Origin of the sequence: Kitasatospora sp. NPDC059722 (assembly GCF_042733235.1) — a bacterium.
Classification (GTDB): domain Bacteria; phylum Actinomycetota; class Actinomycetes; order Streptomycetales; family Streptomycetaceae; genus Kitasatospora.
The window spans coordinates 139,550-195,197 of sequence record NZ_JBHWGD010000003.1; the positions used below are offsets into that span (position 1 = coordinate 139,550).

At 74.1% G+C, this 55,648-nt stretch carries 52 protein-coding genes and 3 tRNA genes (1 of these 55 only partly in view); 30 read left to right on the forward strand and 25 right to left on the reverse strand.

The genetic code is table 11. From position 1 onward, the window contains the following. Positions 1-108 precede the first annotated feature (108 nt). Positions 109-1,569, reverse strand: a complete 1,461-nt coding sequence (locus tag ACFV4F_RS02980) for an MFS transporter (RefSeq protein WP_380500196.1) — start codon at positions 1,567-1,569, stop codon at positions 109-111. A 102-nt stretch (positions 1,570-1,671) separates the two neighbouring features. Between ACFV4F_RS02980 and ACFV4F_RS02985 the strand changes: the two genes are divergently transcribed. Beyond that, complete coding sequence (locus tag ACFV4F_RS02985; RefSeq protein WP_380445319.1) at positions 1,672-2,592, forward strand: helix-turn-helix transcriptional regulator; 921 nt, start codon at positions 1,672-1,674, stop codon at positions 2,590-2,592. Here the strand turns inward: ACFV4F_RS02985 and ACFV4F_RS02990 are convergent. Both ACFV4F_RS02990 and ACFV4F_RS02995 read right to left on the reverse strand, forming a co-directional pair. Then, positions 2,589-3,020 (reverse strand): hypothetical protein, encoded by a 432-nt coding sequence (locus tag ACFV4F_RS02990; RefSeq protein WP_380499659.1) that lies wholly within the window; start codon positions 3,018-3,020, stop codon positions 2,589-2,591. The two genes, ACFV4F_RS02985 and ACFV4F_RS02990, sit on opposite strands and share 4 nt — an antisense overlap. Beyond that, on the reverse strand, positions 3,017-3,565 hold the full coding sequence (locus ACFV4F_RS02995; protein WP_380500198.1) for a hypothetical protein: 549 nt from the start codon (positions 3,563-3,565) through the stop codon (positions 3,017-3,019). Before ACFV4F_RS02995 ends, ACFV4F_RS02990 begins: the two co-directional genes overlap by 4 nt. Positions 3,566-3,700: 135 nt before the next feature. On the opposite strand from ACFV4F_RS02995, the gene ACFV4F_RS03000 reads away from it, so the two are divergent. From ACFV4F_RS03000 to ACFV4F_RS03025, 6 genes are all read left to right on the forward strand, one after another. Further along, positions 3,701-4,927: a histidine kinase gene (locus ACFV4F_RS03000; RefSeq protein WP_380445322.1), complete on the forward strand. Its 1,227-nt coding sequence runs from the start codon at positions 3,701-3,703 to the stop codon at positions 4,925-4,927. Beyond that, positions 4,915-5,559: a response regulator gene (locus tag ACFV4F_RS03005; protein WP_380445323.1), complete on the forward strand. Its 645-nt coding sequence runs from the start codon at positions 4,915-4,917 to the stop codon at positions 5,557-5,559. Before ACFV4F_RS03000 ends, ACFV4F_RS03005 begins: the two co-directional genes overlap by 13 nt. 2 nt (positions 5,560-5,561) lie before the next feature. Further along, positions 5,562-6,395, forward strand: coding sequence for a DUF4097 family beta strand repeat-containing protein (locus ACFV4F_RS03010; RefSeq protein ID WP_380445324.1), 834 nt, complete (start codon positions 5,562-5,564; stop codon positions 6,393-6,395). A 54-nt stretch (positions 6,396-6,449) separates the two neighbouring features. Beyond that, entirely contained in the window at positions 6,450-7,619 is a 1,170-nt protein-coding gene (gene dusB / locus ACFV4F_RS03015; protein ID WP_380445325.1) for a tRNA dihydrouridine synthase DusB, read from the forward strand. 563 nt (positions 7,620-8,182) lie between these two features. Beyond that, positions 8,183-10,891: a pyruvate, phosphate dikinase gene (ppdK, locus tag ACFV4F_RS03020; RefSeq protein WP_380500200.1), complete on the forward strand. Its 2,709-nt coding sequence runs from the start codon at positions 8,183-8,185 to the stop codon at positions 10,889-10,891. A 212-nt stretch (positions 10,892-11,103) separates the two neighbouring features. Beyond that, complete coding sequence (locus tag ACFV4F_RS03025) at positions 11,104-11,628, forward strand: ribonuclease (protein ID WP_380445327.1); 525 nt, start codon at positions 11,104-11,106, stop codon at positions 11,626-11,628. Positions 11,629-11,724: 96 nt separating this feature from the next. On the opposite strand, the gene ACFV4F_RS03030 is transcribed toward ACFV4F_RS03025, so the two are convergent. Further along, a complete protein-coding gene (locus ACFV4F_RS03030) occupies positions 11,725-12,729 on the reverse strand; it encodes a hypothetical protein (protein ID WP_380445330.1) in 1,005 nt (334 codons plus the stop codon). 109 nt (positions 12,730-12,838) lie between these two features. Between ACFV4F_RS03030 and ACFV4F_RS03035 the strand changes: the two genes are divergently transcribed. Then, positions 12,839-14,056 (forward strand): ADP-ribosylglycohydrolase family protein, encoded by a 1,218-nt coding sequence (locus tag ACFV4F_RS03035; protein WP_380500202.1) that lies wholly within the window; start codon positions 12,839-12,841, stop codon positions 14,054-14,056. Here the strand turns inward: ACFV4F_RS03035 and ACFV4F_RS03040 are convergent. Next, positions 14,046-14,792: a GNAT family protein gene (locus tag ACFV4F_RS03040; protein WP_359969740.1), complete on the reverse strand. Its 747-nt coding sequence runs from the start codon at positions 14,790-14,792 to the stop codon at positions 14,046-14,048. The two genes, ACFV4F_RS03035 and ACFV4F_RS03040, sit on opposite strands and share 11 nt — an antisense overlap. 667 nt (positions 14,793-15,459) lie before the next feature. Between ACFV4F_RS03040 and ACFV4F_RS03045 the strand changes: the two genes are divergently transcribed. From ACFV4F_RS03045 to ACFV4F_RS03065, 5 genes are all read left to right on the forward strand, one after another. After that, positions 15,460-16,404 carry a PAC2 family protein gene (locus ACFV4F_RS03045; protein WP_380445332.1) on the forward strand — a complete coding sequence of 315 codons (945 nt, stop codon included), beginning with the start codon at positions 15,460-15,462 and terminating at the stop codon, positions 16,402-16,404. Positions 16,405-16,524: 120 nt separating this feature from the next. Beyond that, positions 16,525-17,529 (forward strand): SGNH/GDSL hydrolase family protein, encoded by a 1,005-nt coding sequence (locus tag ACFV4F_RS03050; protein WP_380500203.1) that lies wholly within the window; start codon positions 16,525-16,527, stop codon positions 17,527-17,529. A gap of 152 nt (positions 17,530-17,681) precedes the next feature. Next, the gene (locus tag ACFV4F_RS03055) at positions 17,682-18,995 is read left to right on the forward strand and encodes a deoxyguanosinetriphosphate triphosphohydrolase (protein ID WP_380445334.1); all 1,314 of its coding nucleotides are present in this window, start codon (positions 17,682-17,684) and stop codon (positions 18,993-18,995) included. Positions 18,996-19,055: 60 nt separating this feature from the next. Continuing rightward, positions 19,056-20,957, forward strand: a complete 1,902-nt coding sequence (gene dnaG, locus ACFV4F_RS03060; protein WP_380445335.1) for a DNA primase — start codon at positions 19,056-19,058, stop codon at positions 20,955-20,957. A gap of 140 nt (positions 20,958-21,097) precedes the next feature. Then, on the forward strand, positions 21,098-22,279 hold the full coding sequence (locus ACFV4F_RS03065; protein ID WP_380500205.1) for a sigma-70 family RNA polymerase sigma factor: 1,182 nt from the start codon (positions 21,098-21,100) through the stop codon (positions 22,277-22,279). A gap of 9 nt (positions 22,280-22,288) precedes the next feature. Here the strand turns inward: ACFV4F_RS03065 and ACFV4F_RS03070 are convergent, their stop codons facing one another. The 4 genes from ACFV4F_RS03070 to ACFV4F_RS03085 form a co-directional block, all read right to left on the reverse strand. Next, entirely contained in the window at positions 22,289-23,323 is a 1,035-nt protein-coding gene (locus ACFV4F_RS03070; RefSeq protein WP_380500207.1) for a helix-turn-helix domain-containing protein, read from the reverse strand. 428 nt (positions 23,324-23,751) lie between these two features. Then, positions 23,752-25,155 (reverse strand): glutamate decarboxylase, encoded by a 1,404-nt coding sequence (locus ACFV4F_RS03075; RefSeq protein WP_380500209.1) that lies wholly within the window; start codon positions 25,153-25,155, stop codon positions 23,752-23,754. Between the two features lie 103 nt (positions 25,156-25,258). Then, the gene (locus ACFV4F_RS03080; protein WP_380445339.1) at positions 25,259-26,692 is read right to left on the reverse strand and encodes an FGGY family carbohydrate kinase; all 1,434 of its coding nucleotides are present in this window, start codon (positions 26,690-26,692) and stop codon (positions 25,259-25,261) included. Positions 26,693-26,809: 117 nt separating this feature from the next. Beyond that, entirely contained in the window at positions 26,810-27,103 is a 294-nt protein-coding gene (locus tag ACFV4F_RS03085) for a hypothetical protein (RefSeq protein ID WP_380445340.1), read from the reverse strand. Positions 27,104-27,346: 243 nt separating this feature from the next. Between ACFV4F_RS03085 and ACFV4F_RS03090 the strand changes: the two genes are divergently transcribed. Together ACFV4F_RS03090 and ACFV4F_RS03095 are read left to right on the forward strand one after the other, a co-directional pair. After that, positions 27,347-27,419 (forward strand) — tRNA-Asn (locus ACFV4F_RS03090). 62 nt (positions 27,420-27,481) lie between these two features. Continuing rightward, positions 27,482-27,554: transfer RNA gene (locus tag ACFV4F_RS03095), tRNA-Asn, on the forward strand. Between the two features lie 119 nt (positions 27,555-27,673). Here the strand turns inward: ACFV4F_RS03095 and ACFV4F_RS03100 are convergent. Further along, complete coding sequence (locus ACFV4F_RS03100) at positions 27,674-28,420, reverse strand: trypsin-like serine peptidase (protein WP_380445341.1); 747 nt, start codon at positions 28,418-28,420, stop codon at positions 27,674-27,676. A 138-nt stretch (positions 28,421-28,558) separates the two neighbouring features. Then, entirely contained in the window at positions 28,559-29,419 is an 861-nt protein-coding gene (locus tag ACFV4F_RS03105; protein WP_380500248.1) for a hypothetical protein, read from the reverse strand. A gap of 197 nt (positions 29,420-29,616) precedes the next feature. Here ACFV4F_RS03105 and ACFV4F_RS03110 point away from each other — a divergent pair. From ACFV4F_RS03110 to ACFV4F_RS03150, 9 genes are all read left to right on the forward strand, one after another. After that, a tRNA-Ile gene (locus tag ACFV4F_RS03110) sits at positions 29,617-29,690 on the forward strand. 271 nt (positions 29,691-29,961) lie between these two features. Beyond that, positions 29,962-30,921, forward strand: a complete 960-nt coding sequence (locus ACFV4F_RS03115) for an SPFH domain-containing protein (RefSeq protein WP_380445342.1) — start codon at positions 29,962-29,964, stop codon at positions 30,919-30,921. Between the two features lie 14 nt (positions 30,922-30,935). Beyond that, positions 30,936-31,160, forward strand: coding sequence for a hypothetical protein (locus ACFV4F_RS03120; RefSeq protein ID WP_380445343.1), 225 nt, complete (start codon positions 30,936-30,938; stop codon positions 31,158-31,160). A 40-nt stretch (positions 31,161-31,200) separates the two neighbouring features. After that, positions 31,201-31,830 (forward strand): GPP34 family phosphoprotein, encoded by a 630-nt coding sequence (locus tag ACFV4F_RS03125; RefSeq protein WP_380445344.1) that lies wholly within the window; start codon positions 31,201-31,203, stop codon positions 31,828-31,830. A 242-nt stretch (positions 31,831-32,072) separates the two neighbouring features. Further along, entirely contained in the window at positions 32,073-32,975 is a 903-nt protein-coding gene (locus ACFV4F_RS03130) for an ABC transporter ATP-binding protein (protein ID WP_380493417.1), read from the forward strand. Positions 32,976-33,006: 31 nt separating this feature from the next. Further along, entirely contained in the window at positions 33,007-33,756 is a 750-nt protein-coding gene (locus ACFV4F_RS03135) for an ABC transporter permease (protein ID WP_380500212.1), read from the forward strand. Then, the gene (locus ACFV4F_RS03140) at positions 33,753-35,042 is read left to right on the forward strand and encodes a sensor histidine kinase (protein ID WP_380445352.1); all 1,290 of its coding nucleotides are present in this window, start codon (positions 33,753-33,755) and stop codon (positions 35,040-35,042) included. The genes ACFV4F_RS03135 and ACFV4F_RS03140 overlap by 4 nt, the downstream gene beginning before the upstream one ends. 11 nt (positions 35,043-35,053) lie before the next feature. Beyond that, positions 35,054-35,701, forward strand: a complete 648-nt coding sequence (locus ACFV4F_RS03145) for a response regulator (RefSeq protein ID WP_380445347.1) — start codon at positions 35,054-35,056, stop codon at positions 35,699-35,701. Positions 35,702-35,710: 9 nt separating this feature from the next. Continuing rightward, positions 35,711-36,628 carry a 1-aminocyclopropane-1-carboxylate deaminase/D-cysteine desulfhydrase gene (locus ACFV4F_RS03150; protein WP_380500213.1) on the forward strand — a complete coding sequence of 306 codons (918 nt, stop codon included), beginning with the start codon at positions 35,711-35,713 and terminating at the stop codon, positions 36,626-36,628. 15 nt (positions 36,629-36,643) lie between these two features. Here ACFV4F_RS03150 and ACFV4F_RS03155 read toward each other — a convergent pair whose 3' ends face one another. Together ACFV4F_RS03155 and ACFV4F_RS03160 are read right to left on the reverse strand one after the other, a co-directional pair. Beyond that, the gene (locus ACFV4F_RS03155; protein ID WP_380445349.1) at positions 36,644-38,134 is read right to left on the reverse strand and encodes an LCP family protein; all 1,491 of its coding nucleotides are present in this window, start codon (positions 38,132-38,134) and stop codon (positions 36,644-36,646) included. A gap of 119 nt (positions 38,135-38,253) precedes the next feature. Further along, on the reverse strand, positions 38,254-38,721 hold the full coding sequence (locus ACFV4F_RS03160) for a MarR family transcriptional regulator (RefSeq protein WP_329931053.1): 468 nt from the start codon (positions 38,719-38,721) through the stop codon (positions 38,254-38,256). A 121-nt stretch (positions 38,722-38,842) separates the two neighbouring features. Between ACFV4F_RS03160 and ACFV4F_RS03165 the strand changes: the two genes are divergently transcribed. Continuing rightward, entirely contained in the window at positions 38,843-39,868 is a 1,026-nt protein-coding gene (locus ACFV4F_RS03165) for an NADP-dependent oxidoreductase (protein ID WP_380500214.1), read from the forward strand. Positions 39,869-40,220: 352 nt separating this feature from the next. Beyond that, positions 40,221-40,715, forward strand: a complete 495-nt coding sequence (locus ACFV4F_RS03170) for a DUF3145 domain-containing protein (protein WP_359969683.1) — start codon at positions 40,221-40,223, stop codon at positions 40,713-40,715. Positions 40,716-40,795: 80 nt separating this feature from the next. On the opposite strand, the gene fabF is transcribed toward ACFV4F_RS03170, so the two are convergent. The 5 genes from fabF to ACFV4F_RS03195 form a co-directional block, all read right to left on the reverse strand. Further along, a complete protein-coding gene (gene fabF / locus ACFV4F_RS03175) occupies positions 40,796-42,064 on the reverse strand; it encodes a beta-ketoacyl-ACP synthase II (protein WP_380439278.1) in 1,269 nt (422 codons plus the stop codon). A gap of 165 nt (positions 42,065-42,229) precedes the next feature. After that, positions 42,230-42,478: an acyl carrier protein gene (locus ACFV4F_RS03180; protein ID WP_380439280.1), complete on the reverse strand. Its 249-nt coding sequence runs from the start codon at positions 42,476-42,478 to the stop codon at positions 42,230-42,232. 80 nt (positions 42,479-42,558) lie between these two features. Beyond that, on the reverse strand, positions 42,559-43,590 hold the full coding sequence (locus tag ACFV4F_RS03185; protein ID WP_380439283.1) for a beta-ketoacyl-ACP synthase III: 1,032 nt from the start codon (positions 43,588-43,590) through the stop codon (positions 42,559-42,561). Positions 43,591-43,663: 73 nt separating this feature from the next. Then, positions 43,664-44,614 carry an ACP S-malonyltransferase gene (locus ACFV4F_RS03190; RefSeq protein ID WP_380439285.1) on the reverse strand — a complete coding sequence of 317 codons (951 nt, stop codon included), beginning with the start codon at positions 44,612-44,614 and terminating at the stop codon, positions 43,664-43,666. Between the two features lie 90 nt (positions 44,615-44,704). Then, positions 44,705-45,901 (reverse strand): PucR family transcriptional regulator, encoded by a 1,197-nt coding sequence (locus ACFV4F_RS03195; RefSeq protein ID WP_380439440.1) that lies wholly within the window; start codon positions 45,899-45,901, stop codon positions 44,705-44,707. A 206-nt stretch (positions 45,902-46,107) separates the two neighbouring features. Between ACFV4F_RS03195 and ACFV4F_RS03200 the strand changes: the two genes are divergently transcribed. Continuing rightward, positions 46,108-46,884, forward strand: coding sequence for a pirin family protein (locus tag ACFV4F_RS03200; protein WP_380500215.1), 777 nt, complete (start codon positions 46,108-46,110; stop codon positions 46,882-46,884). 40 nt (positions 46,885-46,924) lie between these two features. Here ACFV4F_RS03200 and ACFV4F_RS03205 read toward each other — a convergent pair whose 3' ends face one another. Next, the gene (locus tag ACFV4F_RS03205) at positions 46,925-47,764 is read right to left on the reverse strand and encodes a serine hydrolase domain-containing protein (protein WP_380500216.1); all 840 of its coding nucleotides are present in this window, start codon (positions 47,762-47,764) and stop codon (positions 46,925-46,927) included. A gap of 118 nt (positions 47,765-47,882) precedes the next feature. Here ACFV4F_RS03205 and ACFV4F_RS03210 point away from each other — a divergent pair, with 118 nt between their 5' ends. From ACFV4F_RS03210 to ACFV4F_RS03220, 3 genes are all read left to right on the forward strand, one after another. Then, positions 47,883-48,386, forward strand: a complete 504-nt coding sequence (locus ACFV4F_RS03210; RefSeq protein WP_380500217.1) for a MerR family transcriptional regulator — start codon at positions 47,883-47,885, stop codon at positions 48,384-48,386. Further along, entirely contained in the window at positions 48,383-49,396 is a 1,014-nt protein-coding gene (locus ACFV4F_RS03215) for an aldo/keto reductase (RefSeq protein WP_380439293.1), read from the forward strand. The genes ACFV4F_RS03210 and ACFV4F_RS03215 overlap by 4 nt, the downstream gene beginning before the upstream one ends. Before the next feature lie 166 nt (positions 49,397-49,562). Next, positions 49,563-50,540, forward strand: a complete 978-nt coding sequence (locus ACFV4F_RS03220) for a helix-turn-helix transcriptional regulator (protein ID WP_380500218.1) — start codon at positions 49,563-49,565, stop codon at positions 50,538-50,540. Between the two features lie 40 nt (positions 50,541-50,580). Here the strand turns inward: ACFV4F_RS03220 and ACFV4F_RS03225 are convergent, their stop codons facing one another. From ACFV4F_RS03225 to ACFV4F_RS03250, 6 genes are all read right to left on the reverse strand, one after another. Then, positions 50,581-51,798, reverse strand: a complete 1,218-nt coding sequence (locus ACFV4F_RS03225; RefSeq protein ID WP_380493434.1) for an alpha/beta hydrolase — start codon at positions 51,796-51,798, stop codon at positions 50,581-50,583. Positions 51,799-52,010: 212 nt separating this feature from the next. Continuing rightward, a complete protein-coding gene (locus ACFV4F_RS03230; protein WP_380500219.1) occupies positions 52,011-52,355 on the reverse strand; it encodes an MmcQ/YjbR family DNA-binding protein in 345 nt (114 codons plus the stop codon). 87 nt (positions 52,356-52,442) lie between these two features. Next, positions 52,443-53,672, reverse strand: a complete 1,230-nt coding sequence (locus tag ACFV4F_RS03235; RefSeq protein ID WP_380500220.1) for an acyltransferase — start codon at positions 53,670-53,672, stop codon at positions 52,443-52,445. 38 nt (positions 53,673-53,710) lie between these two features. Further along, positions 53,711-54,832 (reverse strand): alpha/beta hydrolase, encoded by a 1,122-nt coding sequence (locus ACFV4F_RS03240; protein WP_380500221.1) that lies wholly within the window; start codon positions 54,830-54,832, stop codon positions 53,711-53,713. Between the two features lie 117 nt (positions 54,833-54,949). Then, positions 54,950-55,624: a response regulator gene (locus tag ACFV4F_RS03245; RefSeq protein ID WP_380439304.1), complete on the reverse strand. Its 675-nt coding sequence runs from the start codon at positions 55,622-55,624 to the stop codon at positions 54,950-54,952. Then, positions 55,621-55,648, reverse strand: the end of a protein-coding gene (locus ACFV4F_RS03250) for a sensor histidine kinase (RefSeq protein WP_380500222.1). It continues 1,274 nt past the right edge of the window; only the last 28 of its 1,302 coding nucleotides appear in the window; its start codon lies off the right edge, out of view — the gene reads right to left on this strand; its stop codon occupies positions 55,621-55,623. Before ACFV4F_RS03250 ends, ACFV4F_RS03245 begins: the two co-directional genes overlap by 4 nt.

A 55,648-nucleotide genomic window follows, 5' to 3' on the forward strand; every position in this document is an offset into this window, starting at 1 on the left:
CCGCGCCGCCGCCCCCGCGCGCGCTCGCGGGCGCTCCCTGGGGGGGCCGCCCGGGGGGGGGGGCGCGGGGCGCCGCCCCCCCCCCCCCGACGGGCGTGACCCGGGGGCTCAGCCGATGGAGCGGGGGAGCCGGGTGGTCAGGTACAGGATGGTGAACGAGCCCAGGAGCTGGATCCCGAGGCACAGGGCGAGCGCCCGGTCCATGCCCAGGGAGGGCGCGAGGGACAGGTAGAGCGTGCCGAGGGTCGCGACGCCGAGGGCGAGGCTGGACTGCTGGCCGGTGGCGAGGACGCCGCTGCCGACGCCGGCCCGGGCGGCGGGCACCTTGGAGAGGACGACCCGGAAGAGCGGGGTGCCGATCAGGCCCTGGCCGATTCCGGCGAGCGCGACCCCGGGGGCCATCCGCAGCGGCGAGAAGCCGGCCCAGTCGGCGAGGACGGTGACGGCCAGGGTGGTGAGGCCGACGGCCTGGATGACGGCCCCGGCGGTGAGCACCCGGCTGCCGAACCGGCCGATCAGGCGCGGACCGGAGAGCGAGGCGGTGAAGTAGCCGACGGCCATCGGGACGAGCGCCCAGCCGGACGCGACCGGGCCGAGCGCCAGCCCCTGCTGCAGGGCGACGGCGATGACGAACATGAAGCCGCCGAAGCCCGCGAAGTAGGGCAGCGCGATGCCGAGGCCGCGGCGCATCTCGGGGATGCGCAGCAGGGTCGGCGGCACGAGCGGGGTGTCCCCGCGGCGCTCGGCGCGGATCTCGACCAGGGCGAACGCGACGGCGAAGACCGGGAACAGGCCCAGCAGGACCCAGGACCACACCGGCCAGCCGGCCGCCCGGCCCTCCATCAGCGGGACGAGCAGGGACAGCAGGGTCGCGGTGAGCAGGACAGTGCCGGGCACGTCGACCCGGGCGGCCCGGGTGGCGCGGCTCTCCGGGACGTAGCGGACGGCGAGGACCAGCGCGAGCAGCGCGAACGGCACGTTCAGCAGGAAGACGGAGCGCCAGCCGGTGCCGAAGACGTCCGCCGCGATCAGCATGCCGCCGAGCACCTGCCCGATGACGACCGAGATGCCGCCGACGGCGCCGTAGACGCTGAGCGCCCGCCCGCGCCGGGCGCCGTCGGTCGCGGCGGTGATGGTGCCGAGGACCTGCGGGATCAGCAGCGCGGCCGAGGCGCCCTGGGCGGCGCGGGCGGCGACCAGGGACCACGCGCCCGGGGCGAGGCCGCAGGCGAGCGAGGTGAGGGCGAAGGCGGCGGCGCCCGCGACGAACAGCCGGCGGCGGCCGAAGATGTCGCCGAGCCGTCCGCCGAGCACGAGCAGGACGGCGAAGGCGATGCCGTAGCCGGCGGCGACGAGCTCCAGGACGGCGGGCCCGGCGGCGAGGTCGTGGTCGATGGTGGGCAGGGCCACGTTGACGATGAAGAAGTCCAGCATCGGCAGGAAGGCGCCGAGCAGGACGGTGATCAGGCCGGCGGTGCCGAGGGACGGGGTGCGGGGAGCGGTCGCCGCGGTGCCGGGGGTGGTGGCGGTGCGGACGGGGGCGGGAGCGACGGCGAGTTGTTGGGTCACGGGTCATACGATCCGCCCGGTCGTAGCCTGGTACCAGAGTGTGCTTATCCAGGTATAAGAAGTACCTGGCAACAGGATCCGCGGTGTCGCATCCTAGAACACATGAGCCTGACGACCGCCGCCGCGCACGCGCCCACCGCGGGGGGCTCCTCCGCGCACACCCGGACGGTGGCGCCCGCTGCAGCTCCCGCCGCGACGCCCGCAGACGCCCGCCGCCACGACCTCGCCGCCTTCCTCCGCAGCCGCCGCGAACGCCTCTCGCCCGAGCAGGTCGGCCTTCCGCCCACCGGCCGCCGCCGCACGCCGGGGCTGCGCCGCGAGGAGGTCGCGCAGCTCGCCGCCGTCGGCGTCACCTGGTACACGTGGCTGGAGCAGGGCCGGGACATCCAGGTCTCCACCCAGGTGCTGGACGCCGTCTCCCGCGCGCTGCTCCTGGACCCGAGCGAGCGCGCGCACCTGTTCACGCTGGCCGGCGCGGAGGACCCGGCGCCGGTGCTGGAGTGCCCGACGGTCACCCCGGGCGTGCGCCTGGTGCTGGAGCAGATGTCGCCCCACCCGGCGGCGGTGTTCAACACCCGCTACGACATCCTCGCGTACAACGCCCAGTACACCGCCATCGTCGGCGACCTCGACGCGCTGCCGCCCGAGGACCGCAACCTCATGTGGCTGGCGTTCACGCCCTCGCGCTTCCGCGAGGTGCTCGTCGACTACGAGACCGAACGCGACGTGATCGTGGCCCGCTTCCGCGCGGCGATGGCCGACCACGGTTCGGATCCGAGCTGGAAGTCGCTGGTCACCCGGCTGCAGAAGGCCTCGCCCGACTTCGAGGCCGCCTGGCGGCGGCACGACGTGGCCAGGCCGGGCAACGGCGTCAAGCGGTTCCTGGTGCCCGGCGTCGGGATGCTCTACTGCGAGTACACCAACTTCTGGCTGGGCCCCCGGATGGGATCGCGCATGATCACCTACACCCCGCGCGACGAGCGGACCCGCGAGCTGATGAACCTCCTGCCGAACAAGCTCTAGCGGGCCGCGGCGCGCCGCCCGAGCAGCAGGCACACGGCGGCGAGCGGCAGTTCGACGCAGCCCGCCATGACCAGCGCCGCGAGCACCGCGTGGCCGGGCCCGGCGAAGGCGACGTCCACCAGCGCGTCCCCGGCGAGCAGCAGCGCGACCGCCCCGCCCGCCCAGCGGGCGCCGGCGCTGCGCCGCCGCACGGCCGCGTCGAGCGTGAGCAGGGCGGCGAACTCCAGCAGGTCCAGGACGACCCACGGCGTCTCGTGGCAGACCGCGAGCACCGCGAGCCACGGCAGCAGCGCGACGGCGGCCAGCGCGGGCAGCCGCTCGAAGCGGGCCGGCCGCACCAGGCGGTCGAGCCGGTCCAGCGCGCCGGGACGGATGGACGGGAAGAACGGACCGGCGGCCGGACGCCCGGTCAGCACCGCGGTGCTCACTTCGCACCCCCGACGGCCGCCCGGACCCGCACCCGCTCCAGCCCCAGCCGCTCGACCCGGCCCGCCGACGCGCCCGCGGCCGGAGCCGTGACCACGACCCCGGTGAACGGCCCCTCGGCCCAGGCGAGCCAGAACTGTCCGCCCACCGCGACGACTTCACCCGCCACGGCGGCCCGCGGCCCGCGCAGCCACCCGCCGCCGGTGAACACCACCGCCGGCGCCGCGCCGCCGGCCGCCAGCCGCCCCCACGCGAGCACGCGGGAGACCCGGCCGCCGTCCGCCGTCCGCCGCGCCCCGCGCAGCAGCTGCGGCGTGAGCCGGGCGGCGACCAGGACGTCGGCCAGCTCGCCGTGCTCGTACACCTCCAGCGCGGCCCGGCCGCGGCCGGCGCGCACGCTGCGCACCGACCACGGCCCGGGCCCGGCCAGCAGCGTCCCGTCCGGCTCCGGCGCGCGGCGGAGCGCGTCCCCGGGAACACCCCCGTGATTCCCGGGGACGGGCCGCCCGTGCGGCGGAGTGGCTTCGTCCGATGCGGTGCTCGTCATGTCCCCAAGCCTTCCGCCGAGGCCACCCCGCTGTCGGTAGTGCCCCACCCCGAACCGGGGGTGTACCTAGCTACACCCCGGTTCTGCACACCCCTTCATGGCGACCGGCGATCATGGGCCTCTACGCTGTCGGCCATGCCCTCCACCACGCTGCGCCGAGCGCTCGTCAGGAGCCTGCGGCGGCCTCCGTGGTCGGCGGCGGCCTGGCGGGACACCCGCCTCATAGCCGCCGGGATCCCGCTGGCCGCACCGGTCTGGCTGGCCGTCACCGAGCCGACGCTGCTGTTCCCGGTCACGGCCCTGGTCGTGGTCCTCGCCCGCCCGCTCACCGCCGCCCAGCGCGGCCGGCTGCGCGCCCTCGCCGGGGTGGACGTGCCGCCCCCGCCCGGCGCGACCCGCCGGGGCCGCCCGCTGACCTACCTGAGCACCGGGGTGAACTGGCGTCAGATCGGCTACCACCTGCTCGTCGGCCCGCTCCTGGCGCTCGCCTCGCTGTGCGTCGTCTGGTGCTGGGGCGCCGGCCTGGTGCTGGCCACCCTGTACGGCTGGGTGTGGATGATGCCGGTCGACACCCCGCTGCGCTGGGAACTGGCCGGCACGGACGTGGCGCTCACCGCCGCCGGCGTGCTGCTGCTGGCCGCGTCACCCTGGCTGGCCGCGCTGGCCGCCTGGCTGGAGACCGGTGCCGCGCAGAAGCTGCTCGGCCCGAACCGGGCCGAGGCGCTGGAGCGCCGGGTCGAGGAGATCGCCGAGAGCCGGGCCGGCCTGGTCGACGCGGTCGACGCCGAGCGCCGCCGGATCGAGCGCGACCTGCACGACGGCGCCCAGCAGCGCCTCACCTCCCTCGCGATGAACCTCGGCCTGGCCCGCCGCACCCTCAAGGACGTCCCGCCGGACGCCATGGCGGTCATCGTCGCCGCGCACGAGGAGGCGCAGGCGGCCATCGACGAGCTGCGCGACCTGGTCCGCGGCCTGCACCCGGCAGTCCTGGAGGACCGCGGCCTGGACGCGGCGCTGTCCGGGATCGCCGCCCGGGCCCCGCTGCCGGTGCGCCTGGACGTCGAACTGGCCGAGCGGATCGCCCCGACGGTCGAGGCGGTCGCCTACTTCACCGTCTCCGAGGCGCTCACCAACGTGGCCAAGCACGCCCGCGCCACGAGCGTCGACGTGTCGGTGCGGACGGCCGGGGGCAGGCTGCGCCTGGTCGTCAGCGACGACGGCGTCGGCGGCGCCGATCCGACGCGCGGCAGCGGGCTCACCGGTCTGCGCCAGCGCGCCGCCTCCGTCGACGGCACGCTGTCCGTTCTGAGCCCCCTCGGGGGCCCCACCACACTCACCGTGGAGTTGCCGTGCGCGCTGTGATCGCCGAGGACTCGGTCCTGCTGAGGGTCGGGCTGGTCAAGCTGCTGGAGGCGGTGAGCTTCGAGGTCGTGGCCGAGGTCGGCGACGCCGAAGCCCTGCTGATCGCCGTCGAGGAGCACCGTCCCGACGTGGTGGTCGCGGACGTCCGGATGCCGCCGGGCTTCCACGACGAGGGCGTGAAGGCCGCGATGGTCATCCGCCGGCAGTGGCCGGAGGTGGCCGTCCTGCTGCTCTCCCAGTTCGTCGAGGAGCGCTACGCCGCCGACCTGCTGTCCACCAACACCAGCGGCGTCGGCTACCTGCTCAAGCAGCGGGTGGCCAACGTGGACGACTTCCTCGACGCGCTCCAGCGGGTCGCCGCGGGCGGCACCGCGCTGGACCCGGAGGTCGTGGCCCAGCTGCTGGTGCGCCGCCACCGGGACCCGCTGGAGAAGCTGACCCCGCGCGAGCGGGACGTCCTCGCCCTGATGGCGGAGGGCCGCTCCAACGCCGCGATCGCCGCGTCCCTGGTGGTCAGCGACAGCGCGGTGGCCAAGCACATCAACTCGATCTTCACCAAGCTCGACCTCCCGCCGGCCGACGACAGCCACCGCCGGGTGATGGCCGTGCTGCGCTTCCTGGAGGTCGGCTAGCCATGGCGGACGCTACGGGGGAGGCCCGGCCCGCCGGGCCGCGCGGGGTGCCGGGGCGGGCGGCGACGTGGCGGATCATCGGCTCGCTCAGCCTCGCGTTCCTGCTGGTCACGGCCGTGTCGCAGACCCTCGGCCTGGTGGCGCGCCAGCAGAAGACCGAGCAGAAGACGTACGACCACGTCGTCGTCCGCAAGCTCCAGCTGGCCACGGGCAGTGCGTCCGTGCAGGTCAGGGCGGGCAAGGACGACCGGGTCGTGGTCCGCAGGAACCTGAACTACACGTTCCGCGCGCCGCAGGTCTCGACCGTGATCGAGGGCGACGTCCTGGTCGTCGGCGTGTCCTGCCGGCAGCCGCTGCCGTTCCTCAGCTGCGGCGCCGAGATCGAGCTGGAAGTGCCGCAGGGCACCGGGGTGACCGGCTCGGTGGACTCGGGCAGCGTCGACGTGGCCGACCTGAGCGGCGAGGTCAGGCTGGACGCGACCTCCGGGGCGCTGTACCTGCGCCGCCTCTCCGGCGAGGTCCACACCCGGACCACCTCGGGCATGGTGCAGGGCACGGAGCTCGGCTCGGGCCGGGTGGAGGCGAGCAGCACCTCGGGCTCCGTGGAGCTGGACTTCGTCAGGGCCCCGCACGCGGTGGACGTGAGCACCACCTCCGGCTCGGCGACGATGACGCTCCCGAAGGGCAGCCGGTACGCCTTCAGCGGGCAGGTCGGCTCGGGCAGCCGCAGCGTCGACCCGAACCTGTCCGACGCCTCCAGCCCGGACAGCCTCCGGGCCTCGGTCGCGTCGGGCTCGCTGCGGATCGGCTACCGGGAGGACGGCCGAAGCGGGTGAGCCGGGTGGGGGACAATGGAGAGTCCCGTCCCCTGCTCCCGAGGTCAGCCGCGCATGACAGCCACGCCCGCACCCACCGCGACCAGCACCGACTTCGCGCCGCTGGACATCGGCCCGATCCAGGTGTGGCCGCCCGTCGTGCTGGCGCCGATGGCCGGCATCACCAACGCGCCGTTCCGCACCCTGTGCCGGGAGCAGAGCGGCGGCAAGGGCCTGTACGTCTCGGAGATGATCACCACCCGGGCGCTGGTCGAGCGCAACGCCAAGACCATGCAGCTGATCAAGTTCGACCCGAGCGAGAAGCCGCGCTCGATCCAGCTGTACGGCGTGGACCCGGTGACGGTCGGCAAGGCCGCCCGGATGATCTCGGACGAGGGCCTGGCCGACCACATCGACCTCAACTTCGGCTGCCCCGTCCCCAAGGTGACCCGCAAGGGCGGCGGCTCGGCGCTGCCGTACAAGCGCAACCTGCTGCGCGAGATCCTGCGCGAGGCCGTCGCCAACGCGGGCGCCCTGCCGGTGACCATGAAGATGCGCAAGGGCATCGACGACGACCACCTCACCTACCTGGACGCCGGCCGGATCGGCGCCGAGGAGGGCGTGGCGGCGATCGCCCTGCACGGGCGCACCGCCGCCCAGCACTACGGCGGGACGGCCGACTGGTCGGCGATCGCCCGGCTGCGCGAGTCCGTGCCGGCGCACGTCCCGGTGCTGGGCAACGGCGACATCTGGTCGGCGGACGACGCGCTGCGGATGATGCGCGAGACCGGCTGCGACGGCGTCGTGGTGGGCCGCGGCTGCCTCGGCCGTCCGTGGCTGTTCCGCGACCTCGTCTCGATCTTCGAGGGCGACGTCGACTACGCCCGCCCGGACTTCGGCTACGTCGCCGCGGCGATGGTCCGGCACGCGCAGCTGCTCGGCGAGTGGCTGGGCGACGAGGCGCGCGGAGTGATCGACTTCCGTAAGCACGTCGCCTGGTACACCAAGGGCTTCTCGGTCGGTTCCGAGCTGCGGGTGCGGCTGGCCAACTCGTCGTCGCTGGCCGAACTGGCCGAAACCCTGGCCCTGGTGGAGCAGTCCCAGCCGTGGCCGGCCGGTGCCGACGGCCCGCGCGGACGGACCGCCGGCAACAATCGCGTGGTCCTGCCCGAGGGCTGGTTGGACGATCCGTACGACTGCGCCCGGCCGGGCGCGGACGCCGAATCGGACACCTCTGGCGGATGATCTGTACGGAGCGTCGAAATTACCCCTCATGAGGGGTCGGACGCCCTGGCCCAGCCCTCTTGTCCAATCTGGACAGGAGGGCTCCCTTTTGGCAGTGGATCATGACTCAGCGAGCACGATTCTGGACGGAGTGCGACGATCGTCGGAGCCGGACTACGTTCGACCGGCGCGACGCGCTGGTGACACTTGCCACATGCGGCCGGGACTGACGCGGGGTCAGTGGACGAAATGGCCAGATCGGCCGTGGATCGCTTCCCGAAGCCGCCCGGCCACGGACGGCCGATCCGGGTGCAGGAAATCAAGCCGGGGCAACGCGGTCGACCACCACCCGCTACCGTGCGTCCGGATCGTGTGATCTTCACGTTTCCATGCCTTCAAGACTTGAACGCTGGCTCGCGTCAGCCGGACGATTTCGGCTCCAGAGGTGAACGCCGTCACGCGCATTCGATCTAGCGGGTTACCCCTGGGTACCGGCCTCGTACGGCCTATTGGGGGCAGAGAAAGACCTTCGAAATGGGTATGTTCTCCGGCGTCAGGGCAACCGCGTACGAGGAGACCGACCCGTGCCGTCCCAGCAGAAGTTTGTTTACTCCTTCACCGAAGGAAACAAGGACCTCAAGGATCTTCTTGGCGGCAAGGGCGCGAACCTGGCCGAGATGACCAACCTGGGTCTCCCCGTCCCTCCGGGGTTCACCATCACCACCGAGGCCTGCAAGGTCTTCCTGGAGACCGGCAGTGAGCCCTCCTCCCTGCACGAGGAGATCAGCGCCCACCTGGCCGCCCTCGAGGAGGAGATGGGCAAGAAGCTCGGCCAGGCCGACAACCCGCTGCTGGTCTCCGTCCGTTCGGGCGCCAAGTTCTCCATGCCCGGCATGATGGACACCGTCCTGAACATCGGCCTGTCCGACACCTCGGTGGCCGGCCTCGTCGCCCAGTCCGGCAACGAACGCTTCGCCTGGGACTCCTACCGCCGCCTGGTCCAGATGTTCGGCAAGACCGTGCTGGGCGTCGACGGCGAGCTGTTCGAGGAGGCTCTGGACGAGGCCAAGCACGCCAAGGGCACCGTCAACGACCTGGACCTGGACGCTTCCGACCTCCGGGAACTCGTCGAGGTGTTCAAGGGCATCGTCGAGCGCGAGACCGGCCGGGCCTTCCCGCAGGACCCGCGCGAGCAGATGGACCTCGCCGTCCACGCCGTCTTCCACTCCTGGAACGGCGACCGCGCCCGGCTGTACCGCCGCCAGGAGCGCATCCCGAACGACCTCGGCACGGCGGTCAACGTCTGCACCATGGTCTTCGGCAACCTCGGCGAGGACTCCGGCACCGGCGTCGCCTTCACCCGCGACCCCTCCACGGGTGCGCAGGGCGTCTACGGCGACTACCTCTCCAACGCCCAGGGCGAGGACGTCGTCGCCGGCATCCGCAACACCCTGCAGCTGTCCGAGCTGGAGAAGCTCGACAAGAAGTCGTACGACGAGCTCATGGCGATCATGCAGAAGCTCGAGAACCACTACCGCGACCTCTGCGACATCGAGTTCACCATCGAGCGCGGCAAGCTCTGGATGCTGCAGACCCGCGTCGGCAAGCGCACCGCCGCCGCGGCCTTTCGGATCGCCGTCCAGCTCGTCGACCAGGGCCTGATCGACCTGGACGAGGCGCTGATGCGCGTCACCGGCGGCCAGCTGGCCCAGCTGATGTTCCCGCGCTTCGCCCCGACCCCCGAGTCCAAGCAGATCGGCTGGGGCCTCGCCGCCTCGCCGGGCGCCGCGATCGGCAAGGTCGTCTTCGACTCCTACACCGCCGTCAAGTGGTCCCGCTCGGGCGAGAAGGTCATCCTGGTCCGCCGGGAGACCAACCCGGACGACCTGGACGGCATGATCGCCGCCGAGGGCATCCTCACCTCGCGCGGCGGCAAGACCTCGCACGCCGCCGTCGTCGCCCGCGGCATGGGCAAGACCTGTGTCTGCGGCGCCGAGGAGCTGGAGGTCGACACCAAGGCCCGCAAGTTCACCACCGCCGACGGCCTGGTGGTCCACGAGGGCGACGTCGTCTCCATCGACGGCGCCAGCGGCAAGGTCTACCTCGGCGAGGTACCGGTCCTGCCGTCCCCCGTGGTCGAGTACTTCGAGGGCACTCTGCACGCCGGCGCCGACGTCCAGGGCGGGCTGGTCCAGGCCGTCCACCGGCTGATGTCGCACGCCGACGGCCGCCGCCGCCTGGCCGTGCGCGCCAACGCCGACAACGCCGAGGACGGCGGGCGCGCCCGCCGCTACGGCGCCCAGGGCATCGGCCTGTGCCGCACCGAGCACATGTTCCTCGGCGAGGAGCGCCGCAAGGAGGTCGAGCACCTGATCCTCGCGGACAACGACAAGGACCGCGAGCAGGCCCTCTCCACCCTGCTGCCGCTGCAGAAGAGCGACTTCCTGGAGCTGTTCCAGGCGATGGACGGACTGCCCGTCACCGTCCGCCTGCTCGACCCGCCGCTGCACGAGTTCCTGCCGAACATCACCGAGCTGTCGGTGCGCGTCGCCCTCGCCGAGGCCCGCAAGGACCCGAACGAGAACGACCTGCGCCTGCTGCAGGCGGTGCACAAGCTGCACGAGCAGAACCCGATGCTCGGCCTGCGCGGAGTGCGCCTCGGCCTGGTCATCCCCGGCCTGTTCGGCATGCAGGTGCGCGCCATCGCCGAGGCGGCCGCCGAGCGCAAGCTGGCCGGCGGGGACCCGCGTCCCGAGGTGATGATCCCGCTGGTCGGCACCGTCCAGGAGCTGGAGCTGGTCCGCGACGAGTGCGAGCGCGTGCTCGCCGAGGTCGCCCAGTCAACCGGCGTGAGCCTGGACATCAAGCTCGGCACCATGATCGAGCTGCCGCGCGCCGCGGTGACCGCCGGTCAGATCGCCGAGGCCGCCGAGTTCTTCTCCTTCGGCACCAACGACCTGACCCAGACGGTGTGGGGCTTCTCCCGCGACGACGTCGAGGCCTCGTTCTTCACCGCCTACCTGGAGAAGGGCATCTTCGGGGTCTCCCCGTTCGAGACCATCGACCGCGACGGCGTCGGCTCGCTCGTCAAGCACGCCGTCGAGGCCGGCCGGGCCACCCGCCCCGACCTCAAGCTCGGCGTCTGCGGCGAGCACGGCGGCGACCCGGAGTCGGTCCACTTCTTCCACGAGGTGGGGCTGGACTACGTGTCCTGCTCCCCCTTCCGGATCCCGGTGGCGCGCCTGGAGGCAGGCCGCGCCGCCATCGAGACGGCGGGCAGCGACTCGCGCTGAGGCAGGGAGGCATCCCCTCCTCAAGCGCGTGGTCGACTGACCGCTCTCCCTCCCGCCGGGAGGGCGTGCACCGGAGCTCGGCGCAGGAGAACCGGCGTACGTAACACGGCCGGGCGGGGACGGACAATGGCGTCCGTCCCCGCCCGGCCGTACGTGTGTTGCGGCGGCCACCCACCCGTGGGCCTTCCCCCGGTGCTGGCAAGCTGGTGCGCATGACCAGACGCAAAAGCCCGCTCGTAGTCGTGGCCGTCCTGATCCTGGCCGTCCTCGGCGCGGTCGGGTACCTGCTCGCCGGCAAGGGCGGCAGCAGCCACTCCAAGGCCTCCGGCTCCTCCACCGCGGCCGCCGCGAACTCCGCGGGTTCCCCGGGCGCCAAGTCCCAGGCCCCGAAGCCGTCCCCGCCCGCCGGCCGCACCCCCGCCCCGAGCGGCACCTGGGTGCCCGCCGACCCCGCGCTGGCCGACGTCTGCCGCACCAAGCTCCCCAGTCAGGCCCAGGACACCCTCGGCCTGATCGACAAGGGCGGCCCCTACCCGTACAACCGCGACGGCATCGTCTTCGAGAACCGCGAGAGCCGCCTGCCCAAGAAGTCCGACGGCTACTACCACGAGTTCACCGTCGTCACCCCGGGCTCCAACGACCGCGGCACCCGACGCGTCGTCACCGGCGGCGCCGGCGAGCAGTACTGGTCCCCCGACCACTACGCGACCTTCCAGGAGATCGACCCGCGCTGCTGAAAGTACTTTCCCGCCAGGACTCCGGCGCCTCGTCGCTGCGGCCGAGGCCGCCGGAGCCCAGCACGCGGCCCGGGCGCAGCAAGGGAGTTGACGCCCTCAACGCGCCCGCCGCCAGGTGATCCTGGCGTGCGGGCCGTGGGGGCCGGTGGTCAGCAGGGCGGTCAGCTCGTGGAGGACCGGGGTCGGGTCGCGGCGCAGCTGGACCGGGGTGGTGCGGACGACCGGGAGGCCCGCGGTGGTGAGGCGGTTGGCCCGGACCAGGCTGCGCTCGTGGTCGGCCGGGCGCAGGTGCCAGGCCCGTGAGTCGATCTCCAGCGCCACGCACGCGTGCGGCCAGTAGGCGTCGGGCACGGCGAGGAAGCGGCCGTCCAGGAACAGCACCGGGTTCCACAGTGGCTCCGACAGTCCCGAGCCCCGCAGGAGGTCGCGCGCCTCGCCCTCGACCACCGACCGCACCCCGGACGTCAGGTCCTCGACCACCTGGGCGACCTGCGGCAGCCCGAGCGCACCCGGCCGGGCGAGCAAGTGGTCCAGCAGCTCGCCGAGTTCGCAGTGCCGCCGCTGGACCGCCTCCGCGCACAGCGCCCGGAAGCGCCGCAGGCCCGGCTCGCGCGGGGCGAGGTCCGCCAGTGCCCGCGCGACGGTGGTGCTCCACAGCCCGTCGTCCCGCTGGTACCCGCTCGGCATCGGCCCGGCCGCCCGGTGGATCCGGACGAACTCGCGGTCGCCGACCCGGCGTTGCCCCGGGATCAGCACGTCGACGCCGATGAGGTCGGCCGGGTGCCCGGCGCTCGGCAGACCCGCGTCCGCGAGCACCGCGAACCCGGTCAGCAGGACTTCCCCGGTCTGCGGCGAGCGCCCCTTCGGCGCCGCGTACGCCAGTGCGGCGCGCAGTCGTTGATGTGCGGTCAGCCGCCCCGTCTGCAGGCAGATCACCCGGGGCAGCACCTGCTGCCACGGCCCGCCCGGCCGCAGCCGGTGGGCGATCGTGCCGGACGGCACCCCGAGGCGGCGCAACTGCGCCCGGGTGACGACGTGCTGCTGGTCGGCGCCGAGCAGGGCGACGGGGTCGAGGGAGTCGAGGGGAATGGCGCAGGTCATGTCACGGTGCTTCCCACCAGGATCGGATGTATGCGAAACATCGCCCGTGGGAGGGGCCCGGCAAAACAGGTTGACGCGGCCTCGGCCGGGCCGGTGAGCTGGGGGGCATATGACGACTCCCCACCAAGGCCCCGCGTTCGACGCGCTCGTCGGCCTCTCCGTGGCCGACGCCCTCGGCGCCCAGTTCTTCGTCCCCGAGGTCGCCGCCGCGCACCTCGCCGCCCGCACGACTCCGCCCGCGCCCTGGCCGTGGACCGACGACACCGAGATGGCCTGCTCGGTGTACGCCGCCCACACCGAGCGCGGCACCGTCGACACCTTCGACCTGACCTACGCCTTCGCCCTCCGCCACGACTTCGACCGCGGCTACGGCCCGGCCGCCAACCGGATGCTCCGGCTGATCCGCGAGGGCGGGGACGCCGCGGCGCTGGCCGCCGGACTCTTCGACGGCCAGGGCTCGTACGGCAACGGCGCCGCGATGCGGGTCGCCCCGCTCGGCGCCGCGCTCGCCGACGACCCGGACGCGTGCGTCCGGCTGGCCGCGCGCACCGCGGTGATCACGCACACCCACCCGCAGGCCGTGGACGGCGCCGTCGCCGTCGCGGTGGCCGCCGCGTACGCCGTGCGGGCCCGGCGCGAGCCGCTGACGCCGGACGGCCTGCTGCGGAAGGTCCTGCACCACACCCCGGACGGCGCCGTGCGGGACGGGCTCGCCGAGGCGCGCCACCTGCTCGCGGAGCCGGACTTCCGCGTCGCCGCGAAGGTGCTCGGCAACGGCAGCCGGACGTCCGCCGCCGACACCGTCCCGTACGCGCTGTGGTGCGCCGCCCGCCGGCTCGGCGACTATCCGGCGGCCGTGTGGGAGGCGATCGCGGCCGGGGGCGACGTGGACACCGTCGCCGCCATCACCGGGGGAGTGGTCGCCGCGCACACCGGCACCGCTGGCGTCCCGGAGGCCTGGCGGTCCGCCCGCGAGCCGCTGCCCGCCTGGGCGTTCCCGGTGCCGGGGTCCGTCCCGGCCGGCCGCGGTCGCGCCAACCTGCTGGTGCCACGGCCGCACCCCGTCCCCGACGTGGTGTGGAGCGACGAGCAGTGGCAGCGCCTGCGGACCGGGCTCGACGGCTGGGCCGTCCACACCGGGGAGGGCGTGCTGGTGATCTCCGACGCCGTGAGCGGCCACCCCGTGTGGGAGGTGGCGGTCACGCGCGTGCGCGGCGGCTGGCGTCCGGCCTCGGCGGTCGTCGAGGCCGGGCGGCGCGGGCCGTGGGACCCGGGCGCCCTCGCCCGGGTCCTGGGGTCCGCCGACGGTGGGCCGCTCAGGCCGTGACGCTCAGGCCGTAGCTCAGATGGCCGGAGCCGCTGCCGCCGTGTCTAAGGCACTCCTGGTTGATCTCCGGATCCGGGGCGCTCGGCGACGTGGCGTTGGCGATCCGCAGCTCGATGATGTCCCGGACGGCCGGCCATTCGGCGTCCAGGATCGAGTAGAACGCGGTGGACCTGACCACTCCGTCCAGGCCGCGCGAGTGCGCCCGGCGGACGCCCTCGGAGGTCGCGCCCAGCCGCTCGATCGCCGTGCGCGAGCGCAGGTTGCGGGCGTCGGCGCGCAGCGAGATCCGCTGCACCCCCCAGGTCTCGAAGGCGTGGCGCAGCATCAGCAGCTTGGCCTCGGTGTTGATGCCGGTGCCCTGGGCCCGCGGCGAGAGCCAGGTGTTGCCGATCTCCGCGGCGTCCGGCACGGCGGTGGCCGGGTCGCCGTGCGGCACGCCCGGGACCGGCGGCCACACCAGCGGGCCCTGCCAGTAGTCGAGTTCCAGGAAGCGGGTGGATCCGACCACCCGGCCGTCGGCGGCGTTCACCGTCGCGAACGGCAGCGACCGGCCCGCGGCCTGGTCCGCGAGGGCGCGCGCGACGTAGTCGCGGGCCGCTTCGAGGCCGTGCGGGACGGGGGTGAAGGCGTAGGTCGTACGGTCCTCGGCGCCGGCCTCGGCGATGGCCTCGGCGTGGTGCGCGGCGAGGGGCTCCAGCCGCACGGTGCGGCCGGTGAGGGTGACAGGTACGGGCACGGAACCTTCTGTCCTTCATCGGTCGTAGGGGGCATCTCGCGCCGGGGTGCGGCACGGGCTGCGGTGGACTGGTTCGCCCCGGCCCGGTGACCGGTCGCCGGGTACCCCGGTGCGCGCCGGAGGTCCGGTCGGGCGGGGCGGGGGCGGCGGCCCGGAGCGGGCGGCGCGGGTGCCGGAATGGTCACGGGTCCACGGACCGGTCCGGCGGGATGTGCGAGGGGACAGTATGCGTCCGCGAAATGGCCGAGGAGGAACGAGAGCGCGAAAGGAAGCGGGCGGCCAGATGAAGGCAAGATGCGTCGTGGGTTCTGCCGGCACCGATCCGGGACGTGATCGACGGCGTTACGGACGACGTGATGACGACGCGACGATGCGAGGCAGCGAGAGGACGATACCCGCCAGAAGGCGGTGCGTCACTTCGCGGCGCGCGTTTGGGGGCTCGGGTCGTCGCGGCGCGCTCCGGATCTTGCTGCCGGGACCCCTTGGCGACCCCCCTGACCAGCGGCTTTTCGATCGGGTGCGATCATGGTTCGTGGCGGTCGGGCGCGGCCGCGGCGACGTCGTCCGGGTGGGCGGGAATTCCGGCGGCGCGCCGCACGCTGGAGACGACGAGAAGGGCGAACAGCCGGGTCCGCCGGGACGAGCAGAGAACGGGGTTGGGTGCGCGGTGCGTGATTTCCAGGCGCTGTACGAGCTGGATCAGCAGGGCGTGGCCGCCGTGGCCGCGGCGAACGCCGAGCTGAGCGACACCGGTGCGGGCCTCGTGCTGCTCCACCACTTCGAGGGCTTCATGGACGCCGGCGAGGCCGGCGGGCAGGTGGTGGACCACCTGCTGGAGTCGGGGTCGCCGCAGGTCGTCGCCCGCTTCGACCACGACCGCCTGGTGGACTACCGGGCCCGCCGCCCCTCGATGGTCTTCGACCGCGACCACTGGACGTCGTACGACCCGCCGGAGATCCTGCTCCAGCTGGTGCGCGACGCCGCCGGCGCGCCGTTCCTGCTGCTCAGCGGCCCCGAGCCGGACGTCGAGTGGGAGCGCTTCGCGGGCGCCGTCCGCGAACTGGTGGAGCGCTTCGAGGTCCGGCTGAGCCTGGACTTCCACGGCATCCCGATGGGCGTGCCGCACACCCGCCCGGTCGGCCTGACGCCGCACGGCAACCGGCTCGACCTGGCCGCCGACCACCCGCAGTGGTTCGAGCAGGCGCAGGTCCCCGGCAGCGCGCAGGCGCTGCTGGAGTACCGGCTCGCCGAGTCCGGCCACGACGTCCTGGGCTTCGCCGTGCACGTGCCGCACTACGTGGCGCGCTCGGCCTACCCGGCGGCCGCCGTGCTGATCCTGGAGGCCGTGCAGTCGGCCACCGGCCTGGTGCTCCCGGGCACCGGACTGCGCCGCCGGGTGGACGAGGTCCACGCCGACATCGAGGAGCAGCTGTCCCAGGGGGACGGCGAGTTGCGGTCCGCGATCCGCGGCATGGAGGGCCAGTACGACGCCGTGGCGGGCGCGGAGAGCCGGGAGAGCCTGCTGGCGGAGCCGGTCGACCTGCCCTCGGCGGACGAGCTGGGCCGCCGCTTCGAGCAGTTCCTGGCCGAGCACGAGCGCGGCACGGAATAGGGAACAGCGGGACAGCCGACCGGGAGTCATCCGGCACCCGCCGTTCGTTGGCCTCTGCGGTGCCCGGGGGACGGGTCGCCGCAGCGAGACGACTGCTGCCCCCGGGGGGATGCCATGCCGATGACGACACGCCCGGCCGCCGCCGTGACGGCCGCCGGGCTGGCCGCGGTGCTGCTCGCGGCCTGCAGCTCCGGGAGCGGGTCGGACGGCGCGTCCGGGAAGGGCTTCGCGGGCGCGCTGCCCGCTCACGCCCCGGCGACGCCCACGGCCACGCAGACACCCACGCCGACGCCGACTCCGCTCCCCGCCGGGCCCTACGTGGCGCTCGGCGACTCCTACACCGCCGGCATCAAGATCGCCCCGCAGGTCGGCGACCCGAAGGGCTGTGACCGCTCCGGGGCCAACTACCCGTCCCTGGTGGCGAAGGCACTCGGGCTGGCACCCGGCCAGTTCCAGGACGTCAGCTGCAGCGGCGCCCGCACCGGCGACCTCACCAGCCCCCAGCAGACCAACGGCGGCGCCAACCCGCCCCAGCTGGACGCGCTCACCCCGGCCACCCGCCTGGTCACGGTCGGGATCGGCGGCAACGACGCGGGCTTCATGGAGGTCGTCACCCAGTGCGCCAAGGACAACCTGGTGGACGCGGTGAAGGGCCTCGTCGGCAGCGGGCGCGCCGCCTCGCCCTGCCGGGACCGCTACGCCGCCGGCGGCACCGACGAGGTGCAGCGCAAGGTCGACGCGGCCGGTGACCGGCTCGGCCGGGCCCTGAAGGAGATCGCGCGCCGCTCCCCGCAGGCCCGGGTGTACGTGGTCGGCTACCCGGCCCTGCTCCCGGCCGACCCGGCGAGCTGCGGGCCGGTGCTCGGCAGCACCCTCGCCCCCGCCGACCTCGGCTTCCTGGTCGAGAAGGAGCAGCAGCTCAATGGCATGCTCCGCAAGCGCGCGGAGAGCGCCGGCGCGGTCTTCGTGGACGCGGCCACCCCCTCCGCGGGGCACGACATGTGCGCCGGAGGGGCCCGCTGGGTCGAGCCGCCGTTCCCGGCCCCGGGCCTCGCGGCGATCCACCCGAACGCCAAGGGCCAGGAGGCGGTGGCCGCCGTCGTCCTCAAGGCCGTCAAGGGCTGAAGAGGGCCGAACAGGGCTGAAGTGGGCCGAAAGGGCCGAAGGGCCCGAACGGCAGGGCACGGCGCGTACGCAAAGGATTCACGCCCCGGTCCGCGCCCCTTCGCGCGCGGCACACCCCGCGTGTCGGAGGCGCGGCGTACGGTGAAGCCCATATGGACGACACTGCGCACCGCCCCGCCGCCGCCCCCGACCCGTACGACCACGCCGCGGAGGCCCGCTGGGTCCCCGAACCCGACAAGCGTCCCGGTCGCACGGCCTTCCAGCGCGACCGCGCCCGGGTGCTGCACTCGGCCGCGCTGCGCCGCCTGGCCGGCACCACGCAGGTGGTCGCCCCGATGCGCAGCGACTTCCCCCGCACCCGGCTCACCCACTCCCTCGAATGCGCGCAGGTCGGCCGGGAGTTGGGCGCGGCCCTGGGCTGCGACCCGGACCTCGTCGAGACGGCCTGCCTGGCCCACGACATCGGCCACCCGCCCTTCGGCCACACCGGCGAGGAGGCCCTCGACCAGGCCGCCGAGGCCTGCGGCGGCTTCGAGGGCAACGCGCAGTCCCTGCGCATCCTCACCCGCCTGGAACCCAAGCGCTTCGCCCCGCAGGACGAGCAGCCCGCCGCCCGCCTCGCCCCCTGGCCGGGCCGCAGCGTCGGCCTCAACCTGACCCGCGCCGCCCTCGACGCCGCCACCAAGTACCCGTGGACCCACGGCGCCCACCCGGGCGACCCGGCCTCGCCCAAGTACGGCGTCTACGCCGACGACCTGCCGGTCTTCCGCTGGCTGCGGGCGGGCTCCCCGGCCGGGCGCAAGTGCTTCGAGGCCACCGTCATGGACTGGTCCGACGACGTCGCCTACTCCACCCACGACGTCGAGGACGGCCTCCAGGCCGGGCACATCGACCCGGCCGCGCTGCGGGCCCCCGGCGAGCGCGAGGAGCTCTTCAAGGTCGCCGAGCGCTACGCCCGCGACGCCGAGCCCGAGGAGCTCGCCGCCGCCCTCGACCGGCTGCTCGCCCAGGAGTGGTGGCCGCGCTCCTACGACGGCACCGCGCGCGCCCGGGCCGGCCTCAAGGACCTCACCAGCCAGCTGATCGGCCGCTTCTGCCTGGCCGCCGAGCAGGCCACCCGGGCCCGCTACGGCCCCGGCCGGCTGACCCGCTACGCGGCCGAGCTGGTGGTGCCGCGGGACGTCCGGCTGGAGTGCGCGGTACTCAAGGCGGTCGCCGTCCGCTACGTGATGCAGCGCGACGAGCAGGCCCAGCTGCGGGCCCGCCAGCGGATCGTGATCGCCGAGCTGGCCTACGTGCTGACCGAGCGCGCGCCCGAGGGCCTCGACCCGGTCTTCGCCGCCCAGTACCACGAGGCCGAGGACGACCGGGCGGCCCTGCGGACGGTCATCGACCAGATCGCCACCCTCACCGACGCCTCGGCGCTGGCCCTCCACGCCAAGCTCGTCGGTGCCGCCTGGAAGTAGCGGAGGGAACGGGGGGATCGCGGCCGCCGGAAACCCCGGCCACCCCAGTAGACTTCCGGGGTGGCCGGGCGGATCAGGGACGAAGACGTGCAGGCGGTGCGCAGCGCACTGCCCATCGACGCGGTGGTCGGCGACTACGTACAGCTGACCAACGGTGGCGGCGGCGAGTACAAGGGCGTCTGCCCCTTCCACGACGAGAAGTCCGCCTCCTTCTACGTGAACCCCGCCAAGGGCGTCTTCCACTGCTTCGGCTGCCAGGAGAACGGCGACACCATCGCCTTCCTGATGAAGATCGAGCACTTCACCTTCGCCGAGGCCGTCGAGCGGATGGCCGCCCAGGCCGGCATCACCCTGCGCTACGAGGAGGGCGGCTACAGCCCCCGCCACCAGCAGGGCGAGCGCACCCGCCTGGTCGAGGCGCACAAGGTGGCCGCCGCCTTCTACCAGGAGCAGCTGGCCTCGCCGGAGGCGGAGATCGGCCGCCGCTTCCTGGCCGAGCGCGGCTTCGACGAGGAGTCCGCCAAGACCTTCGGCGTCGGCTACGCCCCGGCCGGCTGGGAGCACCTGGTCCGCTACCTGCGCGGCAAGGGCTTCTCGGACAAGGAGATCCTGCTCGGCGGCCTGGCCTCGCAGGGGCAGCGCGGCGGCCTGATCGACCGTTTCCGGGGCCGGCTGGTCTGGCCGATCCGGGACATCGCGGGCGAGGTGGTGGGCTTCGGCGCCCGTCGGCTGCGCGAGGACGACAACGGCCCGAAGTACCTGAACACCCCCGAGACGCCGATCTACAAGAAGTCCCACGTGCTGTACGGCATCGACCTGGCGAAGAAGGAGATCGCCAAGTCCGGCCGCGCGGTGGTGGTCGAGGGCTACACCGACGTGATGGCCTGCCACCTGGCGGGCGTCACCACGGCGGTGGCCACCTGCGGCACGGCCTTCGCCGAGGACCACATCAAGATCATCCGCCGGCTGCTGATGGACACCTCCCAGTACCGCGGCGAGACGGTCTTCACCTTCGACGGCGACGCGGCCGGCCAGAAGGCCGCGCTGCGCGCGTTCGAGGACGACCAGAAGTTCGCCGCCAAGACCTCCATCGCGGTCAGCCCGGGCGGCATGGACCCGTGCGAGCTACGGCTGGCCAAGGGCGACGACGCGGTCCGCGAGCTGATCGACAACCCGGTCCCGCTGTTCGAGTTCGCGCTGACCTCGGCGGTGGCCCGGCACCGGGTCGACACCCCGGAGGGGCGGTCGGCGGCGCTTGAGGAGGCGGCCCCGATCGTCGCCAAGATCAAGGACCGCTCGATCCAGCACGAGTACGCCGTCCGCCTGGCCGGCATGCTCGGCATCCTGGACGAGCCCTTCGTCGTCCGCCGGGTCTCCCAGCTCGCTCGCTGGGACCGCGAGCGCCAGCAGAACCCGCGCGGCGCCGCCCAGCGCCGCCCGGAGTCCGAGCAGGTCCGCCCGGCCCGGCCCGCCTTCGTGCTGAACCCGCGCGACCCGGCCCAGTTCGTGGAGCGCGAACTGCTCAAGCTGGCGCTCCAGCACCCGGACCTGGTCAGCCCGGCCTTCGACCACTACGGCGAGGACGAGTTCCCGACCGCGCCCTACACGGCCGTGCGGCAGGCGATCGCCAAGGCCGGCGGCGCCGCGTACGGGGCGACCCTGCCGGACTTCACGAGCGCGGTGCGCGAGGCGGCCCCGGACGACCGGGTGCGCTCGCTGGTGACCGAGCTGATCGTGGAGCCGGTGCGCTCGCGCCGCAAGGCGGACGCCGTCTACGCGGGGGAGTTCCTGGTCAAGCTGCGCCTGCTGGCCGTCGACCGGCGGATCGCCGAGGTCCGCGGCTACCTCCAGCGGCTCGGCCCGCGGGCCGACGCCGAGCAGCAGCACGCGGTGCAGACGGAGCTGTGGCAGCTCCAGCAGTACGGGCAGCAGCTGCGCAGCGGGGGCGCCGCGGCGCTCTGACGCGGGCGCGGGCGGCGCGCGGGGCGCGTCCAGAAAGTCGGCGCACGAGTCTCGGCCACGGAGCGTGGCGTACCGCACACTGGAGGGCGTCCCAGCACCGTACAGCGCGGGTCCGCCAGAGTCGCGCGCGCCCCGAGGGGATGCCCGTGGACCAAGGCCTTGCCGCGACGTCCAGTCCGACCGACAGACCGAATCCCCCCGCGCCGCCCGCCGGCCCGGTGCCGATCCCCTGCGAGGAGGCGGACCACGGCCGGGCCGGCGCCCCGCCCCCGGACGGTGCCCGGGTGCCCGCCCAGGGCCGGCCGGAGGGCCACCCCGAAGCCCCGGACGTCCCGGTGCCCGTGGCCGGGGCGGCGACGGAGGTCGATCCCGACGAGGAGCCCGACGACCGGAGCCGTCCCGACACCGGGGGCTCGGCCGCGGACCTGCTCCGCCAGTACCTCCGCGAGATCGGCCGGATCCGGCTGCTCAACGCCGCCGAGGAGGTGGAGCTGGCCCGCCGGATCGAGGCGGGCCTGTTCGCCGAGGAGCGCCTGCACCGCGAACCCCCGCCGCCCGACCCGCTGGCCGACGAGCTGGACTGCCTCGTGGTGCTCGGCCGGATCGCCAAGCGCCGCCTGATCGAGGCGAACCTGCGCCTCGTCGTGTCCGTCGCCAAGCGCTACGTCGGGCGCGGGCTGACCCTGCTGGACCTGGTCCAGGAGGGCAACCTCGGCCTGATCCGGGCGGTGGAGAAGTTCGACTACGCGCGCGGCTACAAGTTCTCCACCTACGCCACCTGGTGGATCCGGCAGGCGATGAGCCGGGCCCTGGCCGACCAGGCCCGGACGATCCGGGTGCCGGTGCACGTGGTCGAGCTGATCAACCGGGTGGTCCGGGTGCAGCGGGCGCTGCTCCAGGAGCGCGGTGTCGAGCCGGGCGCGGCCGACATCGCGACGGCGCTCGAACTGACGGAGGAGCGGGTGCGCGAGCTGCTCCGGCTGGCGCAGGAGCCGATCTCGCTGCACACCCCGGTGGGGGAGGAGGACGACGTCGCGCTCGGGGACCTGATCGAGGACGCCGACGCCGCCTCGCCCGCCGAGTCCGCGACCTTCCTCCTGCTGCGCCAGCACCTGGAGGCGGTGCTGGCCACCCTCGGCGAGCGCGAGCGCCAGGTGGTCCAGCTCCGCTACGGGCTGGACGACGGGCGCCCGCGCACGCTGGAGGAGATCGGCTCGGTGTTCGGGGTGACGCGCGAGCGGATCCGCCAGATCGAGTCGAAGACGCTGGTCAAGCTCCGCGAGCACGCCTTCGCCGCGCAGCTGCGCGGGTACCTCGACTGAGCGGCGCCGCTACGACACGGCCGTGGGAGCGGCGGACGGGCTCGCGGTGGCGTCGGCCGTGGGACTCGCCGTGCCCCCGACCCCCGGGGGCGGCGAGGCGGGTCCGACCGGGATCGGGGTGGACGCCACCATGCCCGCCGGGTCGGACATCGGCGCGATGCACAGGTTGCCCTCGGGCTGGTGCCCGCAGACCTGGAAGGTGACGGCCGGGTCCGCCGCGCTGAGCATCAGCGAGTAGTTGTCGTAGCCGTAGTGGATCAGCGCCTGCTCGCTCTCACCGGTGCTGCTGGTGATGGTCGCGTAGTCCTGCGGCTGGCCTTCGTTGATCGCCGCCCACACGGCCTGGCACTTCTGGCTGTAGCGGAGGTAGATGACGACCTTGCCGATGACGTCGGACTGCAGCGTGCGGGCGTCCTTGCCGCAGCCGGTGTCCTTGGGGTTCTTGTGCGCGCAGCCCATGGCCTGGCAGGTGGGGTCGGACGAGACGGGCTTGGCGGGCACCGTAACGGGGGCGGAGGAGGTGCCGGGGTCCGCGAGGGGCGTCGACGGATCGTCGTGCCGGGTCGCCCGCAGGCCCACCAGGACCAGGACGACGGCCACCACGGCCGCGCAGGCCAGCAGCGGGGCGGGGCGCCGCCACCAGGCCGTGGCGGGTTCGGGCTCGCCGGCCGGGAGGACCTCGACCGGTTCGGCGGTGTCCTGGACGCCGGCGACCCGCGGAGCGTCCGCGTCCGCGTCGGCCTCGGCGGCCGTGTCCTGCGCACCGGCTTCCGCGCCGGAGGGCCCGGCCACGGCCTGCTGCCAGAGCGCCCGCAGGGCGGGCCCGTCGCACTCGACGGCCCCGATCAGCGCGTCCAGGGCCTGCTCGGTGATGACCCGCTTGCCGTTCAGCCAGCGCTCCCAGGAGGCCCGGCTGTAGTGGGTCCGGGTGGCGAGCTCGGACAGCGAGAGCCCGGCGGCGTCCTTGAGCGTGCGCAGTTCCTCGGCAAGGCTTCGAGCGGGCCCGGTCAGCTCCTCGGGCAGTTGCTTCCAGGCGGAACCCATGCGGCCCTTCCATGCAATCGAGACGGTGGATCGGGAGGATCGATCGGGGGGGAGCTCCGGGTGAGGGGGGCTCCGACCCCGGGCCGTTCGGGTGTCTCCGCTTCTCCAACCTCAACCTTCGGCCGTCCCAAACCCCAGGTCCTGGCGCTGAGACGGACCGAAGTGTCTCACAACCCCCGGGGACGCTCGAACAATCGTGTCTCCGTCGTGCACAGTTCTCTAGCCGGTGCGGTTCGCCCACCGGACGCTTCGTTCGGACACGGACCGTTCAGCGGTCGTCCGTCCGACACCCAGGTCCCGGTACCCCCACCGTCCGGGGCAGCCTCGCGGGGGGAGGCTGCCCCGGATGTACCGGGACGCACGACGGGGAGGGCGCTCCGGCGCCCTCCCCGTCGTGGCCGTTCACTGGGAGGTCCGGCGGGGACGGTTCAGTGGTGGAACCCCGTCCGGGCCGGCACCCCGAGCTCCTTCAGCGGGACGGGCTGGCGCCGCAGCTCGGGCAGCAACCGGCCGAGGTCGGCCAGCAGCAGGTCGGCGAGGTCGCGGGAGAAGCCGTTGCGGCACACGACCCGCAGCACCGACAGGTCCTCCCGGTTCGCCGGGAACGTGTACGCGGGCACCTGCCAGCCGCGCTCGCGCAGGCGCCGGGACACGTCGAACACGTCGAAGGGGACGCCGTCGTCCGTGGTGACGGCGAACACCGGCAGCTCGTCGCCGCGGGTGAGCAGCCGGAAGCCGTCGAGCTCGCCGATCCTCCCGGACAGGTAGGTCGCGACCTCCCGGGACGCGCCCTGGACGGCCCGGAAGCCCTCCCGGCCGAGCCGCAGGAAGGTGTAGTACTGCGCGACCACCTGGGCGCCGGGCCGGGAGAAGTTGAGCGCGAAGGTGGGCATCTCGCCGCCGAGGTAGTTGACCCGGAAGACCAGCTCCTGCGGCAGCGCCTCGTGGTCGCGCCACAGCGCCCAGCCGACGCCGGGGTAGACCAGCCCGTACTTGTGGCCGGAGGTGTTGATCGAGGCGACCCTGGGCAGCCGGAAGTCCCACACCAGGTCGGGGTCGAGGAAGGGCGCCACCATGCCGCCGGAGGCGCCGTCCACGTGCACCGGGACGTCGAGGCCGGTGCGCCGCTGGAGCTCGTCCAGGGCCGCGCAGATCTCGGCGACCGGCTCGTAGGAGCCGTCGAAGGTGGAGCCGAGGACGCCGACGACGCCGATGGTGTCCTCGTCGCACAGCTCGACCGCGCGCAGGGCGTCGAGGTGGAAGCGCCCGCCCTCCATCGGGGCGGTGCGCGCCTCGACCTCCCAGAAGGTGCAGAACTTCTCCCAGCACACCTGGACGTTGACGCCCATCACCAGGTTGGGCCGGGCCCCGGCCGCGTAGCGCTCGGCGTTGCGGTGCATCCAGCGGCGCTTGAGCGCGAGGCCGGCCAGCATGCAGGCCTCGCTGGAGCCGGTGGTGGAGCAGCCGACGGCGGCGTCCGGGTCGGGGGCGTGCCACAGGTCGGCGAGGATCGCCACGCAGCGCCGCTCCAGTTCGGCGGTCTGCGGGTACTCGTCCTTGTCGATCATGTTCTTGTCCAGGCACTCGGTCATCAGCCGGGTGGCCTGCACCTCCATCGAGGTGGTGACGAAGGTGGCCAGGTTGAGCCTGGCGTTGCCGTCCAGCATCAGCTCGTCGTGGATCAGCTGGTAGGCGGTGTCGGCCGGGACGGGGCCGTCGCCGAGGCGGTGCAGCGGCGGCGCCAGCTCCATCGCGCCGAGCGGGTCGGCGGTGGCCACGAACGGGCTGATGCTCAGCCGGCGGTCGTCGCCGGCCCCCTTGTGCAGCGCCATGGGTGCCTGTCGCCCTTCGCTCGGGTGGCCGTGTCCCGTCCCACGCTGCCACCGGGGGCGGGCTGACGCACCTTCATCGGGCGGATCCGCGGAGCCGGACGGCTCAGGCGGCCGTCTCCGGGTGGATCCGCTCCCGGGCGGCCCGGTACTGGCGCAGCACCGCGGAGCCGATCGCCAGGTCCTGGTCGCCCTCGGGCTCGACGGTCTCGGCCCCGGCGAGCTCCCACTGCGGCGGCCCGGGCGTGCCGGCCAACGCCCAGGCGGCCTGCCGGGCGGCCCCGCGGGCGGCGTGGGCGCCCGGCGGGGGGATCACGACGGGGACGCCGAACACCAGCGGGGCCACGTGCCGGACGGCGGGCAGCCGCCCGGCGGTGCCGAGCAGGAACACCCGCTTGATCCCCACGCCCTGGGCGCGCAGGACGTCCAGGGCGTCCGCGATGTTGCAGAGCATGCCCTCGACGGCGGCCCGGGCCAGGTGCTGCGGGGCCATCGACTCGGCCCGCAGGCCGGACAGGGTGCCGGCCGCGTGCGGCAGGGCGGGGGTCCGCTCGCCGTCCAGGTAGGGCAGCAGGACGAGGCCGTACGCGCCGGGGGAGGAGTGCAGGGCGAGGTCGCTCAGCCCGTCGAGGTCCTGGCCGAGCAGGGCGGCGGTGGAGCGGAGGACCTGGGCGGCGTTCAGGGTGGCGACCATCGGCAGGTGGTGGCCGGTGGCGTCGGCGAAGGAGGAGACCAGCCCGGTGGCGTCCACGACGGCCCGGTCGTGCACCGCGAAGATCGTCCCGGCGCTGCCCAGCGAGACCACCGCGTCGCCGGGGCGCAGGCCGAGGCCGAGCGCTGCGGCCATGTTGTCGCCGGTGCCGGCCGAGATCAGCAGGCCCTCGGGGGTGTGCCCGGCGGGCTCGGCGGGGCCGAGGACGTCGGGCAGCTTCAGTTCGTGGCCGAGCGCGAGCTTCACCAGGTCCTGCCGGTACTCGCCGGTGATCGGGGACCAGTAGCCGGTGCCGGAGGCGTCGCCCCGGTCGGTGGTGCGGCGCTTGGGGCTGCCGAGCAGCTGGGAGACCAGCCAGTCGTGCGGCAGCAGCACCTCGGCCACCCGGCGGGCGTTGGCGGGCTCGAACTCGGCCAGCCAGCGCAGCTTGGCGATGGTGTACGTCGGCCCGGGGACGGCGCCGATCGCGGCCGTCCAGGCGGCCGGGCCGCCGAGGGCGTCGAGCAGCTTGGCGGCGGCCCCGCTGGAGCGCGGGTCGTGCCAGAGGATCGCGGGCCGCACCAGCACGCCGCCCGCGTCGAGGCCGATCATGCCGTGCTGCTGCGCGCTGACTCCGATCGCGCGGACGCCCTCCAGCAGGCCGCCGGCGGCCGCGTCGCCGAGGGAGTGCAGCCAGACCTGCGGGTCGGCCTCGCCGGCCCGGGTCTCGGTGCCCTCGGGGACGGGGTGCGGAGCCTTCCCGGAGCGCAGCACGGCACCGGTCTCGGCGTCGCACGCGACGATCCGGGTGCGACTGGTCGAGCTGTCTATCCCCGCGACGATGGCCATGTCGAGATCATGCCTCAGCCCGGCCCGGGACGCGTCCGGACCGGGGAGGCCTTTGCCCGTTCGGTACCCGGGGGGCCTGTCTTCGGCCCCCCGGACACCCGGGGCTTCACCGGGGTGTCACGGCCGGAAGGTACCCCAGCCGTCGTCCTCCGGGCGGGCCCGGTTGAAGTACGGCACCCGGTCGGTCACGGCGGCCGGCAGGTGGTCGCCGACCCGGTCCGCGACCGCGCCGGCGGCCTTCCCGGCCACCGCGCCGGCCTGCTGCCTGGCCCGGTCCGTCGCGCCCTGGACCTTGGGGCTCCGGGCGATCTGCCGGGTGACCTTGGCGATCTGGTCGTAGCGTTGGCGCCCGGCCCGGGAGCCAAGGACGTAGCCGGCCGCGAGTCCGACGGCCAACGACAGCTTCCACATGATCGGATTCCACCCTCTCCTGGCGGCCTTCTGCCGCATTGCCCTACCCGTCCGTCGGGACGGCGAACCGTCCGCGTCCCCAGCATCCCCGGGGGGTGCGCCCGGCGCGCGCGGGGCACGCCGCACGGGGCTCCGGGGCGGCGGGGGAAAGCGATTGGCGGACCACCCCCCCGAGTGCGCTAATGTATGTCCCGCAGCGAACGCCGAGGAGCCCGGGGAACCGGGGGCCGGAGCGGAAGCCGATCCCCCATAGCTCAATTGGCAGAGCAGCCGACTGTTAATCGGCAGGTTATTGGTTCGAGTCCAATTGGGGGAGCTCCGGAAGCGGTCCCTCGGGGTCCGTTCTTCCGTCCGTGGTACGGCAGTTGTGTACCGCGATCCCGCATAGCTCAATTGGCAGAGCAGCCGGCTGTTAACCGGCAGGTTTTTGGTTCGAGTCCAAATGCGGGAGCTGCACCGGGTGCGCCCGGTGACTGCTCAGAGCGAAGGCCCCTCGGACGACCGGGGGGCCTTCGTGTTTCCCGCCCCCGTGTCGCCTCCGTCACACCGGGCTCCGTCACCCCCGGGCCGTCAGGCGGTCGCCTGCTGGTACAGGTCGGAGACCCGGCCGTCGAAGGTGATGCTGTACGACGTGCCGGGGGTGTCCCCGCCCTCCTCGTAGCCGCCGATGACGCCGACGACCGTCCCGCCGGGGGTGACCCACGGGCTGCCGCTGGTGCCGTCGGTGTAGCCGCCGCAGTCGAAGCGCTCCTGGGTGGGGCTCTGCGAGCGGGTCCGGACCGAGCAGGTGATCGGCTCGTCGCGCTCGTTGGGGTAGCCGGTGACCGACACGTCCAGCCCGAAGCCCTGGCCGGTGGCGAGCCGGTTGCCGCCGACGGCGTCCTCGACCTCCCGGCCGTCGACCGGGCGGACGGTGATGAACGCCACGTCGTACTCGGGATCGTCGTCGTCCGCCCAGCGGGGGTCGACGGTGATCGACTGCACCGGCCAACTCCCGTAGGGGGAGTATCCGTTGCGGTAGCCCGGGGTGAACACCAGGCCGTCCAGCAGGCCGACCCTGCGGTTGTGCACGCAGTGCGCGGCGGTCACCAGCAGGTTGTGCCCGGGGCTCTGGACGACGCTGGCCGTGCAGGCCCGCGGGCCCTGCGGGGTGCGGACCGAGAGGGTGCCGATGCGGTCGCGGGCCGCGCTCTGCTGCGCGACCTCGGCGGTGGGCGCCTGGTCCGTCCCGGCGCAGGCGGTGCCGGCGGCGAGCAGCAGGGCCGTCAGCGCGGCCGTCCGTGCGGCGCGCGCGGGCCGTGCCGGGCGGGGGGCCATCGGGGCTCCGTCTCGTTCCTCGGGGCGGGTGCGGGTCCTTCGATCCGCCGTTCGTGAGGAAGATCTACCAGGCCGCGCGCGGCAGCGCCACTGCCGGTCGTTCGATCACACCGCGACGGGGCGCCCGGACCCGCCCGGCTACTGGGTCGCGCGGTCGTAGAGCGCCTGGACGCGGTCCCCGAAGTAGCTGGTGTACGAGATGTCGGGGTTGTCGCCGCCCTCCTGGTAGCCGCCGATCACGCCGACCACCGTGCCGGTCCTGGTGCTCGGGTCGAAGTCGGTGACCCACGGGCTGCCGCTGGTGCCGCCGGTGTAGTCGGGGCAGTCGATCCGTAGCTGGGTGGGGCTCTGTTCGACGGTGTTGTTGGCGCAGGTGATCGGGACGTCGCTGGTCCCGGGGTAGCCGGTGACCCGCACGGGGAGCTGGTAGCCGAGGTCGACGCCCAGTTTGTTGGCGCCGAGCACCTGCTGCACCTGCTGCCCGTTCTGGGCCCCGACGACGGCGAAGGCGACGTCGACGTCCGGGTCGGCGTGGTCCTTCCAGCCGTCGTCGACGGTGACGGCCACCAGCGGCCAGATGCCGCTCGGGGTGTCGCCGTTGCGGTAGCCGGGCACGAAGACCAGGTCGCTGCGCTGGCCGAGCTTCGGGTCCCAGACGCAGTGCGCGGCGGTGACGACGAGGTTCTGGCCGGCGCTGTCGACCACGCTGGCGGTGCAGAAGTGGTCGCCGTCCGCGTTGCGGGTGAAGACGGCGCCGACCAGGCCGTTGAGCACGGTGGGCCGGGCGGTGCGGGTGATCCCGGTGTGCTTGCCGATCGCGCCCTTGAGGCGCTGGCGGCTCCAGCCGTGGGCGCCGTCCGACGTGGCGGACGAGGCGCCGGGCGAGGCCGGGGCCGAGGTGACGGTCGGGGTGCCGGCGCCGGGCCGGGCCGCCGTGGTGCAGCCGGCCGCCGCCAGCAGCACCAGCACGGTGCCCGCCGCCACTCCCGCCTCACGCATCGTCACCCGCTCAGGCTGCCCGCCCGCCGCCGCAGGTGCCAACCGGACTGGTCCGCACGGAAACCGCGTGCACGCCTGCGCACCCCATGTGCGCCCCCGGCGCGCACCGCGGGTGATCGACCGGCTATGCTGCCCGGGACGGCCTTTCGGGGCCGTCTGCTGCTGCCGTGGCCGACGACCGGCGCGCGCGGCGAACCGGGGCGGTAGCTCAGCCGGTTAGAGCAGGGGACTCATAATCCCTTGGTCGTGGGTTCGAGTCCCACCCGCCCCACCCAGATCGACCGGCCCATCGGGCCGCGGGGTCGCTGACCTGCGAGAACTGTAGGCGAACGGCGACCGTCCGGCGGTGATTACACGCCGAAGTTCACCCGCTCGGTAAGGGCCCGGGAACGTTCCGCTGACGTTCCGGGCGCCTGAGCAGCGCGTTTGCGGTCTCTCGGCCGCCACCTCCCGTCGTTCCGTTCCGGCCCCTGGCCCGCTTGCGCGAAAAGTGATATCACTTTGATTGCTAGGCGGAATCACTCGCTGGAGGAGCCGGTCCCATGACCACACCGCGCATCCCCGTCGACGTCGACGACGAAGACGGCCCCGTCCTGGACCTGCCGGTCCCCAAGATCACCGAACGCCTCATCACCCCCCGCGCCGGCCTGCCGGTCCTCGGGGCCGGCCTGCTCGGGCTGGTCGCGGGCGCCGCCCTGGTCATCGTCGGCGGCGTGCAGATCGCCGGCGGAACCAAGGGCCTCGGCACCGCCCTGGTGGTCGCCGGGCCGGTGCTCGCGCTGGCCTCGCTGGTGGTGCTGGCCGGCCTGACCGTGGTCTCGCCCGGCGAGGCCCGGGTGGTCCAGCTGCTCGGCGACTACCGCGGCACCATCCGCACCGAGGGCCTGAGCTGGGTGAACCCCTTCACCAGCCGTCGCCGGATCTCCACCCGGATCCGCAACCACGAGACCGAGACCAGCAAGGTCAACGACGCCGACGGCAACCCGATCGAGATGGCCGCCGTCGTGGTCTGGCAGGTCGAGGACACCGCCAAGGCCGTGTTCGAGGTCGACGACTACACCGACTTCGTCGCCATCCAGACCGAGACCGCCGTCCGGCACATCGCCGGCAGCTACCCCTACGACGCCCACCGCGAGGGCGAGTTGTCGCTGCGCGACGGCGCCGAGGAGATCACCCGCAAGCTCTCCGCCGAGATCGGCGCCCGGGTCGTGTCGGCCGGCGTGCGGGTCGTCGAGTCCCGGATCACCCGGCTCGCGTACGCGCCCGAGGTCGCCCAGGTGATGCTGCAGCGCCAGCAGGCCGGGGCCGTGGTGGCCGCGCGCAGGCTGATCGTCGAGGGCGCCGTCGGTATGGTCGAGGAGGCCCTGGACCGGCTGGCCGAGCGCGACGTCGTCGAACTGGACGAGGAGCGCAAGGCGGCCATGGTGAGCAACCTCCTCGTGGTGCTCTGCGGAGACCGCGGCACCCAGCCGGTCGTGAACACGGGCTCCCTCTACCAGTAAGGAGCGGCGCGGCGTTGGCGACCGAGCGGAAGAAGATCCTGCTGCGCCTGGACCCGGCGGTGCACGACGCGCTGGCCCGGTGGGCGGCGGACGAACTGCGCAGCGCGAATGCACAGATCGAGTTCCTGCTCCGCCGCGCCCTCACCGACGCGGGGCGGATGCCCAGCGGTGCGGCGACGCTTCCCCGGCGCGGCCGACCGCCCAAGGAGAGCCCGGAGGACGGCCCCGACGCCGACTGACCGGGCGGCCCACCCACCCGTCCCCAGCCTGGAGCCCACGATGGACGTGCCCACCACCCTCCCGGAGAAGCTGTACCTGCTGGCCTACGACCCCGAGCGCGGGCGGCACACCGGCACCCTGAACCTCGACCCGGCCCTGCGGGCGGCGGCGCTCACCGAACTCCTCCACCGCGGGCTGATCCGCGACGACGGCCGGCACCCGGTCGGCGTCGACGGCGCGGCCGACGGCCTCGACCCGCTGTCCGCCCGGCTGCTGGAGCAGATTCGCCAGGGACGCCGGCGCAGCTGGAAGAGCTGGATCGGGCGCCAGGGATTTCCGTCGCACATGGTTCGCGACGGGCTCGCCGCCGACGGCCGGATCCGGGTCGAGAAGCGCCGGGTCCTCGGGATCTTCCCGGTCGCCCGGGTCACCCTGCCGGAGCCCCGGGTGCACAAGGCGTTGGCCTCGGGCATCACGTCGGCGCTGAAGGGCCCGCTCAGCCGGGTCGACCGGGCCGACGCCGCCCTGGTCGCGCTGGCCGACGGCGCCCGGCTGGGCTCGGTCCTGACGTGGCGCCGGCGCCGCGAGTTCCGGGCCAGGATCGACAAGCTGGCCCCCGTCACCGGCCCCATCCGGCGCGCCCTGCGCCGCGCGGTAGACGCCCAGAACTCGGACGGCGGGGCGGGCTGACCCGACCGCACGACCGCACGACCGCACGACCGCTCGACCGTGAGCCCGGCCGCCGATCCGGCGGCCGGGCTCCGTGCTGTCCGCCCCCGGCGCCGCCACCCGCCATCCACCGATCGGTTGATCGGCGCTCCACCGCATCGTCCGAGCGATAGGACCGGCTGGTCGATCCGCCGCAAGGCCCCCGCGCGGGAAGCTCGTTGTGAGCCGGGGAGCGCCCGGGACGAACGGGAGGGAGCGGCACGATGGCCGTGATCGAGGTGGCGGGCCTGCGGAAGGCGTACGGGCGGCGCCAGGTGCTGGAGGACGTGTCCTTCACCGTGGAGCGCGGCGAGGTGTTCGGCCTGCTGGGCCCGAACGGCGCCGGCAAGACCACCGCCGTCGAGTGCTGCGAGGGCCTGCGCCGGGCCGACTCCGGGACCGTCCGGGTGCTCGGCCTGGACCCGGTCCGCGACGCGCACAGGCTGCGCCCCCGGATCGGCATCCAGCTCCAGCAGGCCCAGCTGCAGGGCGCGCTGCGGGTCGGCGAGGCGCTGGAGCTGTACGCCGCCCTCTACCCGAAGCCGCGGGAGCCGCGCGAGCTGCTCGACGAGTGGGGGCTGGCCGGCGAGGTCCGGACGCCCTTCGACAAGCTCTCCGGCGGCCAGCGCCAGCGGCTGTTCATCGCCCTCGCGCTGGTCGGCGACCCGGAGGTGGCGTTCCTGGACGAGCTGACCACCGCGCTCGACCCGCAGGGCCGCCGGGACACCTGGGAGCTGGTCCGCCGGATCCGCGACAACGGCGTGACGGTGGTGCTGGTCTCGCACTTCATGGACGAGGTCGAGGCGCTCTGCGACCGGGCCGCCGTCCTGGACGGCGGGCGGATCGTCGCCGCCGGCACCCCGGCCGAGCTGGTCGCCCGCTCCGGCACCGGCGGCACCCTGGGCTTCCGTCCCACCGCGCCGCTGGACACCGCCCGGCTGGCCGCCCTGCCCGGGGTCACCGCCGTCGAGGAGCGGGACGGCCGGATCGAGGTCACCGGCACCGGGGACTTCGCCGACGAGGTGACCGGCCTGCTCGCCCGCGAGGGCATCGTCGTCACCGGCCTGCGGATCCGCGAGCACAGCCTCGACGACGCCTACCTCGCCCTCACCCGCCACCACGCCTGAGCCACCGCACTCCAGAAACGGACCCACCGCCATGAACCACACCGTCCACGCCGTCCGCCGCCTGGCCACCGTCGAGGCCCGCCTGTTCCTCCGCGACCCGCTGACCGCGTTCTTCAGCCTGGCCTTCCCGGTCCTGCTGCTGGTCGTCCTCGGCTGCATCCCGGCCCTGCGCCGCACCTCGCCCGACCTGCACGGCATGAGCACCATCCAGCTGTACGCGCCGATCCTGGCCGTCTTCACCCTGCTGCTGCTCGGCCTCAACGGCCTGCCGTCGCTGCTCTCCGCCTACCGCGAGCGCGGCGTGCTGCGCCGGATGTCGGCCAGCCCGGTCCGCCCGGGGCTGCTGTTCGGCGCGCTCGTGCCGATGTACGTCGCCATCGCGACCGTCTCGGTGCTGCTGGTCGTCCTCGGCGGGCTGGCCCTCGGGGTGCCGCTGCCGCGCCAGCCGCTGGGCTTCCTGCTGGCCTTCGTGCTCGCCGCCGCCGCGATGATGTCGGTCGGCCTGCTGATCGCCTCGTTCGTCCCCTCGGCCAAGGCCGGCAACGCGGTCGGCGCCCTCGCCTTCTTCCCGATGATGTTCTTCTCCGGGATCTGGCTGCCCCGCGACATGTCGCCCGCGCTGCTCGACCGGATCGGCGACTTCACCCCGAGCGGCGCCGCCGTCCAGGCCCTCCAGGACTCCTGGAACGGAAACTTCCCGCACGCCGTGGGCCTGCTCACACTCGCCGCGTACGCGGTGCTCGCGGGCGCCGCCGCTGCCAAGCTGTTCCGGTGGGAATGATCAAGGAGCCGGCCGCGGACGAGAACACCCTCGGCGACTGGCAGCACCGCCTGGACCGGCTGATCGGCCCGCTGTGCTACGTCGCCCTGCTGATCGCCCTCGCGCTGGCCCTCCTGGTCCCGGTCCCGACCGCGCGCTCCGCCGCCGCCACCCTCCCGGCGGCGGCCGCCGCGTTCCTGTGGCTGGTGCTGCGCTCCGCCCTCGACCGCCGGCCGCTCCCGGACGGGCGCGCCCGCTGGGCCGGTGCCCACTTCGCCGTCCTGCTGGTGCTGATCACCGTCCTGGTGCTGGACAACCCGTACTTCGGGTTCTTCGCCTTCACCGGCTACCTGCACGCCGCCCGGTACCTGCGCGGCCGGGCCCGGATCGCCGGCGCGGCGGCCACCACCGTGCCGAGCGCGCTCTCCCAGACCGGCGGGGTGCTGCCCGCCGGCGCCGCCCAGGTCGGCGGGCTCCTCGCGGTCATGGCCTTCAACCTGGTGGTCGTCGGCGTGATCCTCGCGCTCAGCGAGGTCACCGACCGGCTGAGCCTGCGCCGCAAGGCCGCCAACGCCGAACTCGCCGAGGCCAACCGGCTGCTGACCGAGATGCTCGCCGAGAACGCCGGACTGCACGCCCAGCTCCTGGTCCAGGCCCGCGAGGCCGGGGCCGCCGACGAGCGCCGCCGGCTCGCCCGCGAACTGCACGACACCGTCGCCCAGGGCCTGGCCGGCATCGTCACCCAGCTCCAGGCCGCCGACCTGGCCCGCGAGCAGGACACCCCGGTCGAGCAGTGGCGCCGCCACCTCGACAACGCGGCCGGCCTCGCCCGCGAGAGCCTCACCCAGGCCCGCCGGGCCGTCCACGCGCTGCGCCCGCTGGAACTGGAGCGCGCCGCCCTGCCGGAGGCGCTGGCCGAGCTCGCCGAGCAGTGGCAGGAGCGCAACGGCACGACCGCCGGGCTGACCGTCACCGGCGAGGCCCGCCCGCTGCACCCCGAGGTCGAGGTGACGCTGCTGCGGATCGCCCAGGAGTCGCTCGCCAACGCCGCCAAGTACGCGCGGGCGGGCCGGGTCGGACTGACGCTCTCCTACATGCCCGGCCTCGTCACCCTGGACGTCCGGGACGACGGCGTCGGCTTCGACCCGGCCGCCGAACCGGCCTCCCGGGCCACCGGCGGCGGCTACGGTCTCGCCGTGATGCGCCGCCGCGCCGAGCGCCTCGCGGGCCGGCTCGACCTGGAGACCGAACCGGGCGCCGGCACCACGGTGACCGCGACCCTGCCGGCGATCGGCATCGAGGAATGAGGGGGACCTTCGTGAACGAGGCACCGATCAGGCTGCTGCTGGTCGACGACCACCCGGTGGTCAGGGACGGGCTGCGCGGCATGTTCACCGCCGCCCCCGGCTTCGAGGTGGTCGGCGAGGCCGGCGACGGCGCGGAGGCGCTGCCGCTGATCGCCGCGCTGCTCCCGGACGTCGTGCTGATGGACCTGCGGATGCCGCGGATGGACGGCGTCACGACGATCCGCACGATGGCCGAGCGCGGCCTGACCAGCCGGGTGCTGGTGCTCACGACGTACGACACCGACGCGGACGTGCTGCCCGCCGTCCGGGCCGGCGCCACCGGCTACCTGCTCAAGGACGCGGCCCGCGAGGAGCTCTTCCACGCCGTCCGGGAGGCCGCCCGCGGCGCCTCGGTGATCGCGCCGACGGTCGCCGCCAAACTGCTCGGCCAGGTCCGCGAGCCGGTCCGGGAGGCGCTCAGTCCGCGCGAGGTGGAGGTGCTGGAGCTGGTCGCCTCCGGCGCGACCAACCGGGAGGCCGCGGCCCGGCTGTTCATCAGCGAGGCGACGGTGAAGACCCACCTCATCCACATCTACACGAAGCTCGACGTCAAGGACCGCGCGTCCGCCGTCGCCGCCGGCTACAACCTGGGCCTGCTGACGCCGACGCCGCCTCGGTAACCTGGGACGGTGCTCGAACCCGCTCTGCTGCCGACCCCGCTGGTGGACTGCACCGACGAGGCGCTCGCCCGGGCCGGGGTCGAGCTCCGGCTCAAGCGGGACGACCTCCTGCACCCGGCCGTCCCCGGCAACAAGTGGCGCAAGCTCGGGCCCAACCTGGCGGCGGCGCTCGAGCAGGGCCACACCCGGCTGCTCACCTTCGGCGGCGCGTACTCCACGCACCTGCGCGCGGTCGCGGTGGCCGCCGCGGCGCTGGGGCTGGAGAGCGTCGGACTCGTCCGCGGCGACGAGCTGGCCGGCCGGCCGCGCAACTGGTCGCTGCGGGCGGCCGAGGCGGCCGGGATGGAGCTCGCCTTCCTGTCCCGCACGGAGTACCGCGAGGCGACCGGCCGCAGTGGCTCCGCCGATGCGGAGGGCCGGGCGGCGCTGCAACGGCGGTGGGGCCCGTGCCTGGTGCTCCCCGAGGGCGGTTCCAACGCGCTCGCCGCGATCGGCGCGGCGGCGATCCCGGCCGAGCTGACCGACCTCGGCGCCCGTGACGTCGTCTGCTGTCCGGTCGGCACCGGCGGCACGCTGGCCGGGATCGCGGCGGGCCTGCCGTCCGGTGCCCGGGCGCTCGGCGTGGCGGTGCTGCGCGGCGGCGCGGGTTACCTGGAGGACGAGGTCGCGCGGCTCCACCGGGCCGCGTACGGGCGGGAGTTCGGCAACTGGCGGATCGACCACGCCCACCACGGCGGCGGCTACGGCAAGGTCCGGCCCGAACTCGCCGCCTTCGCCGAGCGGTTCGAGCGCCGACACGGCGTCGCGCTGGAGCGCCGGTACGTCGCGAAGCTCCTGGCCGCCCTCCACGACCTGGCCGCCGAGGGGGAGTTCCCCCGCGGCACCCGTCTGACGGCCGTCGTCACGGGCCTGCCGGACCCGGTCTGAGCCCTGCCCGGCGTCCTACCCGAACGTGAGGTTCGTGCAGGGGTCGGTGTCGGCGTTGCGCTCGTTCTCCGCTATGCCCGTCGGGATCCCGCCAGGCACCGTCGCGGTCGGACTCGGGCTCGCGCCCAGGTCGTTGATCTGGGTGCCGGCCGGCTGGTAGTCGCGGCCGAGGGTGACGGTGACCGCCCCGCTGCCGGGTTCCTCGACGGCCTTGGCCCCCGGGAAGAGGGCGGCCACCTGATCGGCGGCGGCCTTCAGCGCCGGGTCGTAGGAGACCTGGGTGGTCTGCCGCCCGGGGTCGTTGGCGCCGAGCGTGACGTTCGTGAAGCCGCGCGCCTTGAGCGCCGCCGCGCCGGAGCCGGCCAGGCCCGAGGTGCCGACCCCGTTGACCACGACGACCGGCGCCGCGGCCTGCTCGGGCGCGAGCGGCCCGGCGGAGGCGGACGCCGTCGCGCCGGCGCTCGCGGACGCGGTGGCCGCGCCCGTGCCCGCGGTGCCCTGACCGTCGAGGGTGCGGTCCTCCTTGAGCAGCTTCCACAGGGTGTCCGCGTCGGGCTGCACCAGCCGGACGCGCTCCCCGGCGAAGCGCCAGGGCGCGGTGACGAAGGTGACGTCGGAGAGCTTGATGTCCTGGACGGACCGGGCGAAGTCCACGAGCTTCATCGCGGTGCCGAGGCCCTCGTCCACGGTGAGCGACTTGGTGGCCGCGTCGGCCAGCGGCAGCAGGGTGGGCAGCGAGAAGCCCTGGGCCTGGACCTTCTTGATCATCGAGGAGAGGAAGGCCTGCTGGCGCTTCATCCGGCCTATGTCCGAGCCGTCGCCGATGCCGTGCCGCGTCCTCAGGTAGTCCACCGCGGACTGCCCGGAGAGCTTCTGCAGGCCCTTCTTGAGGTGGATGCCGTACTGGTCGACGTCGTTGGGCACGCAGGCGTCCACGCCGCCGATGGCCTCGGTCATCGCGGCCGCGCCCTTGAAGTCGACCACGACGGTGTGGTCGATCCGCAGGCCGGTGAGGCTCTCGACGGTGTTCTGCGTGCAGGCCGGGTTGCCGTGCGCGAACTGGCCCAGGCTGAAGGCCGAGTTGAACATCTGGTCGTTGCGCGGCCTGGTCCAGGTGCCGTCCTGCAGCTTGCAGGACGGGATCGTGACCAGGGTGTCCCGGGGTATCGAGACGCCGACGGCGTGCTTGTGGTCCGCGTATATGTGCACCAGGATCGCGGTGTCCGAGTTGCCGACGCCCTCGTCGCCGCCGCCGAGCGCGTCGTTGCCGTCGTCCCGGGTGTCCGAGCCGAGCAGCAGGACGTTGACCGGCACCTGGGCGCCCGGCGTCGCCGGGGCGGGCGCGGGCGGGCGCTCGGTGGCGACGCCGCCCGCGTCGAACGTGGTGATGTTGTGGTCGAGCCGGTGGTAGAACCAGGCCCCGGCCCCCACGACGGACAGCACCAGGACGGCGGCCAGGCCGATGGCGGTCCGCAGGAAACGCCGCCTGGGCGAGCTGCTGCTCATCGTCGCGGTCCCCCCGTCTTCGTCTGTTGCTGTTCGGTGTTCGAACATTAGACGTTTCGGGAAGGCGTTCGGTTACCTCGGTGAAGGTCCGGGTTCGGCGCCCGCGCCTGTGATGCTGGTCACGCTCCGGGCCCGGAGGCGCCCGTGAGCATCCGTCGGAGCAGGTCGCGCAGGACCGTCCGCTCGTCCTGGCCGAGCGCGGCCAGCGGCTCGCGGGCGAAGTTCAGCGACTCGCGCAACTCCTCGGAGGCGGCGGCGCCGCTGTCGGTGGCGGCGACCAGCTTGACCCGGCGGTCCTGCCGGTCGGCCTCTCTGGTCACGAAGCCGCGGGACTCCAGGCGGTCGACGATGCCGGTGATGTTCGACGGCTCACAGCTGAGCGTCTGGGCGATCTGCCGCATCGGCATCGGCCCCCGGCGCAGGAGGGCGAGCACCTTGGCCTGGGCCCCGGTGAGCGACCGGGCGGCCGCGGCGTCCTCGTACTCGCGGTGGAAGAGCGCGACCAGGTTGGCCATGAGGTCGACGACCTCGCGGGTGATCTCGTCGGGCTGCTGCGGCGTGGCGGCCGCGGTCGGCTGCGTCTCCATGGGGCACAGTCTACCTGAAAAGTTGACAACCTGAACCTTTCATGTCCATCGTTACTTCATTCACTCAACATTTCATGTGTGAGACACCGCCGATCACTCCCAGGAACAAAGGAACAATCCGATGGCAGAGCAGGCAGCGCCGACCACCGCCCGTGAGTGGCACCTCGCCGCGCGTCCGCAGGGCTGGCCGGTCCCGGCCGACTTCGCCCTCGTCGAGGCCCCGGTCCGCACCCCCGGCCCGGGCGAGATCCTGGTCCGCAACGCCTTCCTCTCGGTCGACCCGTACATGCGCGGCCGGATGAACGACGTGAAGTCCTACCTGCCGCCGTTCCGGCTGGGCGAGGCCATGGACGGCGGCGCCGTCGGCTACGTCGTCGCCTCGGAGGCCGAGGGCTTCGCCCCCGGCGACGCCGTGCTGCACGGCCTCGGCTGGCGCGAGTACGCGACCGTCGACGCCAAGCGCGCCGTCAAGGTCGACGCCGCCGCCGCCCCGCTCTCCGCCTACCTCGGCGTGCTCGGCATGCCCGGCCTGACCGCCTACGCGGGCCTGCTCGCCGTGGGCGCCCTCAAGGAGGGGGACAAGGTCTTCGTCTCCGGCGCGGCCGGCGCGGTCGGCTCGCTGGTCGGCCAGATCGCCCGGCTCAAGGGCGCCTCCCTGGTGGTCGGCTCGGCCGGCTCCGCGGAGAAGGTCGCCAAGCTGGTGGACGAGTACGGCTTCGACGCCGCCTTCAACTACAAGGACGGCCCGGTCTCCGAGCAGCTCGCCAAGGTCGCCCCGGAGGGCATCGACCTCTACTTCGACAACGTCGGTGGCGACCACCTGGAGGCCGCGATCGGCGCGCTCGGCGTGCACGGCCGCGCGGTGCTCTGCGGCGCCATCGCCCAGTACAACGACACCACCGCGCCCGCCGCCCCGCGCAACCTCGCGCTCGCGATCGGCAAGCGGCTGCGCCTGGAGGGCATGCTGGTCGGCGACCACGCCGCGCTCCAGCCGCAGTTCGTCGGCGAGGTCGCGGGCTGGCTCGCGGCCGGTGAACTCCGTTCCGACGAAACCGTGGTGGACGGCTTCGAGAACGCGGTGGAGGCCTTCATCGACCTGCTGCGCGGCGCCAACACCGGCAAGATGGTCGTCCGCCTGGGCGCCTGACCCGTCATCAGGGAATCCGACCGCCCCGCCGCCCGCCCCGGGCGCGCGGGGCGGTTTGCATGCACGGCGCAGGGAGGGTCGTCGCACTACCGTATTCCGGCCGGATCCGAAAGCACGTCATCCATCGTGCAGGGCGGCGCGGTACGGTGGTCCCGCCTGGCGATGGGGCCGTTCGGGGGAGAGATCCGGCCGAGGGGTAGACCTCGTTGAGGATTCGACTAGCATTGAGCGAAAGCCTGTCCGTTTTGCTCAATTTAGTGGCTTAATGTCGGCAAACGTGGGTAACTGTGGATCAACTGCAGGCACGAGGCAGCTGGGGAAGGCGACCCTCGTCCACAGCCTGGAGGTCCCGGTGACGACACGTGGAGTTCTCTACATCCACTCCGCGCCCCGCGCGCTGTGCCCGCACGTCGAGTGGGCCGTCGCGGGAGTGCTCGGTGTGCGGGTGAGCCTGGACTGGATCCGCCAGCCGGTCGCACCCGGACACTGGCGCGCCGAGCTCTCCTGGCAGGGTGAGCCCGGTACGGCCTCGAAGCTCGCCTCCGCGCTGCGCGGCTGGCAGCTGATGCGGTACGAGGTCACCAGCGAGCCCTGCGCCACGGCGGAGGGCGAGCGCTACAGCAGCACGCCCTCGCTCGGCATCTTCCACGCCGTCACGGGCATCCACGGGGACATCCTGATCCCCGAGGACCGGCTGCGCGCCGTCCTGCTGCGCGCCCGCAGCGAGGGGGCCGACCTGGAGGCCGAGATCTCCCGGCTGCTCGGCAAGCCCTGGGACGACGAGCTGGAGCCGTTCCGGTACGCCGGTGAGGGCGCGCCGGTGCGCTGGCTGCACCAGGTGGTCTGACCTCCGGCACGCACCCCCGGAACGACGGAAGGGGCCGGCGCTCACGAAGAGCGCCGGCCCCTTCCGGACGTACGGGCGGGTCAGCGGGTGCGGAAGGCCAGCACCACGTTGTGGCCGCCGAAGCCGAACGAGTTGTTCAGCGCCGCGATCCGGCCCTCGGCGGGCAGCGCGCGGGCCTCGTCGCGCACGATGTCCGCGTCCACGTCGTCGTCGAGCTCCTCGACGTTGATGGTCGGCGGGGCGAGCCGGTTGTAGAGGGCCAGCACGGTGGCGACGGTCTCGATGCCGCCGGCGCCGCCCAGCAGGTGGCCGGTCATCGACTTGGTGGCCGAGACGGCGATGTGGTCCAGGTGCTCGCCGAGCTCCTTGCGCAGCGCCTTCAGCTCGGCGGTGTCGCCCTGCGGGGTCGAGGTGGCGTGCGCGTTGACGTGCACGATCTCGGCCTTGTCGAGGGTGTTGCGGTCGAACAGGTCGGCCAGCGCGCGGGCCACGCCAGCGCCGGTCGGCTCGGGCTGGGCGATGTGGTGGGCGTCCGAGGACAGGCCCTGGCCCACGGCCTCGCAGTAGATCCGGGCCCCGCGGGCCTCGGCGTGCTCGACCGACTCCAGCACGACGACGCCGGCGCCCTCGCCGAGGACGAAGCCGTCGCGGCCCTTGTCGTACGGGCGCGAGGCGCGCTCGGGATCGTCGTTGTTCTTGGACATCGCCATCATGTTGGCGAACGCGGCGATCGGCAGCGGGTGGATCGCGGCCTCGGTGCCGCCGGCCACCACGACGTCGGCGCGGCCGCTGCGGATCATCTCGATCGCGTAGCCGATCGCCTCGGCGCCGGAGGCGCAGGCGGAGACGGGGGTGTGCACACCCGCGCGGGCGCCGACCTCCAGGCCGACGTTGGCCGCCGGGGAGTTGGGCATCAGCATCGGGACGGTGTGCGGGGAGACCTTGCGGGAGCCCTTCTCCTTCAGTACGTCGTACTGGTCGAGGAGGGTGGTCACGCCGCCGATGCCGGAGGCGATGACCGCGCCGAGGCGCTCGGGGGCGAGCTTGGAGGACTCGTCGGTGGCCGGGGTCTCGTAGCCGGCGTCGGCCCAGGCCTCGCGGGCGGCGATCAGCGCGAACTGCGCCGAGCGGTCCAGCTTGCGGGCCAGCGGGCGGGGCAGGATCTCGCCGGGGTCGACCGCGGTGCGGGCGGCGATGCGGACGGGCAGGTCCGCGGCCCACTCCTCGGTCAGGGCCGACACTCCGGAACGGCCCGCCACCAGGTTCTCCCAGGTGGTGGCGGCGTCGCCGCCCAGCGGCGTGAAGGCGCCGATACCCGTGACGACCACGGTACGGTTTTCAGCGGTCACTGGTTCTTCTTCTCTCACGTTGGTGCGGGGTCGGCGGCGAGCCGGGGGGTGGGGCCCGGGGGGGGGGCGGCCGGGGGGGGGGGGGGCCGGGGGGGCCCCGGGGGGGGGGGGCCCCGCCGGGCGGGTCGGCCGACTCGGCGAGCCGACCGACGATCACGCGACCGCTCAGGCGGCGTTGGTGACGATGTACTCGACGGCGTCGCCGACGGTCTTCAGGTTCTTGACCTCGTCGTCCGGGATCTTGACGTCGAAGCGCTCCTCGGCGGCCACGACGACCTCGACCATGGAGAGCGAGTCGACGTCCAGGTCGTCGGTGAACGACTTGTCGATCTGGACGTCCTCGGTCGGGATGCCGGCGATCTCGTTGACGATCTCGGCGAGACCTTCCAGGACCTCGGCCTTGTCCATAGCCATACTGGCTGCTCCTCTTCGGTGTTGAACGCGTCCGACCGGCGGACGGACGCAGGCTTGCGGATGAGTGGGGCGAAACGCGCCTAGGGGAGCGTAACGACTGCCGCGGCGTACACGAGACCCGCCCCGAACCCGATGATCAGCGCGAGGTCTCCGCTGCGGGCCTCGCCGCTCTCCAGCATGCGCTCCATCGCCAACGGGATGGAGGCCGCCGAGGTGTTCCCGGTTTCGGTGATGTCGCGGGCGACCGGCACCGAGTCGGGCAGCTTGAGGGCCTTGATCATGGCATCGGTGATGCGCATGTTGGCCTGGTGCGGGATGAAGGCGCCGAGCTGGTCGGCGGTGATGCCGGCGGCGTCCAGCGCCTGCTGGGCCACCTTGGCCATCTCCCAGACGGCCCAGCGGAAGACCGTCTGGCCCTCCATCCGCAGGGCCGGCCACTTGGCCTCCTCACCCGCGCCGTTGACGGCGTCGGGCTTGGCGAACGCGGTGTCCCAGGCCTGGGTCTGCGAGATGACGTCCTTCTGCGAGCCGTCCGAGCCCCAGATCACCTTGCCGATGCCGGGGGTGTCGGAGGGGCCGACGATCGCGGCGCCGGCGCCGTCGCCGAAGATGAACGCGGTCGAGCGGTCCGACTGGTCGGTCAGGTCGCTCAGCCGCTCGACGCCGATCACCAGCACGTACTCGGCGCTGCCGCCGCGGATCATGCCGTCGGCCAGGCCCAGGCCGTAGCCGAAGCCGGCGCAGGCGGCCGAGATGTCGAAGGCCGGGGCGGTGCCGCAGCCCAGGCGCTCGGCGATCTCGGTGGCGATCGCGGGGGTCTGCTTGAGGTGCGAGACGGTCGCGACGATGACGCCGCCGATCTGGTCGGGGGCGATCCCGGCCTGGGCGATGGCCTTGCCGGCGGCCTGCACCGACATCTCGGCGACGCTCTCCTCCGGACCGGCCCAACGGCGCTCGGCGATGCCGCTGCGGGTGCGGATCCACTCGTCCGAGGACTCGATCCACTCCAGGACCTCGGAGTTCGGGATCACGCGGACGGGACGGTAGCCGCCCACGCCGTGGATCCGTGAGTACTCGGCCCCGGTCGAAGGACGAATCTGCGGCTTGCTCATGCGGCCACCTCGCTGCGCTCGGCGGTCGCTTCGCAAGATGCGCACCTGCCGATCATTCGTTCGCTGCGCTCACTCATGCCTGGCTCTCCTGGTCCTTACCGCCGTGCTCCGCGATCAGCTCGCGAGCCTTGTCGAGGTCGGCGGGGGTCTTGAGGGCGAGCGTCGCCACACCCTTGAGGTTGCGCTTGACCAGGCCGGTGAGCGTGCCCGCGGGGGCCAGCTCGATCACGGCGGTCGCGCCCAGCGCGGCCAGCGTCTCCATGCAGAGGTCCCAGCGGACCGGGTTGGAGACCTGCGACACCAGACGCTCCAGCACCTCGGTGCCGGAGGAGACCACCGCGCCGTCCCGGTTGGAGACGTAGCGCACCTGCGGATCGGCCACGGTCAGGGTCGGGGCCAGCTTCGCCAGCCGCTCGACGCCCGGGGCCATGTGCTCGGTGTGGAAGGCGCCCGCCACCTTCAGCGGGATCAGCCGGGCGCCGGTCGGCGGGTCCGCCTTCAGCGCCTCCAGCTGGGCGAGCGTGCCGGCAGCGACGATCTGGCCGCCGCCGTTGTTGTTGGCCGGGGTCAGGCCGTGCTCGGTCAGCTTGGCCGCGACGGCCTCCGGGTCGCCGCCGAGGACGGCGGTCATGCCGGTCTCGGTGACGGCGGCGGCCTCGGCCATCGCGCGGCTGCGCTCCCGGACGAAGGTCAGCGCGTCGTGGGCGCCGAGCACACCGGCGCCGGCGGCGGCGGTGATCTCACCGACGCTGTGGCCGGCCACGGCGCCGACCAGGGAACGGGCGGCGGTCTCGTCGGGGAAGAGCGCGCGGGCGGTGACCAGGCCGGCGGCGACCAGCAGCGGCTGGGCGACGGCGGTGTCCTTGATCTCCTCCGCGGAAGCCTCCGTGCCGGCGTGCAGGAGGTCGAGTCCGGCGACCTCCGACCAGCCGCTCAGGCGGTCGGCGACACCGTCGACCTCCAGCCAGGGGCTGAGGAAACCGGGGGTCTGGGCACCCTGTCCAGGGGCGACGATTACGAGCACGGTTCAACCCTCTCTCGCCAGGCGCCCGGGGGCGGGTAGGCGACGGTAACGAAGAAAACCATCCGGGATTGTAAGTTCCCTACATCCTGGTCAGCCCTGCTCGCCGACGGACGTCAGTCGGCCGAGGGCCAGGGCGATCCGCAGCGTGAACGCCGATCGAACGTCCGATGGCGCGTAGCCCGTGACGTCGGTCACACGTCGGAGCCGGTAGCGCACCGTGTTCGGGTGGACGAAGAGCATCCGGGCGGCGCCCTCCAGCGAGGAGGCCTGCTCCAGGTAGACGCTCAGCGTCTCCAGCAGGGCCGAGCCCGCCTCGTCGAGCGGTGTGTAGATCTCCTCCACCAGCTGGCGGCGGGCCGCCTCGTCGCCGGCGAGCGCGCGTTCGGGCAGCAGGTCGTCGGCCAGCACCGGGCGGGGGGCGTCCGGCCAGGCGGCGCAGGCCCGCAGGCCGGCCGCGGCGGCGTGCGCCGAACGGGTGGCCGAGAGCAGGTCGGGCACGGTCGGGCCGACCACGACCGGGCCCGGCGCGAACTGGCCGATCAGCGCCCGGGCCGCGTGCACCGGCTCCTTGTCGCCGCCCACCACGACCACCAGGCGCTTGCCCAGGACGCCCGTCAGCACGTTCAGCTTGGCGTAGCGGGCGGCCCGGCGGATCGCCTCGACGACCAGCTCGCTGTCGCCGTCCGGGGCGCTGCCCATCACCACCCGGACCTGGCTCGGCTGGCCCCAGCCGAGCGCCGCGGCGCGCGAGAGCACTCCCTCGTCCGCATCGCCGGAGAGCAGCGAGTTGACGACCAGCGCCTCCAGCCGGGCGTCCCAGGCGCCGCGCGCCTCGGCCGCCTGGGCGTAGACCTGGGCGGTGGCGAAGGCGATCTCCCGGGCGTAGACCAGCACGGACTCGCGCATGTCCGCCTCGTCGCCGGGGGCGGCCACCTCCTCGATGGCCTCCTCCATCACCTCGATCGTGGTGCGGATCAGCTCGACGGTCTGGCGCAGCGTGATCGCCCTGGTCAGCTCGCGCGGGGCGGTGCCGAAGACGTCGGTGGAGATCGCCTGCGCGGCCTCCGGCTGGCGGTACCACTCGGTGAAGGCGGCGATGCCCGCCTGGGCGACCAGACCGATCCAGGAGCGGTGCTCCGGCGGCATCCGCCGGTACCAGCCGAGCTGGTCGTCCATCCGCGCGATCGCGGCGCTGGCCAGCTTGCCCGAGGACTTCTCCAGCCGCTTGAGCGTCGCGGCCCGGCGCTCGGCGCGGTCCGCGGCGTTTCTGCGCTCCTGCGGGGTCAGGCGCGGCGCGGAGCGGCCGGGGCGGTGGCGGCCCGGTGCGGAGGCCGGGGCCTTCCCGCCCGGCGCGGGATTCTCGGTGGGGTCGCTGGTGGCGTCTGAGGAAGCGGCTGGCACAAGGACAAGACTGCCTCACGTGAGTCACTGCTCGTGCACACCCCCCGGCGGAGCGCCGCGGTGGCACCCGTCACACCGGTTACGGTGGGGCCGTGACCGACGCCCCCGCCCGCCCCCGCACGGACCACCGCCGCACCGCCGAGCGCTACCTCTCCACCCCGGCCGAGGGCGTCGAGACCAGGCACGCGTTCTCCTTCTCGGGGCACTACGACCCGAAGAACACGCACTTCGGCGCGCTGCTCGCCTGCAACGAGGAACTCCTCGCGCCAGGGGCCGGGTTCGACGAGCACAAGCACCGGGACACCGAGATCCTCACCTGGGTCCTGGAGGGCGCGCTGGCGCACCGGGATTCGCACGGCCACAGCGGCGTCGTGCGCCCGGGGATGCTCCAGCACCTGAGCGCGGGCTCGGGCGTGACCCACACCGAGCGCAACGTCGGCGGTGCCGAGGGGCCGGTCCGGTTCGTCCAGATGTGGCTCCAGCCGGACGCGTTCGACGCGCCCCCGGCGTACGGGCTGCGCCGGGTGGAAGCGGCCGCGGGCGGGTTGACGCTGCTGGCCTCCGGGCTGGAGCGCGACGCCGGGGCGGACGTCCTGCGGCTGCGGCGCAGCGACGCCGCGCTCTGGCTGGCGACCGCGGGGCCGTGGCAGCCGCTGCCCCGACTGCCCTCCGCGGCTTGGCGCTACGCGCATCTGACGGCCGGCGCGCTGGGCTACCGGACGGTGCCGGGCCCCAAGGGCGAGGGGCGTTCGATGGTGCCGGGGGACAGCGTGCGGATCACCGGTGACGCGTTCGCGGACCCGTCGGCCGGTGGGACCGGCGCCGAACTCCTGCTGTGGGAGATGCACTCGCCGGTCTCGTACGGCTGACTCGGCCGGCCAGCCCCCGCAGCTAGGCCAGCCCCGGCAGCTAGGCCAGCACCGGCAGTTCGGCCAGCACCGCGTCGGACAGCTGCGGCCAGGCCTCGGCCGCCCAGGGGCCGAAGTCGCGGTCGGTGAGGGCGATGCAGGCGGCCCCGGCCGCCGGGTCGACCCACAGGAAGGTGCCGGACTGGCCGAAGTGGCCGAAGGTCGCGGGGGAGTTGGCGGTGCCCGTCCAGTGCGGGGTCTTGCCGTCGCGGATCTCGAAGCCGAGGCCCCAGTCGTTGGGGCGGCGGTGGCCGTAGCCGGGCAGCACGCCGCTGGTGCCGGGGAAGGCGACCTCGCGGGTGGCCCGGTGGACGGTGGACGGGTCGAGCAGCTTGGGGGACTGCAGCTCGGCGGCGAACCGGGTGAGGTCGGCGAGCGTGGACAGGCCGCCGGCGCCGGCCGGGGACTTGTGGGCGGTGTTGACCAGGGTGTCGTGCATGCCCAGCGGCTCGAACACGGCCTCGGCGGCGTAACGCGAGAACTCGATCCCGGCGGCCGTGGCGAGGGCGTTCGCCAGCGCGTCGAAGCCGGCGTTGGAGTAGAGGCGGCGCTTGCCCGGCTCGCCGAACACCCGGTCCTCGTCGAAGCCGAGGCCGGAGGTGTGGGCGAGCAGGTGGCGGACGGTCGAACCGGGCGGGCCGGCCGGGTCGTCGAGCTCGAAGACGCCCTCCTCCACGGCGACCAGCGCGGCGTAGGAGGTGAGCAGCTTGGTCACCGACGCGAGCGGGAACAGGTGCTGCTGCGGTCCGTGCGAGCCCAGCACCGCTCCGTCCGAGCCCCGGACGACCGCCGCGGCGGCGTGGGGGACGGGCCAGTTCTCGATCATCCGCAAGCTCTCCATGGGCCCGACTCTAACGGGGCCCGAAAGCGGGTGGCGGGACCACCCGGTTGTGAGGCTTGCTTGGAGTGCACTCCAACTAGGTAGCGTCGTCGTCATCACGGCACAGGGGGTATCGGTCATGGCCACACTCGCACCCGTCGAGGTCGATCTGCGGAGCTGTTCCGAGGTGTTCGGCCGGCCGGTCGGCGATCCGGACCGGACTCCGCGGCACACCATCAGCGAGGTCTCGGCGGCCAGTGGACTGACCACGCACACCCTGCGCTGGTACGAGCGGATCGGCCTGCTCGACCCGGTCGACCGCGCGGTCGGCGGCCAGCGCCGCTACTGCGACGCCGACCTGCACCGGCTGGCCTTCCTCGGCCGGCTGCGGCTGACCGGCATGTCGGTGGCGGACATGCTCCGGTACGTCGACATGGCCCGCGAGGGCGAGCGGACGTACGAGGGCCGGCGGCAGCTGCTGGTGACGCAGCGCGAGGAGGTCCGCCAGCGGATCGCCGACCTCCAGGCCACTCTCGCCGTCCTCGACTACAAGATCGATCTCTACGCGGGGAAGATCGCCGACGCCTCCGGCGCACCCGTCCAGTGCCAGTACTACCGAGCAGAGGAAGAGCAGCGAGCATGACGCACCCCGCACTCCCCACCGCCCGACTCGGCGCCGACGGCCCGCTCGTCGGTGTCCAGGGCCTCGGCTGCATGGGCATGAGCGAGTTCTACGGCCCGACCGACACGACCGAGTCGCTGGCCACCCTGGACGCCGCCCTGGAGGCCGGCGTCACCCTGTTCGACACGGCCGACATGTACGGCTCCGGCCACAACGAGGAGCTGATCGGCCCGTTCGTCCGGGCCAACCGCGACCGGGTGGTGATCGCCACCAAGTTCGCCATCGAGCGCAGGGCGGAGGACCCGGGCTACCGGGCCGTCCGCAACGACCCCGAGTACATCCGGGCCGCGGTCGACGCCTCGCTGCGCCGGCTGGGTGTCGACGTCATCGACCTCTACTACATGCACCGCCGCGACCCGGCCGTGCCGCTCGCCGAATCCGTGGGCGCCATGGCCGAGTTGGTGCGGGCCGGCAAGGTGCGCCACCTCGGGCTCTCCGAGGTGACCGGGGCCGAGCTGCGCGAGGCGCACGCCGTCCACCCGATCGCCGCGGTGCAGTCCGAGTGGTCGGTGTTCTCCCGCGACGTCGAGCGCTCGGTGGTGCCGGCCGCGGCCGGGCTGGGCGTCGCGTTCGTGCCGTACTCGCCGCTCGGCCGGGGTTTCCTGACCGGCTCCTTCCAGGACGCCGAGCAGCTCCCGGCCGACGACTTCCGGCGCACCCAGCCGCGCTTCACCGGCGCCAACGCGAAGGCCAACGACGCCCTGCTGGAGCCGGTGCGGCGGATCGCGGCGGACCGCGGGGTGACGCCGGCCCAGGTCGCGCTGGCCTGGGTGCACCAGCGGGCGCAGGTGCACGGGCTCACCGTCGTGCCGATCCCCGGCACCCGCAAGCGCACCCGGCTCGCGGAGAACACCGCCGCCGCGACGCTGGAGCTCCGCCCCGCCGAACTGGCGCTGCTGGAGCCGGTGGCCGGCGAGGTGGCCGGGGACCGTTACCCGAGCATGGCGAACACGCAGGTCGAGCGCGAGTAACGGCCTTCGGGGCCGGGCGGGTTCGGCCCGGGGGGCTGCGCCGGCTCCCCGGGCCGCTCGCGTACGGCGGGTCAACTCCCGGTAATCGAACGGAATTTCGTATCGAGCGGGCAATCTCCGGGTAAAGCCTGACAACGGCCGTCATGATTGCTGCGATTCTGCTGCCATGAAGGCCGACCGGCTGCTCTCGATCCTCGTGCTGCTGCAGACCCGCGGCCGGATGCCCGCCACGGAACTGGCGGAGCGCCTGGAGGTGTCCGTCCGCACCATCTACCGCGACGTGGAGTCGCTCGCCGCGGCCGGCGTCCCGGTGTTCACCGAGCGCGGCCGGCGCGGCGGCATCGGCTTGCTGCCCGGCCACCGCGCCGACGTCGGCGGGCTGACCGGGGACGAGGCCCGCGCGCTGCTCGTGCTGTCAGCTCGGGGCGCGCACGGCGAGCTCGCACTGGACGGGGCGCTCGGCTCGGCGCTGCGCAAGGTGATGGCGGCGCTGCCGGCGCCGGAGCCGCCCGTCGGCGGGCGCGGCGGCGAGCGCGTCCTGGTCGACCCGCCGCGCTGGCTGCCGAGCGGGGCCGGCGCCGCTGCCGGGCCGGACCTGGGCGAGCTGCAGTACGCGGTCTTCGCCGACCGGCGGCTGCGCCTGCGCTACCGGCACGGCGGCACGCCGGTGCCGGTGGAGTACACCGTCGACCCGTACGGCCTGGTGAGCCGGGCCGCGCTCTGGTACCTGGTGGCCGACCTGAACGGCGAGCCCCGGCTGTTCCGGGCCGACCGGGTGCTGGCCGCCGAGACGGCCGAGGAGCCGGTGCGCCGCCGCCCCGGGGCGGGGCTCGGCGACGTGTGGGCGGGGCTGCGCGAGCACGTGGAGCGGCGGCCGAACGAGCTGCCGGTGCGGGTCCGGGTGCGGCGCGGGCGGCTGGACCTGTTCGTCCGGGTCCACGGCGGGCGGGTCACCGCGCAGCCGCCGGAGGCGGGCGCCGGGCCGGCCGAGGAGTGGGTCGAGCTGGCGATGGCGTTCCCCACGCCGGCCGCCGTCCGCGCGCTGCTCGCCTTCGGCCCGGAGGCCGAGGTGCTGTCCCCGCCCGCCGCCCGCCGGGAACTGGCCCGGGCGGCGGCGGAGGCGCTGAGGCTCTACCAGGAGTAGGGCGTGCCTTTCGCCCCCGGCCTTGAGCTCCCGGCGGGGATCAGGAGCCGGACTGCGGCCGGAGGACGACGTCCTGGTAGTGGCCGAGCGAGATCGCCGCGAAGTTGTGCAGGCTGTCGGTGCCCTCGGTGAAGTAGCCGTTGTGGCCGGCCGCGCGGGCCGAGGAGATCTCCTCGGCGCCGAAGCCGGAGGACGTCGGGTCGGCGCCGTGGCCCAGACCGCCGACCTCCAGGTACGGGACGTTGCCGATCCAGTCGCTGGGGTTGCGGGTGGCCCACACCTTGACGCCGGTGCCGAGCTCGCTGGTGCTCTGCACGCCCATGCCGGGGCTGCCGAACACCATCATGTCGGTGACGCCGGAGGTGTCGGACGGCGAGGCCGCGGCGCGCGGGATCTCGGGGGCGGCGTCGCCGCAGACCACGGACCCGTAGGAGTGGCACAGCAGGGACGGCGGCGCGTCCGGGCGGGTGGTCTCCTTGAGCCCGGCGAGCAGGCGCTGCAGCCGGGGCGCGCCGATGTCGGCGAGGCGGGAGGTGACGGCGTCCGGGCCGAGGCCGGAGGGGGTGACGTAGCCGGTCCAGGCGATCACCGCGGTGCGGGTCTTGGGGGCCTGCTTGTGCTCCTCGGCGTACAGGGCGCGGGCCATGCCGGCGGGGGAGCGCAGCGGGTCGGCGGCCTGGTCGAAGTGGCCGAGGTCGGCGTCCGAGCCGGGCACCAGGACGGAGACCCGCTCGGCGTCGGCGAGGTCGCCCCACACCTCGGTGACCAGGCCGCGTCCGCGCGGGTCGAAGGCGAGGACCTGGCGGTCGGGGGAGAGCAGGTGCTCGACGTCGTTGGCGCGGGAGACGGCCAGCGCGCGGGCGTCGGAGTCGAGCTTGGGGTCGTTGGCGCGGGCGCGGGCGGCGTCGCGCTCCTCGGTGAGGGCGATCCGGTTGGCGCGGTAGCGCAGGTCGAGCGGGGCGCCGTCGAAGTTGCCGACGACCAGCGGGTACTGCCGGATCAGCCGGTCGAGCTCGGTGGGGGCCAGCGAGGCGAAGAACTCGGCGGCGGCGGCCGGGGTGGTGGTGGCCGGGTCGGGCAGGCCGCGGCCGAAGGAGTGGTCCTGGACCCAGGCGGCGCTGCCGGCCGGGGGCGTGCTGATCGCCAGCTGCTCGGTGGAGGCGGCGGCCGCGGCGGCCGAGGCGCCGGCGTCGGCGAGGACCGCGAAGCCCGCGAACGCCCCGATCAGTACACGCTTCCAGCGTCGACGGTTGCGCACCGCACCAACTCCCTTGGGCCCGTCACCATGTCCTGGGCGGGGCCCGAGGGGTGCGTCAGACTGCGAACTTCCCTCCGCAAGCGTAGAGGTCACGGGAGGGTGACGGACACGCCCAAACTGTGGGATGGATCACATGAACCGTGGGTGTCCGGTTCGCGTCTTCCCGTGGTTCGGGACGCCCCGCCGGGCCGGGGGCGCCGTCGTCCCGGGCGTCACCGCGCCCCCTCGTCGAACTCCCTGACGAGTCGCTTCGGCGCGGTGCGCCGCCAGGCCTCGGTGACCAGGTCGCGGAGTTCCTCGGGGTCGACGAGGTCCAGCCGGACGCTCACCCAGCCGTGCCGGCCGACGTAGGGGGCGGACGAGAACACCTCCGGATCGGCGGCCAGGAGTTCGGCCTGGTCCTCGGGACTGGCCTTGACGGTGACCCGCTCGCCCTCGGGGGAGCCCATCGCGAAGATCCTGGCCCGCACCCGCAGCGTCTCGATCTCCCACGTCGGCTCCTGCGCGGCCTCCGGAAGGGCCAGGGCCATCGCGCGGAACTCGTCGAACGTCACCATGGCGGCAGGTTAGAGCACGCCACCGACAACGCGCCCCCGGTGCGCGCCAAGGCGCTCCGGGGGCGTGTGCCGGCTGGGGCGGGCGGGTCACACCACGCCCAGCGCGTACGCGGTGAACAGGGCCGCACCGGCTCCGGCCACGGCCTTCCACGGGCGGGAGAGGGCCGTCCACGGCGCGTCGAACCGCCGGGCGAACCAGCCGATCCCCACCAGCGCGGCCGCGAACAGCGGGAGCAGCGCCAGCCGGGCGGCCACCCAGACGAGGGAGTCCGGCGCGGTGGTCAGCCCGGGGACGGCGCCGAGGCCGGCGGCGCCGGGCACCGCCACGGCGAGCATCGCGGTCTGGTGCCAGCAGAAGACCGTCATCGCCGACAGGTTGACCACGACCACCGGCAGCCACAGCAGCGGACGGCGGTTCAGTAGCCGGCCCAGGCGCTCCCGCAGCAGCACCGCGGCGCCGCACTGCGCCGCCGCCAGGGCGAGCACCAGCAGGGACGGCGGGTGCGAGTTGGTCCGCTCGACGCCGGGCACGCCGACCATGCTCGCCGGGTAGTGGAACACCAGCAGCAGCGCGGCGAACAGCACGGCGCCGCCGCCCAGCAGGACCCGCGCGGCCCGGCGGTCGAGCCGGCCCCGCGCCCACAGCACGCCCAGCTGGTAGCCGAACAGCCAGCCCGGCAGGATGTTGACCAGCCCGACCCAGGACGGCACCGCCTCCGCCCACGGCCCGTACCGCAGTGCGTCCACCACGGCGACGACGGCCACCAGGAGCCCCGCCGACCACGCGCCGAGCCGGCGGGCGGCGGCCAGGCAGACCGAGGTGAGCGCGGTCACCCCCAGGTAGACGGCGATGTACCAGAGCGGCTGCACCACCAGCGTCGCGCCGGTGCGGACGGTGCCGGCCGGGACGCCGAGCCGGGGCAGCACCGGGATCAGCACCGCCCACACCGCCGTCACGCCGAGCACCGGGCGCAGCAGCCGGACCGTCCGGGCGCGCAGCCAGCCCCCGTAGGTCGTGCCCCTGGCACGGGCGCGGTCCAGCGAGCGGACCGAGGAGTAGCCGCCGACCAGGAAGAACACCCCGAGCATCTGCAGCACCCAGCTGACCGGGGCGAAGCCGCCGAGGGCGGAGAGCGGGCTGGCGTTGTGCAGGGTGCCGTCGGGGTCGCGGGTGAAGCCGCCGAGCATCCAGTGCCCGAGCGGGACGGCGAGCAGGGCGAGGGCGCGCAGGCCGTCGAGGGCGCGGTCGCGGTGCGCGGGGGTGCGGGCGTCGACCTCGTGGGCGGCGCGGCGCAGGGCGGTGAGCGGGTGGGCCATGGCGGTGCTCCTTCTCCGGTTGCGGCGGTCCGGGCTGGTCAGCGGCCCTGCGCGAGGGCGGCGTAGGCGGTGAGCGAGGCGGTGCCGGGGGCGAAGTAGCCGGTGTGGCCGTGCGAGCCGGTGGACGGCAGGGGGCGGGCGCCGAAGTCCGGGCCGGTCGGGTCGGCGCCGTGGCCGAGGCCGAACAGCGAGACGTTGGGCACCCGGCCGATCCAGTCGGAGTCGTTGCGGGTGGTGGCCCAGAGCGGGACGCGGGGGTCGAGGTCGGCGGCGGAGCCGACGCCCATGCCGGGCGAGCCGAGCACCACCACGCCGGAGGCCTGTGCGGGGCCCGGGCGGGCCAGGCCGCAGACGACCGAGCCGTAGCTGTGGCAGAAGACGGTGGCCGGGGCCTCGGGGCGGGTGCTGACGGCGAGCCCGTCGAGCAGCCGGGCCAGCCGGCCGGCGCCGGCGCGGGCCAGGTCCTCGGTGGCGGCGTCCACGCCGAGTCCGACCGGGGTGGTGTAGCCGGCCCAGGCGATGACGGCGGTCGTCCGGCCGGTGGCCTCGTACAGGGACCTCGCCATGCCGGCGGGGGTGCCGTACGGGTCGGCGGCGCGGTCGAAGTTCAGCAGGTCGATGTCGGAGCCGGGGACGACGACGGCGGTGCGACTCGCGCCGGCCAGGTCGCCGTAGACCTCGGCGACCTGGCCGCGGCCGCGCGGGTCGAAGGCGAGGACCTGCCGTCCGCCGTCGAGCAGGGTGCGGTAGCGCTCGGCGCGGGTGCGGGCGGCGGCCTGGTCCTGCGGGGTGAGCGCCGGGTCGGCGGCGCGGGCGGCCTCCCGGTCGCGCTCGGCGGCGAGGGCCAGGGCGTTGGCGTGGTAGCGGAGTCGGACGGGCGCGCCGTCCAGGTTGCCGACCACCAGCGGGTGCCGGGCGGCGAGGGCCTCGCCCTGGGCGGGCGTCAACCGGGCGAAGAACGCGGCGACTTCGGCCGGGTCGGTGGCGGCCGGGTCGGGCAGCCGGAGGCCGAGGGCGGTGTCGGCCGTCCACGCGGCGCTGCCGGGCGGCGGGCCGGTGACGGCCTGCTGCGTGTCGGCGGCCCAGCCGCCGGCGCCGAGTACCGCCGCGAGGGCCACCGTGGCGGCGGCGATCGCACGCCTGGCCCGAAACTTTCCCATCTTCCCGTGCTCCCTTGTCCGTTGCTCACTGGCGACGGAGAGGAAGGTAGGAACGGGAAGGCCCCGCGGACGTCACACCGCGGGGCCAAGTCGGGGGTGCTACCCCGGTACTACCTGCTACCCACCAGGGGTCACGAGCCCGGACTCGTAGGCGAGCACGACCGCCTGGGCGCGGTCGCGCAGGTCGAGCTTGGCCAGGATCCGGCCGATGTGCGTCTTGACCGTCTGCTCGGCCAGCACCAGGCGGCCGGCGATCTCCTGGTTGGACAGGCCGCGGGCGATCAGTTCCAGCACCTCGGTCTCGCGCGGGGTCAGGCCGTTGAGCCGGACCTTGGGGTCGCGCCGGCGGGCCGGGCGGGTGCGGGCGAAGTCCTCGATCAGCCGGCGCGTCACCGAGGGCGCGAGCAGCGCCTCCCCGGCCGCGACGACCCGCACGGCGGCGATCAGGTCGGCCGGCGGGGCGTCCTTCAGCAGGAAGCCGCTCGCCCCGGCGCGCAGCGCCTCGTACACGTAGTCGTCCACGTCGAAGGTGGTCAGCATCAGCACCTTGGGCCGGTGCGCGCCCGGCACGGCCGGGTCGAGCAGCCGGCGGGCCGCCTCCAGGCCGTCCATGCCGGGCATCCGGACGTCCATCAGGACGACGTCCGGGTGGGTGCGGCCGCTGACCTCCAGGGCCTGCGCGCCGTCCGCCGCGTCCCCCACCACGTCGATGTCGCTCTGGGCGTTCAGCAGTGCGGCGAAGCCGGCCCGCACCATGGCCTGGTCGTCGACGATGATCACGCGGATGGTCATGCGGGTGTCTCCCGGGCGGGGTCG

Bases quoted from the DNA above. Each gene is read 5' to 3' on its own strand.
- ACFV4F_RS03130 (WP_380493417.1), top strand. From the start codon at position 32,073: ATGGCCGTGATCGAGGTGGCGGGCCTGCGGAAGGCGTACGGGCGGCGC.
- ACFV4F_RS03245 (WP_380439304.1), bottom strand. From the start codon at position 55,624: ATGACCATCCGCGTGATCATCGTCGACGACCAGGCCATGGTGCGGGCC.
- ACFV4F_RS03055 (WP_380445334.1), top strand. From the start codon at position 17,682: ATGGACGACACTGCGCACCGCCCCGCCGCCGCCCCCGACCCGTACGAC.
- ACFV4F_RS03065 (WP_380500205.1), top strand. From the start codon at position 21,098: ATGCCCGTGGACCAAGGCCTTGCCGCGACGTCCAGTCCGACCGACAGA.
- ACFV4F_RS03075 (WP_380500209.1), bottom strand. From the start codon at position 25,155: ATGGCGCTGCACAAGGGGGCCGGCGACGACCGCCGGCTGAGCATCAGC.
- ACFV4F_RS03070 (WP_380500207.1), bottom strand. From the start codon at position 23,323: ATGGGTTCCGCCTGGAAGCAACTGCCCGAGGAGCTGACCGGGCCCGCT.
- dusB (WP_380445325.1), top strand. From the start codon at position 6,450: ATGACAGCCACGCCCGCACCCACCGCGACCAGCACCGACTTCGCGCCG.
- ACFV4F_RS02995 (WP_380500198.1), bottom strand. From the start codon at position 3,565: ATGACGAGCACCGCATCGGACGAAGCCACTCCGCCGCACGGGCGGCCC.
- ACFV4F_RS03080 (WP_380445339.1), bottom strand. From the start codon at position 26,692: ATGGCCATCGTCGCGGGGATAGACAGCTCGACCAGTCGCACCCGGATC.
- ACFV4F_RS03030 (WP_380445330.1), bottom strand. From the start codon at position 12,729: ATGACCTGCGCCATTCCCCTCGACTCCCTCGACCCCGTCGCCCTGCTC.
- ACFV4F_RS03100 (WP_380445341.1), bottom strand. From the start codon at position 28,420: ATGGCCCCCCGCCCGGCACGGCCCGCGCGCGCCGCACGGACGGCCGCG.
- ACFV4F_RS03105 (WP_380500248.1), bottom strand. From the start codon at position 29,419: ATGCGTGAGGCGGGAGTGGCGGCGGGCACCGTGCTGGTGCTGCTGGCG.
- ACFV4F_RS03000 (WP_380445322.1), top strand. From the start codon at position 3,701: ATGCCCTCCACCACGCTGCGCCGAGCGCTCGTCAGGAGCCTGCGGCGG.
- ACFV4F_RS03050 (WP_380500203.1), top strand. From the start codon at position 16,525: ATGACGACACGCCCGGCCGCCGCCGTGACGGCCGCCGGGCTGGCCGCG.
- ACFV4F_RS03160 (WP_329931053.1), bottom strand. From the start codon at position 38,721: ATGGAGACGCAGCCGACCGCGGCCGCCACGCCGCAGCAGCCCGACGAG.
- ACFV4F_RS03230 (WP_380500219.1), bottom strand. From the start codon at position 52,355: ATGGTGACGTTCGACGAGTTCCGCGCGATGGCCCTGGCCCTTCCGGAG.
- ACFV4F_RS03215 (WP_380439293.1), top strand. From the start codon at position 48,383: ATGACGCACCCCGCACTCCCCACCGCCCGACTCGGCGCCGACGGCCCG.
- ACFV4F_RS03180 (WP_380439280.1), bottom strand. From the start codon at position 42,478: ATGGCTATGGACAAGGCCGAGGTCCTGGAAGGTCTCGCCGAGATCGTC.
- ACFV4F_RS03035 (WP_380500202.1), top strand. From the start codon at position 12,839: ATGACGACTCCCCACCAAGGCCCCGCGTTCGACGCGCTCGTCGGCCTC.
- ACFV4F_RS03205 (WP_380500216.1), bottom strand. From the start codon at position 47,764: ATGGAGAGCTTGCGGATGATCGAGAACTGGCCCGTCCCCCACGCCGCC.
- ACFV4F_RS03125 (WP_380445344.1), top strand. From the start codon at position 31,201: ATGGACGTGCCCACCACCCTCCCGGAGAAGCTGTACCTGCTGGCCTAC.
- ACFV4F_RS03155 (WP_380445349.1), bottom strand. From the start codon at position 38,134: ATGAGCAGCAGCTCGCCCAGGCGGCGTTTCCTGCGGACCGCCATCGGC.
- ACFV4F_RS03085 (WP_380445340.1), bottom strand. From the start codon at position 27,103: ATGTGGAAGCTGTCGTTGGCCGTCGGACTCGCGGCCGGCTACGTCCTT.
- ACFV4F_RS03240 (WP_380500221.1), bottom strand. From the start codon at position 54,832: ATGGGAAAGTTTCGGGCCAGGCGTGCGATCGCCGCCGCCACGGTGGCC.
- ACFV4F_RS03220 (WP_380500218.1), top strand. From the start codon at position 49,563: ATGAAGGCCGACCGGCTGCTCTCGATCCTCGTGCTGCTGCAGACCCGC.
- ACFV4F_RS03210 (WP_380500217.1), top strand. From the start codon at position 47,883: ATGGCCACACTCGCACCCGTCGAGGTCGATCTGCGGAGCTGTTCCGAG.
- ACFV4F_RS03235 (WP_380500220.1), bottom strand. From the start codon at position 53,672: ATGGCCCACCCGCTCACCGCCCTGCGCCGCGCCGCCCACGAGGTCGAC.
- ACFV4F_RS03140 (WP_380445352.1), top strand. From the start codon at position 33,753: ATGATCAAGGAGCCGGCCGCGGACGAGAACACCCTCGGCGACTGGCAG.
- ACFV4F_RS03025 (WP_380445327.1), top strand. From the start codon at position 11,104: ATGACCAGACGCAAAAGCCCGCTCGTAGTCGTGGCCGTCCTGATCCTG.
- ACFV4F_RS03135 (WP_380500212.1), top strand. From the start codon at position 33,007: ATGAACCACACCGTCCACGCCGTCCGCCGCCTGGCCACCGTCGAGGCC.
- ACFV4F_RS03185 (WP_380439283.1), bottom strand. From the start codon at position 43,590: ATGAGCAAGCCGCAGATTCGTCCTTCGACCGGGGCCGAGTACTCACGG.
- ACFV4F_RS03165 (WP_380500214.1), top strand. From the start codon at position 38,843: ATGGCAGAGCAGGCAGCGCCGACCACCGCCCGTGAGTGGCACCTCGCC.
- ACFV4F_RS03010 (WP_380445324.1), top strand. From the start codon at position 5,562: ATGGCGGACGCTACGGGGGAGGCCCGGCCCGCCGGGCCGCGCGGGGTG.
- ACFV4F_RS03115 (WP_380445342.1), top strand. From the start codon at position 29,962: ATGACCACACCGCGCATCCCCGTCGACGTCGACGACGAAGACGGCCCC.
- ACFV4F_RS02985 (WP_380445319.1), top strand. From the start codon at position 1,672: ATGAGCCTGACGACCGCCGCCGCGCACGCGCCCACCGCGGGGGGCTCC.